Source organism: Amycolatopsis sp. NPDC003676 (genome assembly GCF_053587275.1).
This window is the reverse complement of sequence record NZ_JBSFNS010000069.1, coordinates 1-43314: the sequence shown is the minus strand read 5'-3', so window position 1 is coordinate 43314 and position 43314 is coordinate 1. Positions and strand designations below refer to the sequence as shown.

Annotated in this window: 40 protein-coding genes; 27 read left to right on the top strand and 13 right to left on the bottom strand. The window is 68.8% G+C overall.

The window, feature by feature from the left end; translation table 11 throughout:
* Nucleotides 1–82: 82 nt before the first annotated feature.
* Nucleotides 83–3331 (bottom strand): GH92 family glycosyl hydrolase, encoded by a 3249-nt coding sequence (locus tag ACWDNU_RS30690; RefSeq protein WP_449671461.1) that lies wholly within the window; start codon nt 3329–3331, stop codon nt 83–85.
* A 319-nt stretch (nt 3332–3650) separates the two neighbouring features.
* On the opposite strand from ACWDNU_RS30690, the gene ACWDNU_RS30685 reads away from it, so the two are divergent.
* From ACWDNU_RS30685 to ACWDNU_RS30635, 11 genes are all read left to right on the top strand, one after another.
* Entirely contained in the window at nt 3651–4634 is a 984-nt protein-coding gene (locus tag ACWDNU_RS30685; RefSeq protein ID WP_449671460.1) for a LacI family DNA-binding transcriptional regulator, read from the top strand.
* Nucleotides 4631–5668 carry a class I mannose-6-phosphate isomerase gene (locus tag ACWDNU_RS30680; RefSeq protein WP_449671459.1) on the top strand — a complete coding sequence of 346 codons (1038 nt, stop codon included), beginning with the start codon at nt 4631–4633 and terminating at the stop codon, nt 5666–5668. Before ACWDNU_RS30685 ends, ACWDNU_RS30680 begins: the two co-directional genes overlap by 4 nt.
* 5 nt (nt 5669–5673) lie before the next feature.
* A complete protein-coding gene (locus tag ACWDNU_RS30675; RefSeq protein WP_449671458.1) occupies nt 5674–6438 on the top strand; it encodes an ATP-binding cassette domain-containing protein in 765 nt (254 codons plus the stop codon).
* Complete coding sequence (locus ACWDNU_RS30670; RefSeq protein ID WP_370939733.1) at nt 6435–7478, top strand: ABC transporter permease; 1044 nt, start codon at nt 6435–6437, stop codon at nt 7476–7478. The genes ACWDNU_RS30675 and ACWDNU_RS30670 overlap by 4 nt, the downstream gene beginning before the upstream one ends.
* 31 nt (nt 7479–7509) lie before the next feature.
* Nucleotides 7510–8511, top strand: a complete 1002-nt coding sequence (locus ACWDNU_RS30665; protein WP_449671457.1) for an ABC transporter substrate-binding protein — start codon at nt 7510–7512, stop codon at nt 8509–8511.
* 100 nt (nt 8512–8611) lie between these two features.
* Complete coding sequence (locus ACWDNU_RS30660; protein WP_370939735.1) at nt 8612–9661, top strand: sensor histidine kinase; 1050 nt, start codon at nt 8612–8614, stop codon at nt 9659–9661.
* Nucleotides 9658–10413 (top strand): LytR/AlgR family response regulator transcription factor, encoded by a 756-nt coding sequence (locus ACWDNU_RS30655; RefSeq protein ID WP_344269743.1) that lies wholly within the window; start codon nt 9658–9660, stop codon nt 10411–10413. Before ACWDNU_RS30660 ends, ACWDNU_RS30655 begins: the two co-directional genes overlap by 4 nt.
* 79 nt (nt 10414–10492) lie before the next feature.
* The gene (locus ACWDNU_RS30650) at nt 10493–10843 is read left to right on the top strand and encodes a DUF485 domain-containing protein (protein ID WP_354739064.1); all 351 of its coding nucleotides are present in this window, start codon (nt 10493–10495) and stop codon (nt 10841–10843) included.
* Between the two features lie 134 nt (nt 10844–10977).
* Nucleotides 10978–12690 carry a sodium/solute symporter gene (locus ACWDNU_RS30645; RefSeq protein WP_370939736.1) on the top strand — a complete coding sequence of 571 codons (1713 nt, stop codon included), beginning with the start codon at nt 10978–10980 and terminating at the stop codon, nt 12688–12690.
* A 72-nt stretch (nt 12691–12762) separates the two neighbouring features.
* The gene (locus ACWDNU_RS30640) at nt 12763–13113 is read left to right on the top strand and encodes a DUF485 domain-containing protein (RefSeq protein WP_449671456.1); all 351 of its coding nucleotides are present in this window, start codon (nt 12763–12765) and stop codon (nt 13111–13113) included.
* A complete protein-coding gene (locus ACWDNU_RS30635; RefSeq protein WP_449671455.1) occupies nt 13110–14741 on the top strand; it encodes a solute symporter family protein in 1632 nt (543 codons plus the stop codon). The genes ACWDNU_RS30640 and ACWDNU_RS30635 overlap by 4 nt, the downstream gene beginning before the upstream one ends.
* Nucleotides 14742–14797: 56 nt before the next feature.
* On the opposite strand, the gene ACWDNU_RS30630 is transcribed toward ACWDNU_RS30635, so the two are convergent.
* From ACWDNU_RS30630 to ACWDNU_RS30615, 4 genes are all read right to left on the bottom strand, one after another.
* A complete protein-coding gene (locus tag ACWDNU_RS30630) occupies nt 14798–15538 on the bottom strand; it encodes an isocitrate lyase/PEP mutase family protein (protein ID WP_449671454.1) in 741 nt (246 codons plus the stop codon).
* Nucleotides 15535–15993: a carboxymuconolactone decarboxylase family protein gene (locus ACWDNU_RS30625; RefSeq protein ID WP_449671453.1), complete on the bottom strand. Its 459-nt coding sequence runs from the start codon at nt 15991–15993 to the stop codon at nt 15535–15537. Before ACWDNU_RS30625 ends, ACWDNU_RS30630 begins: the two co-directional genes overlap by 4 nt.
* Before the next feature lie 66 nt (nt 15994–16059).
* A complete protein-coding gene (locus ACWDNU_RS30620; RefSeq protein WP_449671452.1) occupies nt 16060–16155 on the bottom strand; it encodes a hypothetical protein in 96 nt (31 codons plus the stop codon).
* A 317-nt stretch (nt 16156–16472) separates the two neighbouring features.
* Nucleotides 16473–17213 carry a peptidylprolyl isomerase gene (locus tag ACWDNU_RS30615; protein ID WP_449671451.1) on the bottom strand — a complete coding sequence of 247 codons (741 nt, stop codon included), beginning with the start codon at nt 17211–17213 and terminating at the stop codon, nt 16473–16475.
* Nucleotides 17214–17330: 117 nt separating this feature from the next.
* Between ACWDNU_RS30615 and ACWDNU_RS30610 the strand changes: the two genes are divergently transcribed.
* Nucleotides 17331–18305: a trypsin-like serine peptidase gene (locus tag ACWDNU_RS30610; protein WP_449671450.1), complete on the top strand. Its 975-nt coding sequence runs from the start codon at nt 17331–17333 to the stop codon at nt 18303–18305.
* On the opposite strand, the gene meaB is transcribed toward ACWDNU_RS30610, so the two are convergent.
* Together meaB and ACWDNU_RS30600 are read right to left on the bottom strand one after the other, a co-directional pair.
* Complete coding sequence (gene meaB, locus ACWDNU_RS30605; protein WP_449671449.1) at nt 18302–19264, bottom strand: methylmalonyl Co-A mutase-associated GTPase MeaB; 963 nt, start codon at nt 19262–19264, stop codon at nt 18302–18304. The two genes, ACWDNU_RS30610 and meaB, sit on opposite strands and share 4 nt — an antisense overlap.
* A 1-nt stretch (nt 19265) precedes the next feature.
* Nucleotides 19266–20453 carry an acetyl-CoA C-acetyltransferase gene (locus ACWDNU_RS30600; RefSeq protein WP_449671448.1) on the bottom strand — a complete coding sequence of 396 codons (1188 nt, stop codon included), beginning with the start codon at nt 20451–20453 and terminating at the stop codon, nt 19266–19268.
* Nucleotides 20454–20593: 140 nt separating this feature from the next.
* On the opposite strand from ACWDNU_RS30600, the gene mce reads away from it, so the two are divergent.
* Nucleotides 20594–21049 (top strand): methylmalonyl-CoA epimerase, encoded by a 456-nt coding sequence (gene mce, locus ACWDNU_RS30595; RefSeq protein WP_370939745.1) that lies wholly within the window; start codon nt 20594–20596, stop codon nt 21047–21049.
* A 171-nt stretch (nt 21050–21220) separates the two neighbouring features.
* Here the strand turns inward: mce and ACWDNU_RS30590 are convergent, their stop codons facing one another.
* A complete protein-coding gene (locus ACWDNU_RS30590; RefSeq protein WP_344269704.1) occupies nt 21221–21814 on the bottom strand; it encodes a TetR/AcrR family transcriptional regulator in 594 nt (197 codons plus the stop codon).
* Nucleotides 21815–21901: 87 nt separating this feature from the next.
* The gene (locus ACWDNU_RS30585; protein WP_116206640.1) at nt 21902–22270 is read right to left on the bottom strand and encodes an SPW repeat domain-containing protein; all 369 of its coding nucleotides are present in this window, start codon (nt 22268–22270) and stop codon (nt 21902–21904) included.
* Nucleotides 22271–22473: 203 nt separating this feature from the next.
* Here ACWDNU_RS30585 and ccrA point away from each other — a divergent pair, with 203 nt between their 5' ends.
* From ccrA to ACWDNU_RS30525, 12 genes are all read left to right on the top strand, one after another.
* On the top strand, nt 22474–23814 hold the full coding sequence (gene ccrA, locus ACWDNU_RS30580; RefSeq protein ID WP_370939746.1) for a crotonyl-CoA carboxylase/reductase: 1341 nt from the start codon (nt 22474–22476) through the stop codon (nt 23812–23814).
* A 129-nt stretch (nt 23815–23943) separates the two neighbouring features.
* Nucleotides 23944–25209 (top strand): chromosome segregation protein, encoded by a 1266-nt coding sequence (locus tag ACWDNU_RS30575; RefSeq protein ID WP_449671463.1) that lies wholly within the window; start codon nt 23944–23946, stop codon nt 25207–25209.
* Between the two features lie 57 nt (nt 25210–25266).
* The gene (locus ACWDNU_RS30570; protein ID WP_449671447.1) at nt 25267–25716 is read left to right on the top strand and encodes a universal stress protein; all 450 of its coding nucleotides are present in this window, start codon (nt 25267–25269) and stop codon (nt 25714–25716) included.
* A gap of 4 nt (nt 25717–25720) precedes the next feature.
* Entirely contained in the window at nt 25721–26836 is a 1116-nt protein-coding gene (locus ACWDNU_RS30565; RefSeq protein WP_370939748.1) for an adenylate/guanylate cyclase domain-containing protein, read from the top strand.
* Nucleotides 26837–27474: 638 nt separating this feature from the next.
* Entirely contained in the window at nt 27475–28272 is a 798-nt protein-coding gene (locus tag ACWDNU_RS30560; RefSeq protein WP_449671446.1) for a TIGR02569 family protein, read from the top strand.
* A gap of 115 nt (nt 28273–28387) precedes the next feature.
* Nucleotides 28388–30424, top strand: coding sequence for a molybdopterin oxidoreductase family protein (locus tag ACWDNU_RS30555; RefSeq protein WP_449671445.1), 2037 nt, complete (start codon nt 28388–28390; stop codon nt 30422–30424).
* Nucleotides 30421–31845, top strand: a complete 1425-nt coding sequence (locus ACWDNU_RS30550) for an FAD-dependent oxidoreductase (RefSeq protein ID WP_449671444.1) — start codon at nt 30421–30423, stop codon at nt 31843–31845. Before ACWDNU_RS30555 ends, ACWDNU_RS30550 begins: the two co-directional genes overlap by 4 nt.
* A gap of 26 nt (nt 31846–31871) precedes the next feature.
* The gene (locus ACWDNU_RS30545) at nt 31872–33209 is read left to right on the top strand and encodes a nitrate/nitrite transporter (RefSeq protein WP_370940240.1); all 1338 of its coding nucleotides are present in this window, start codon (nt 31872–31874) and stop codon (nt 33207–33209) included.
* A 1-nt stretch (nt 33210) separates the two neighbouring features.
* Entirely contained in the window at nt 33211–35715 is a 2505-nt protein-coding gene (gene nirB / locus ACWDNU_RS30540) for a nitrite reductase large subunit NirB (protein ID WP_449671443.1), read from the top strand.
* A complete protein-coding gene (nirD, locus tag ACWDNU_RS30535) occupies nt 35712–36044 on the top strand; it encodes a nitrite reductase small subunit NirD (protein WP_449671442.1) in 333 nt (110 codons plus the stop codon). The genes nirB and nirD overlap by 4 nt, the downstream gene beginning before the upstream one ends.
* On the top strand, nt 36041–37168 hold the full coding sequence (locus ACWDNU_RS30530) for a uroporphyrinogen-III synthase (protein WP_449671441.1): 1128 nt from the start codon (nt 36041–36043) through the stop codon (nt 37166–37168). The genes nirD and ACWDNU_RS30530 overlap by 4 nt, the downstream gene beginning before the upstream one ends.
* Nucleotides 37169–37184: 16 nt before the next feature.
* A complete protein-coding gene (locus ACWDNU_RS30525; RefSeq protein WP_449671462.1) occupies nt 37185–37790 on the top strand; it encodes a formylglycine-generating enzyme family protein in 606 nt (201 codons plus the stop codon).
* On the opposite strand, the gene ACWDNU_RS30520 is transcribed toward ACWDNU_RS30525, so the two are convergent.
* Genes ACWDNU_RS30520 through ACWDNU_RS30510 form a run of 3 tightly spaced genes read right to left on the bottom strand, consistent with a single transcriptional unit; the run spans nt 37787 to nt 40285 of the window.
* Nucleotides 37787–38737, bottom strand: coding sequence for a squalene cyclase (locus ACWDNU_RS30520; RefSeq protein WP_449671440.1), 951 nt, complete (start codon nt 38735–38737; stop codon nt 37787–37789). The genes ACWDNU_RS30525 and ACWDNU_RS30520 overlap by 4 nt on opposite strands.
* A gap of 22 nt (nt 38738–38759) precedes the next feature.
* A complete protein-coding gene (locus ACWDNU_RS30515; RefSeq protein ID WP_449671439.1) occupies nt 38760–39878 on the bottom strand; it encodes a winged helix DNA-binding domain-containing protein in 1119 nt (372 codons plus the stop codon).
* 11 nt (nt 39879–39889) lie between these two features.
* The gene (locus ACWDNU_RS30510; RefSeq protein ID WP_449671438.1) at nt 39890–40285 is read right to left on the bottom strand and encodes a DUF3224 domain-containing protein; all 396 of its coding nucleotides are present in this window, start codon (nt 40283–40285) and stop codon (nt 39890–39892) included.
* 62 nt (nt 40286–40347) lie between these two features.
* Here ACWDNU_RS30510 and ACWDNU_RS30505 point away from each other — a divergent pair, with 62 nt between their 5' ends.
* Both ACWDNU_RS30505 and ACWDNU_RS30500 read left to right on the top strand, forming a co-directional pair.
* Nucleotides 40348–41325 (top strand): helix-turn-helix transcriptional regulator, encoded by a 978-nt coding sequence (locus tag ACWDNU_RS30505; RefSeq protein ID WP_449671437.1) that lies wholly within the window; start codon nt 40348–40350, stop codon nt 41323–41325.
* Nucleotides 41326–41363: 38 nt separating this feature from the next.
* Complete coding sequence (locus ACWDNU_RS30500; RefSeq protein ID WP_449671436.1) at nt 41364–42170, top strand: uroporphyrinogen-III synthase; 807 nt, start codon at nt 41364–41366, stop codon at nt 42168–42170.
* On the opposite strand, the gene ACWDNU_RS30495 is transcribed toward ACWDNU_RS30500, so the two are convergent.
* Nucleotides 42167–42988 carry a siderophore-interacting protein gene (locus tag ACWDNU_RS30495; protein ID WP_449671435.1) on the bottom strand — a complete coding sequence of 274 codons (822 nt, stop codon included), beginning with the start codon at nt 42986–42988 and terminating at the stop codon, nt 42167–42169. The genes ACWDNU_RS30500 and ACWDNU_RS30495 overlap by 4 nt on opposite strands.
* Nucleotides 42989–43314: the final 326 nt, after the last annotated feature.

The following is a 43314-nucleotide window of genomic DNA, read 5'->3' as shown; positions in this document are numbered from 1 at the left end:
CTCCTCATGAGACTCCTCTGGGAAAGTACGTGAGGGGAACCCTGAGGGAATCTGATTCCCTCAGGGTTCCCCTCACGGAAGGTCAGCCCGCGGCGATGGCGAACACGTGCAGGTCGCCGCCGCTGACGCCGCTCGGCAGCGTCACGCTCGCGACGGTCTTGCCCGCGTCCAACGTGATCGGCGCGGTGGCGAACACCATCGTGCGGATCTGCTGCGGGTCGCCGCCCGCGGAGTTGCGGTACGGGGTGGACAGGACGATCCGGTTGCCGAACGCCGGCTGCGCTCCGCCGCCGCCGAGGGTCCAGTCGGAGAATCCGATGGCGGCGGTGGATTTGCTGCCGTCGGTGTAGGTGACGGTGAGCGTGCCTTGGGCGTTGCCGTTGCTGGCGGAGCCGAGCAGCGCGAGCCGTCCCGAACCGGACAGGTTGATCGTCTGGCCGGCGGCCACGACGTTGTCCGGGTCGCCGACCGGGTACGACGGCCAGGTGAAGTTCAGCCCGTCGCTCGACACCGTGCTGCCCGGTTTGGCACCGGCCTTGGCCAGCGCGTCCGCGGAGTAACTCCAGCCGCCGCCGTCGAAGTTCCCGGCGGCCGAGTTCGCGTCCGGCGAGAGACCGGTGTTGTCCACAGTGGCCAGCCAACTGTTCGGCTTCGCCACCAGGACCGTCAGCACCGCCTGCCCGTCCGCGAGACCCGGCGAGGAGAACGTGATCGGGATCCGGCGCGGGCCGTCCGAAGTGCCTGCCGGGACGCTCACCGTCACGTCAGCATGACCCTTGCCAGCCGCCGGAACCTGGACCGAACCGGTCGCGGGCGACAGCGTGATGCCGTCGGCGCTACCCGCGGAGTAAGTCCAGGTCCTTGCGGTGCCGGATAGATCCTGCACGCCCACCGAAGCGGTCGAGGTCGTGCCAGCGGGCACCACGGCGCGTGCCGGATCCACAAAGGACAGACTCGGCTTCTCCTGCTCGCGGAACGACGGCGGCGCGTCAGCCGCTGCAGCACCCCATGAAGTGGCAGTGGCCGACCGAGTGAAGTCCAGCTTGCCGCCCTGAGATATCAATCCTTCCGACAGCCATGCCTTGCTTGCCGCACTGCCGTTCACCTTCAGGCTGCTGGTGTACTCACCGGTGCCGGGAGCGTTGACAGTGATCTTCTTGCCCGAACCAGTGGTCACCTCGGCGTGCGCGAAGCGCGGCGTGGTCAGCACGGTTTCGGCGCGGCCCGGGATCTCCGGGTAGACGCCGAGCGCGGACCAGACGTACCAGGACGACATCTGCCCGAGGTCGTCGTTGCCGATCAGACCTTCCGGACGCGGGTTGTACAGCTCGTCCATCGCCCGGCGCACGATGTTCTGCGTCTTCGCCGGAGCACCCGCGAACGAGTACACGTAGGGCGCGTTCGAGTTCGGCTCGTTGCCCAGGAACGCATACGGCTCATGGGTTCCGGCGTTCAGCTTCGTGAAGAAAGTGTCCAAACGCGACTGCGTAGCGGTGGTGCCGCCGAACGCCGTCACCAGACCGCCGAGATCGTACGGGACCATCCAGTCGTACTGCGCGCCGTTGCCCTCGACCCATCCCTGCGAGCTGGCCGGGTCGTAATTCGCGGAGAACGAACCGTCCGAGTTGCGCGGCTGCAGGTGTCCGCTGCCCGGGTTGTAGAGGTTCTGCCAGTTCTGCGCGCGCTTCATGAACGTGGTGTACGTGGCGCTGTCGCCGAGCCGCTTCGCGAACTGGGCGATGGCGAAGTCCGCGCTCGTGTACTCCAGGGTGTCTGCCGCCGCACCGGGCACGTAGCCGAGGCGTTGGTAGTCCTGCAGACCCGGGCGTTCGGTGTAGCCCTGCGTCGGCTGCGTCGCGCCCTTGATCATGAGCAGCAACGCTTTCTGCGCGTCGAAGTCACGCGCACCGAACGCGTAGGCGCTGGAAACGATGATGTGGTACGGATCCCCGTTCATCACGCCGGTGTAGTCGTTCGCCACCGTCCAGCGGTCCCACGAACCGCCCTGTTCGGCGAACGCCATCATCGAACGCACGAGGTCCGAGGTCTGCTTCGGCGCGATCGTGGCCAGCAGCGGGACCTCAGAGCGGTAGATGTCCCAGCCGGAGATGTTGGTGTACGTCGCGTGGCCGCGTTCGGCCTGGTGGATCCGGCCGTCGAAGCCGGGGTAGCGACCGTCCACATCGGAGAAGACATTCGGCTGGATCAGCGAGTGGTACAGCGAGGTGTAGAACGTCGTGGTGTCGGCGTCGCTGCCGCCGCTGACCTGGATCTTGCCGAGCTGGTCGTTCCACGCCTGCCGCGCCGACGCGGCCATCGCGTCGAACGACTTCTTGCCGTTGTTCTCCGCCTTCAGGTTCGCCTTCGCCCCGTCTACGGACACAAAGGACAGTCCTACCTGGACGTTCACCTGCGCGCCGTTGAGGTTCGGGAACGTCACGTACCCGCCGCTGCCCGGGCCGCTCACCGTCGTGTCCTGCGGTTTCGCCGCCGCCGGGCGCGCCATCGAGGAGCCGATGCCGTTGGGCTGCGCGACCTTCGCCTTGGCACCGCCGGTCTCCGCGGTCTTGCCCGGCGTCACCGCGCCGTTCTTCCATGTCCCGACCGACTCGAACGGAGTGTCGAACTTCGCCGAGAAGTAGACCCGGTACGAGTCCTTCGCACCGCAGAACCGGCCGCTGGTCGCCCAGCCGCTGATGGTGTCCTTGCCGATGCTGATCGACGCGTCGTCGGTGCCGTTGACCGAGCCGGAAGTGTTGACCAGCAACGTGGACGCCGCGCCCGCCGGGTAGGTGAACCGTCCGGAACCGGTGCGCTGCGTCGCGCTCAGCTCGACCTTCGCACCGTTGTCGAGGGCGACGTCGTAAGCGCCGGCGGTCGCGTGCTCGTTCTGATGCGAGAAGGTCGAGGTGTAGTGGCCCGGATCGGTCGCGGGCGACGTGCTGATCTCGCCGACGTACGGCATGAACGGCAGGTCCTGATACGTGGTGCAGCCCGCGCCGGAAAGGTGCGTGAGGCTGAACCCGGTGATCGTGTTGTCGTCGTAGAAATAGCCGCCCGGCTGGGATTTCTTCGTGTCCGGGCTCCACTGCACCATCCCGAACGGCGCCACCGCGCCGGGGAAGGTGTTGCCCGCGCCGCCGCCGGTCCCGTGGTCCGCGCCGCCGGGCCGGGTGCCGACGAACGGGTTCACCCACTTCGCCAGGTCGGCGGACTTCGCGGCGCTCGCCGCGGGATCGGCCAGTGCGGGGGCAGCGGGCGCTGCCGCCGCCACGACCGCGGATGTCAGGAAGATCAGTCCGGCTCTCCAGCGCGCTCGCGCCATCGCCATCGCCTCTCCAGTTCCTCCGGCGCGAATCCGCCGTCACCAGCCGTCGAGGCATCGATGACAACCTTGTCGCGCACCGTCGATGCGGGCTACCTTCGGCAATGGCTCACCGGATCGTCAAGACCGAGGTGAGAGCCTGTCCGATTCGAGACAACGATGTCCACCATCCGCACCAGCGGATTCGTCGAAGCGGGCAGCGCGAAGGAGCAAGCATTGACACCGAGCTGCCGGATGGTGTCCAATCCCCCGCATTATGACAACGTTGTCTCACTCGGGCCGGGACGCGGACGGACTTCCCCGCCCCGCCAGCAGGCGGGCCACGATGAGCGATGTGGCCCGGCTGGCCGGCGTCAGCATCAAAACGGTGTCGCGGGTCGTCAACGACGAGCCCGCGGTGCATCCGGACACCGCCGAGCGCGTGGTGGCCGCGATCGAACAGCTGGGGTTCCGCCGGAACCTCGGCGCCCGCAACCTGCGCCGCGGCTCGACCACCGGCACCATCGGCCTGGTCGTCGAGGACGTCGGCAACCCCTTCTACTCCGAGCTGAACCGCGCGGTGGAACGGATCGCGACGTCGTTCGGCAGACACGTGCTGACCGGGTCGTCCGGCGAGAACTCCGACCGCGAGCGCGAACTGTCGCTGGAGTTCTGCGCGCGGCGCGTGGACGGGCTGCTGATCGTGCCCGCCGGGCTGCAGCACGGATATCTCGTGCCGGAAATGCGCGCGGGCACGCCGGTGGTGTTCCTCGACCGCCCGGCCGGCGACATCGTGGCCGACACCGTGCTCGTCGACAACCTCGGCGGCACCATCGAGGCGGTCGGCCACCTCGTGCGGCACGGCCACCGCCGGATCGCGTTCCTCGGCGACAGCCCGGACATCTTCACCGCCGCCGAACGGCTCCGCGGATTCCGCGAAGGCTGTGTGCGCAACGGGATCTCCTACGACGAGAGCCTCGTGGCGATGCAGACGCCGACGCCGGAAACCGTCGGCCACGCCGTGCGCAAGCTGGTCGGCGGGCCGAATCCGGCCACCGCCGTGATCGCGGGCAACAACCGGGTCGCGGTGCACCTGCTGCGTGCGCTCGCGCATTCCGAGCGCAGGCCCGCGCTGGTGAGCTTCGACGATTTCGAGCTGGCGGACCTGCTCGACCCGCCGGTCACCGTGATCGCCCACGACGTCAGCGCCCTCGGGCACGCAGCGGCCGAGCTGCTGTTCGCCCGGATCCAGGGAGATCAGTCCGCCCCGAGAAAGGTAGTTCTGCCCGTGCACCTAGTCGCCCGCGGTTCCGGTGAGGCCGCCCTGTGAGCAAGCACCTCGAGCCGGTCGCGCTCCCGGCCAACCAGCCGCCGCAGTTCTACCGGGGCGGCGACGCCATCGCCGCCCTGCGCGGCGCGACCGGCACCGACTCGAAATTCGGGCCGGAGGACTGGGTCGGTTCCGTCACGACCATGTTCGGCCAGGAGACCAACGGTCTCACCAAGCTGCCCAGCGGGATCTGGCTGCGCGACGCGGTCGGCGGCGACCCGGACGCGTGGCTGGGCGCGGCGCACGTCGCCAAGCTCGGCGACTCGACCGGCCTGCTGGTCAAGCTGCTCGACGCCGGACAGCGGCTGCCGGTGCACTTCCACCCGACGGATTCGTTCGCCCGCAAGCACTTCGACTCGCACTTCGGCAAGACCGAGGCGTGGATCGTGGTCGGCACCTACGGCGACGATCCGCGTGTGTACCCGGGTTTCCGGGAGACGCTGAGCAAGGACACCGTCGCCGAATGGACCCGCGAACAGGACGCGCCGAGCATGTTGGGCGCGCTCAACAGCATCCCGGTGCAGGCGGGCGACACGGTCTACATCCCGGCCGGGCTGCCGCACGCGATCGGCGAGGGCGTGTTCGTGGTCGAACTGCAGCAGCCGACGGACTTCTCGCTGACCCTGGAATGGCGTGATTTCCTTGCCTCGCCGGAAAAGGGCCACCTCGGGATCGGCTTCGACACCGCGATCGAAACGCTCGACACCTCGGGCTGGGACGAAGACCGGCTCAAGACGATCGTGAAGCACACCTCCGGCGACGAAGCGACCACAGTGGACTTGCTCGCGCCGGGTTCGGCGGAGTTCTTCCGCGCCGACCGCATTCAGTTGTCCGGCAACGCTTTCTCTCTCGACCCGTCGTTCAGCGTGCTCGTCGCGCTCGACGGCGAGGGCACCCTGCGCACCGAGCACGGCGGCGAGTTCCCGGTGGCCAAGGGCGACACCTACGCGGTGCCGTTCTCCGCGGGCCAGACCGAGCTGTCCGGTTCGCTCACAGTCATCCGCTGCCGCCCGCCCGCCCCCGAAGGGAGTTAGCGCCGATGAGCGAGATCCTGCTCGAAGCGGTGGACCTGACCAAGCACTACGGATCGGTGGAAGCCTTGGGCGGCGCGTCTTTCCAGGCGCGTGCGGGCGAGGTGACCGCACTGATCGGCGACAACGGCGCGGGCAAATCCACGCTCGTGAAGTGCCTGTCCGGGGCTGAACAGCCGACGTCGGGCCGGATCTTGCTCGAGGGCGAGGAAGTCCATTTCGATTCGCCGGTGGCCGCGCGCCGGGCCGGGATCGAGACGGTGTACCAGGATCTCGCTGTCGCGATGGAGCTGGACCCGGCTGCGAATCTGTTCCTGGGCCGGGAAATCCCGCGCAAGGGCATCCTCGGCAAGCTCGGCATGCTCGACAAGGCGGAAATGCGGCGGCAGGCGGTCACCGAGTTCGAGAAGCTTGGCGTCAAGCTGCAGAGCACCGAGGTGCCGATCGGCTCGTTGTCCGGCGGGCAGCGGCAAAGCGTCGCCGTAGCCCGGTCGGTGGCGTGGGCGTCGAAGGTCGTGTTCATGGACGAACCGACCGCGGCGCTGGGCGTGCGGCAGCGCGGACGGGTGCTGGACGTGATCAAGAAGGTCCGGGACAAGGGCATCGCGGTGGTGCTGATCAGCCACAACATGCCCGACGTGCTTTCGGTTTCGGACCGGATCGAGGTGCTGATGCAGGGCAGGCGCGTCGCCCGGTTCGCCGGTGCGGACACGAAACTCGAGGATCTGGTCGCGGCGATGACCGGCGCGCTGGTCCAGGAGGAGGCGGTATGAGCGCACCGGTCAAGGACATCCAGGCCACTGTGGACGACGAGTTCGTCAAGCCGCCGCTGGGAAAGCGGCTCGTCGGGGCCAACACGTTCTGGATCGCGCTGGTGCTGATCGCGCTGATCGCGGTCTTCACCGCACTCGCGCCCGGCCAGTTCGCGACCCTGTTCACCTTCCAGACGCTGCTGAACGAAACCTCCGTGCTGCTGGTGCTCTCGGTCGGCATGACGTTCGTGATCATCACCTCCGGCATCGACCTTTCCGTCGGGTCGGTGCTGATCTTCGCCGGCATGGTCGCGGGCAAGACCATGGAAGCGCTCAGCGGCGGCGACGCCACCCACGCCGGGGGGAGCGTCATCACGGCCGGGCTCGTCGCGGCGGTGCTCGCGGGCACGATCTGGGGCCTGATCAACGGGTTCCTGATCGCGGTGGCGGGCATCCCGCCGCTGATCGTCACGCTCGGGACCATGGGCGCCGCGCTCGGCGTGTCGTACCTGCTCAACGGCGGGTCGGACGTGCGCAGCGTGCCCACTGCGCTGAACCAGACCCTCGGCTACGGCACGTCGTTCGGCGGGATCCCGAACCTGGTGCTGGTGGCCGTGGTGATCACGCTGATCGGCGCGTGGCTGCTGCACACCACGCGGTTCGGCCGCTACACCTTCGCGGTCGGATCGAACGCCGAGGCAGCGCGGCGGGCGGGCATCGGCGTGACCGCGCACCTGCTGAAGGTGTACCTGCTGACCGGTTTCCTGGCCGGAATCGCGGGTTTCATGTCGCTGGCGTACCAGAACTCGACCACGATCTCGGCGCACACCAACGACAACCTGAACGCCATCTCCGCGACGGTGATGGGCGGCACCAGCCTTTTCGGCGGCGTCGGTTCGATGCTGGGCACGGTGATCGGGGTGTTCATCCCGGCGGTGCTGAACAAGGGCTTGAACATCACGCACGTGCAGGACTACTGGCAGTACATCGCGATCGGCGCGGTCCTGATCGCGGCGGTGTGGTTCGACCAGCGCCGCCGCCGCAAGCGCAACTCCCGCTGAATCGGTCCCCGAGTACAAAGAGGTGCTTACGATGAAGTTCAGCAAAACCGTCCTCGCCGCGGGGACTCTCGCGTCCGCGGCGATGCTGGTGACCGCGTGCGGCACCGGGCAGATCGGGCAGAGCGGGTCCGGGGACAAACCCGGCGGCAACTCGGCGAACAGCAAGAAGCTGGCGCTGGTGCCGGGAGTGCAGGCGGAGCCGTTCTACATCTCGATGCAGTGCGGCGCCGAGGCCGAAGCGAAGAAGCTCGGCTACGAGCTGACCACCCAGGCGCCGCAGAAGTTCGACGCGGCCATGCAGACTCCGATCGTCAACGCGATGGGTTCCAACCCGCCCGCCGCGCTGCTCGTCGCGCCGACTGACGACCAGGCGATGCTCGCGCCGATCCAGCTGGTGAAGAACCGCGGCGCGAAGATCGTCGAGGTCGACACTTCGCTCAAGGACAAGAGCGTCGCGGTGTCGTCGGTTTCCTCGGACAACGCCGAGGGCGGCAAACTGGCCGCGCAGACCATGGCGAAGCTCGTCGGCGACAAGCCGGGTTCGGTCCTGATCCTCGACACCATCGCGGGCACGTCCACCACCGCGGCCCGCGCGAAGGGCTTCGAGGACGAGCTCAAGAACCACCCGAACCTCAAGTCGACGGGCATCCAGTTCACCAAGAACGAACCGGACCAGGCCGCGGCGAAGGTGACCGCGGCGCTGGTCTCGACGCCGGACCTCGTCGGCATCTTCGCCACCAACCTCAACACCGGCGAGGGCGCGGCGACCGGCCTGCGCAACGCGGGCAAGATCGGCAAGGTCAACCTCGTCGGCTTCGACGCCAGCCCGTCCGAAGTGGACGGCCTGAAGAAGGGCGAGTACCAGGCACTCATCGCGCAGGACCCGGCGCAGATCGGCACCAAGGGCGTCGACCAGGCGGTGGCCGCGCTCGAGGGCAAGCCGACCGAGCGGGACCTGACCGCGCAGCTGCACTCGATCACCAAGGACGACCTGGACGCGAATTCCCAGTACTTCTACAAGCAGAGCTGCTAATCTCTGCTCCGACCGAAGGGGACTTTCCGCACGGAAAGTCCCCTTCGCCGTCTTCCCGGCTAGTATCTACTCCCCCAGGTACCCGAGGGGAGGCTCGTCGATGACCGAGAGTGCCCGGCTGCCGTGGCGCTCCCGCCCGGACGCCGTCGGCGTGCTCGGCGCGGCGCGGAAAGTCGCCGACGACCTGAAGGACGGCCTTTCCGGAGTCCGCGCCCGACGCGCCGCACACGGTCTGCGGCGGCTGTTCGACGTCGCCGGGCTGGGGCTCTCCGATCTGTCCGGCACCTTGATGTGGTCCGGCCGACCCGGTGCCGACGATGCGGTGTCCCGAATTCTGGACGACGTGCTGCACCAGGAAGAGCCAATCACCGCAGGCGGGGTGACGGCAGTTCCGCTGCATGTCCACGACGAACTGGCCGGCGCGTTGCTGCTGGTTGGCGAGGTATCCAGCGCGGTGACACGGCAGGCTTCCGACCTCGTGGTGCAGGCTTTGGAACGAGGCCGGCTCGAAGCTTCGGCGGATCAGGCCGCGCAAGCCGAACTCCGGGCATTGCGCGCGGAGATGTCGCCGCACTTCGTGTACAACGCGCTCACCGTCATCGCCTCGTTCGTCCGGTCGGAACCGGACCGCGCGCGTGATCTGATGCTCGATTTCGCCGACTACACCCGCTACAGCCTGTCGCGGCACGGCGAGTACACCGTCGTCGCCGAGGAGTTCCGCGCGGTGGAAACGTATCTCGCACTGCAGCGAGCAGTGCTGGGCGAACGGCTCAAGGTGCAGGTGCGCGTCGCACCGGAAGTGCTTGCGGTGGCGGTGCCGTACCTGGTACTCGAACCCCTCGTGGAAAACGCGATCCGGCACGGCATCGAGCCGCGGTCGGGCACCGGGCTCGTCCAGGTGCACGGACAGGCGGAAGGGAACGACTGCGTGATCAGCGTCGAGGACGACGGGGTCGGCATGGAGCCCGAACGCGCCGCCGCCATCCTCGCGGGCAGCGGCGACGGCACCGGACTCGGAATGGCCAATGTGGACAGACGACTGCGCACGGTCTACGGGGCCTGGTACGGGCTGACGGTGGAAACGGCGGTCGGCGAAGGCACCCGGGTCGTCCTGCGAGTGCCGCGATTCCAGCCGGGGGTGCTGCCGTGAGCGGGCTGCGAGTGCTGGCGGTCGACGATCTCGCGCCAGCGTTGGACGAACTGTGCCGGATGCTGCGCGAAGCACCGGAAGTCGGCGAGGTCGTCGGTGCCAGCGATGCGTTGAAGGCACTAAAACTGTTGCAGGCAGACCATTTCGACGCGGTCTTCCTCGACATTTCCATGCCCGGCTTGGACGGACTGGAACTCGCGACGCTGCTGGCGAAACTGTCCGAGCCGCCGGTGATCGTTTTTGTCACCGCGCACGACGGGCACGCGGTGGCCGCGTACGGCATTGGTGCGGTGGATTATCTGCTCAAACCGGTGCGTACGGAACGGCTTTCCGCCGCGCTGGCGAAGGTGACCCGGTTGGTGCCGAGCGGCCGACGGAAGTCCTCACCGGACGCGATGGCCGCGCTGCCAGTGGATTCCGGCGGCCGGACTCGGTACGTCCGCCGTGATGATGTGCTGTTCGCCGAAGCCAACGGCGATTACGTCCGGTTGCACACGCGCGGCGGCGTGCATCCGGTGCGGATGCCGATCTCGCGGCTTGAAGAATATTGGGAAGGCACCGGATTTACCCGGGTACACCGCGGATTCCTGCTCGCGGTGAGTGCGGTGCTGGAACTGCGGAGCGACACGACGGGCGGGCTGCTGGCGCACACCGAGGCTGGCGATGTTCCGGTCAGCCGACGGCACGCGCGGGATCTTCGGGACAGGTTGCTGGAGGCGGCGCAGCGCGGGCAACTCGGGAGCACCCGGTGACGCGCGTGGCTGGGTGTCGTGAGTGGTTATGCCGGTTAGAACCGGCATTGCCACTCACGAGGGTTGCGCAGGCCCTCCGATGAGCCGCACCAAACGCGTCGCCGTCACCAGCCCGCAGACCAGGCTCGCCCGATCACGGCGGCTCGAACGCGGTCGCTGGCGCATGCCCCGCCTGCGCGCACCGGAAGCGGAACGCGCGGCCGTGCTGTACCGGATCCAGCGCCGTCGCGGGATCCCCGCGCTGGTCGCGATGTTCGTGCTGGTGCTGGGTTTGCCGGTGCTGTTCTCGCTCGCGCCGTCGCTCGACAGCGTGCGGGTGTGGGGAATTCCGCTGTCCTGGCTGCTGATCGCGGTCCTGCCGTACCCGGTGCTGGCCGGGCTCTCGTGGTGGCAGCTGCGCCGCGCGGAGAAGATCGAGGACGATCGGTGAGCCGAAGGCCCGCAGCGCCCCAATGTGGCATTGGGTGCGTCCCACGCACCCAATGTGGCGTTCGGTGCGTCCCACGCACCCAACGCCACATTGGGGACGCAGCCGGAGCGGACCGGACGGGCGTGAGCGGATAAATGGACATCGCGCTCGCGGTAGCCCCGGTCGTCCTCGTCACGCTGCTCATCGGCGTGCGCGGGGTCGCCGCCATGCGCACGACGTCTGACTTCCTCGTGGCGTCCCGGCGGATCTCGCCCTTCGTCAACTCCGCCGCGGTCTCCGGCGAATACCTCTCCGCCGCGTCATTCCTCGGCGTCGCCGGGCTGATGGTGAAGGACGGCGTCGGCGCGCTCTGGTACCCGGTCGGCTTCACCGCGGGATACGTCGCGATGCTGGTCCTCGTCGCCGCGCCCATGCGGAGATCCGGCGCACTCACCGTCCCCGACTTCGCCGAAGCCCGCCTCGCCTCGCCCGCGTTACGCCGTCTCGCCGCGGTGGTCGTGCTGGTGATCGGGACCATCTACGTCGTCCCGCAATTCCGCACAGCCGGGCTGGTGCTCACCGCGGTCGGCGGGACTCCGTACTGGGTCGGCGTGGTCATCGCGGGCACCGCAGTCAGCGTCACGTTGGCGCTCGGCGGGATGCGCGCGGCGACGTACGTCCAGGCGTTCCAGTTCTTCCTGAAACTCGTGCTGTTCCTCGTCCCCGCACTGTGGCTGGTGCTCCACATCGGCTCCGAAACCCGCGACGCCAGCCTCACGCCGGTCGAGTTCACCCGCTTCTCGCACGCCACTCCGGTGCAGTTCGACCACGACGTCACGCTCACCTTCCGCGAACCCACCGCGATTGAGAACCGCGGCACCGTCCCGTCGGGACAACTGGTGGTGCACAAGGGAGAACAGCTCACTTTCGCCGCCGGTGCGCAGGTCCCCGGCGTCAGCGGAGAGGTCGCACTCGGCGGGCCGGAGTGGCAGCGGCCTCTGCTGGAGATCGACAAGGGCTACCCGCTGCTCGGCACGTGGGCGGTCCTCATCGCGACCGTCCTCGGCACGATGGGCCTCCCGCACGTCCTGATGCGCTTCCACACCAGCCCGGACGGCCGCGCCGCGCGTCGCACCGCCGCGATAACCGTGGCGCTGCTCGGGGTCTTCTACCTCTTCCCCGGTATCTACGGCGTCCTCGGCCGGGTCCTCGTGCCGCAGCTGTACCTGTCCGGCAACACCGACACCGTGGTCGTCGCGCTGCCGTCGCAAGTCGATCACAGCTGGGCCGGGCAGTTGTTCACCGCATTGCTCACCGCAGGCGCGTTCGCGGCGTTTCTGGCGACGTCACTGGGATTGCTGCTGGTGATGTCCGGCGCGCTCGCCTACGACCTGATGCCCGGCGGCCTGCGTCGCCTGCGGGTGACAGTGGTGTTCGCCGCGATCGCGATGGTGCTGCTCGCGCTGCCGTCCGCGCGGCTTGACGCCGGAGTGCTGGTGACGTGGGGGTTCACCGTCGCCGCGTCCACGTTCTGCCCGCTGCTCGTGCTCGGCATCTGGTGGCAGCGGCTCACCGCGGCCGGTGCGATCGCCGGCGTGCTCACCGGGCTGGCTGCCTCATCCGGGTCAATCCTGTTTGCGCTGGCCGGACCCGCGATGCAGGGTTGGGTGGCGATCTTGGTCTCGCAACCGGCACCCTGGTCAGTACCGCTCGCGTTCGGCGTGATGATCACGGTGTCACTGCGCGGGCGCCCACCGTCCTGGGCCGGGGCCGCGATGCTGCGCCTGCACCTCGACGAACGCCCTTCGTCCACGCCCGGTGACCGTTCGTCAACCGTTCGTCGTGCGGCGAGGCGTTTGAGCCGCTGACGGTTCCGCTCGCTCGGAGTCCTCCCTACTGTGTCGCGCACCACATCCGCAGCGTCGCACAAGGGAGATCCCATGAGCGCAGGCGACCCGTCCGGCGCGCCGCCGGACACGATCTGGGAGCAGGCGCACGACAGCGCCGAGTTCCGCGAACTCCGCGGCCGGCTGCGCCGGTTCGTGTTCCCGATGGCCGGACTGTTCCTCGCCTGGTACCTGCTCTACGTCCTGCTCGCCGACTACGCGCACGGGTTCATGAGCACGAAGATCACCGGCAACTTCACCGTCGGCCTGCTCTTCGGGCTGCTGCAGTTCGTCTCCACGTTCCTCATCACGTGGCTGTACGTGCGCTACGCCAACAAGAAGCTCGACCCGCTGGCCGAGCGGATCAAGGACGACATCGAGAATCCGGCGAAGGAGGAGGCGTGAAGACTCTCGCCGCGAGCGTCGAGGGCAGCAATCCCACGCTCAACATCACGATTTTCGCGCTGTTCGTGGTCATCACCCTGGTGATCGTGTTCCGCGCGAGCCGCAACACGAAGACCGCGTCCGACTACTACGCGGCCGGCCGCGCGTTCACCGGCCCGCAGAACGGCATCGCGATCTCCGGCGACTACCTCTCGGCGGCGTCGTTCCTCGGCATCGCCGGCGCCATCGCGGTGTACGGCTACGACGGGTTCCTGTACTCGATCGGCTTCCTGGTGGCGTGGCTGGTCGCGCTGCTGCTGGTGGCGGAACTGCTGCGCAACACCGGCAAGTTCACCATGGGCGACGTCCTGGCGTTCCGGATGCGGCAACGCCCGGTGCGCGCCGCGGCGGCGGTTTCGACGCTCGTGGTGTCGTTCTTCTACCTGCTGGCGCAGATGGCGGGCGCGGGCGGGCTGGTCGCGCTGCTGCTGGGCATCGAGGGCAAGGCCGCGCAGTCGCTGGTGATCGCGGTGGTCGGCGTGATCATGATCGCCTACGTCCTCATCGGCGGCATGAAGGGCACGACCTGGGTCCAGATCATCAAGGCGGCGCTGCTGATCGTCGGCGCGCTGGCGATGACGCTGTGGGTGCTCGGCAAATACGGCTTCAACTTCTCGTCGCTGCTGCAGGGCGCGGTCGACAAGGCGGGCAAGGCCGGCGAAGCGCTGCTCGGGCCGGGCAAGCAGTACGGCACCAACGGCACGACGAAGCTGGACTTCTTCTCCCTCGGCATCGCGCTGGTGCTGGGCACCGCGGGCCTGCCGCACGTGCTGATGCGCTTCTACACCGTGCCGACCGCGCGCGAGGCGCGTCGTTCGGTGGTGTGGGCGATCGTGCTGATCGGCGTGTTCTACCTGTTCACCCTGGTGCTCGGCTACGGCGCGGGCGCGCTGGTCGGACCGGACGCGATCAAGAAGGCGCCCGGCGGCGTGAACTCCGCGGCGCCGTTGCTGGCGCTGAACCTCGGCGGCCCGGTGCTGCTGGGGTTGATCTCGGCGATCGCGTTCGCCACGATCCTCGCCGTGGTCGCGGGTTTGACGATCACCGCGTCCGCCTCGTTCGCCCACGACGTCTACGCGAACGTGTTGAAGAAGGGCAAGGCCAACACCGGTTCGGAGGTCCGGGTCGCCCGGATCACCGCGGTGGTGATCGGCATCGTCGCGATTCTCGGCGGCATTCTGGCGAATGGGCAGAACGTCGCGTTCCTGGTGGCGCTGGCCTTCGCGGTGGCGGCTTCGGCGAACCTGCCGACGATTCTGTACTCGCTGTTCTGGAAGCGGTTCAACACCCAGGGCGCGCTGTGGAGCATTTACGGCGGGCTGATCGTGACGATCGTGCTCATCGTGTTCTCGCCCGCCGTTTCCGGGAAGCCGGTCGACCCGAAGACGGGCAAGAGCGCGTCGATGCTGCAGGGCGTCGACTTCCACTGGTTCCCGCTCGACAACCCGGGTCTGGTGTCCATTCCGATCGCGTTCGTCCTCGGCTGGCTCGGCACGATCCTGTCGAAGGAACACGACAAGGCGAAGTACGCCGAAATGGAAGTACGGGCGCTCACCGGCGCTGGCGCGGAAAAGGCCGTCCAGCACTGAGTTTGCCCCGCTGAAACCGCTGGGTGCCGCTTTCACCGCGGCACCCAGCGGTTTTTTCAATACGGCAGCTTCCCCTGCGCGATCCCGCCGAGCGTGCTTTCCAGCACTCCGCGCAGATACCGCCACAACCCGGCCCCCAGGGAAATCCGGGCTACCCCCAGTTCGGCAAGCCCGGCCAGACCCGGACCACCGGGAAGCGCCGAAGCGTTGACCGGACCGCCCACCTGACGGACGAATTCGGCCAGCACTTCCGGCGAACGCACGAGAATCGGGTACACGCAATCGGCGCCGGCCTCGAGGTACGCGCGCCCGCGAGCCACCGCGTCGTCGAGCACCGCCTGCTCGTCCGGTGCGCCGAGGAACGAATCCACCCGCGCGTTGACGACGAGCCCGTCACCGGCCGCCCGGCGCAGCCCAGCGAGCCACTCCGCCTGTTCCGCCGCCGGTCGCTGACTGCCCTTGCCGTGATCGGTGTCCTCGATATTGCAGCCGACCGCACCGATTTCCTTCAGCCGGGCCGCAAGATCGGCTGGTGCCAAGCCATACCCGGCTTCGGCATCGACCGTCACCGGCACCGACACCGCATCCACGATCCGCTTGGCCGCCGCGAGCATCTCGTCCGCGGACCCGCCCTCGTGGTCCGCTTGCCCGAGCGCCGCCGCGACCGCCGCGGAACTCGTTGCCACGATGGGGAATCCGGCCGCTACCACCGCCTGCGCGGTATCCGCGTCCCACGCGTTCGGCAGGATCAACGGCTTCCCGGGCACATGCAACGCCCGCAGTTTCTCGGCGCTCACTCCGCACGCTCCGGCAGCGGGGCGTGGCTCGCGACCATGAGCCGGTTCCAGGTGTTGATAGCGACGACGCACCACGCCAGCGCGCGGTACTGGTCCTCGGTGAACACGCGGACGGCCTCGGCGTAGACGTCTTCGGGGACGTCCTTGTGGTCCGAGATCAGAGTCATCGCCTCGGTGTAGGCGAGCGCGGCGCGTTCCTGCTCGGTGAACAGCTCGGTCTCGCGCCACCCCTCGAGCACGTAAAGCCGCCGCGGCGATTCCCCGGCCGCGACGGCCTCCGCCGCGTGCATGTCGAGACAGAAGGCGCACCCGTTGATCTGCGACGCGCGCATCTTGACCAGCTCGATGAGCTTCTCGTCGAGCCCGGCGTTCGCGCTGGCCTTCTTCACCTCGCCCTGCAGGTGGGACATCGCTTGATACAACCCGCCCGTGGCGAGCGCGATTCGCTTCGTCATGCCACCCACGCTAATCGGGATTGGCCTAACGGGGTGGTCCAGTTCGGGGCGGGTGACGTGGGCCAGTCAGGGCCGCGGCCGAGCGTTGCCGAGCCGGATCCCGCTGATTCCCGCCGTGCTGGCGGTCACCGCGTCCCAGAACGGCCAGAGGTTCGCGAGCACCCGCAGCTGAATTCCCGCCTCCTCGTGCAGGCGCAGGAGGAGGCGACCGGTCCGGCGGAGACGTGGGCATGCGGGACGGGCTCGCCGAACGACCGGGAGCTGGCGACGAGAGGCGGCTACCGCGCGGTTGCCGCGGCATGGGGGAAGCGGGTGATCCCCGCGTCCTCGGAGAAGTGCGGCACCTGGCCTGGTTCTGGTCACCTGCGCCCGTCAATTGCCGACGCCGCGGGGCTCATCGGCCCCGCGAAGAAGCACCACACAGGTCCAGTTCGGGTCGCGCGCGCCTGTTCAACCGGCCGCGCGCGACCCCTCCCTGCTCAACGACCGCAGAACAGGCAGAGCGGCAAAACCAGCTCAAGATCCGTCTTCCGCACCGGTTTCCCGTCCACCGGCGTCTTCCCCGGCGGGGTGTCCGCGTCCGGCTGGATGCCGCCCGCCGCGACGCGGTCCAGGGTGCGCAGGCCGGCCGAGCCGACCGTGCCGAAGACCGTGTAGTTCGGCAGCAGGCTGGAATCCCCGTACACCACGAAGAACTGCGAGCCGTTCGTGTCCGGCCCGGCGTTCGCCATGGCCAGCAGGCCGCGCGCGTACGTCCGGCGCTTGCCCGTCGGGTCGGACGGCGCGGGCGGGAGCGTCGTCGGGAGTTCGTCGCGGAACTTGTAGCCCGGGCCGCCCTCGCCGGTGCCGGACGGGTCGCCGCACTGCAGGACCTTCAGCGTCGGGTACGCGGTGAGCCGGTGGCAGGTCGTCTGGTTGTAGAAGCCGTTGGCCGCCAGGTGCAGGAAGCTCTGCACAGTGCACGGAGCCTGCGCGCGGTTGAGCTTCAGCGGAAGCAGGCCCTGGTTGGAAAACACCGCGACGTCGACACTGCCGTGGTTCGGCGTGTGCTTCGGGTCGCGCGGGAGCGAAACCGGGCGCACCGCGGGGTCGTCCGGAGTCGAGGCGTACTGGCACGGCCCCGAGGTGACCTTCGGCGGTGCCGAATCCGCGGCCGAAGCCGGTGCAGCCACGGCGACCAGCGACAACGCGGTCAGCACGGACACGAGCAGTTTCTTCATTCCGGTTCCCTCCCAGTGCACGGAGGATCGCAGTATAGGGACGGGAAACTGCCCGCGCTTCCGGCGAAAGTCGCATCCTGACCGGTTCCTGACACCGGCCTCCTACCGTGCGGTTTCATGATCGCTTCCCTCGCCGCGGGGCTGGCCGGACTGGCCGCCGGGCTCCTGGCCGTCCCCGCCGGTCCCGTGCAGCAACCGCTCGCGTCCTCCGCCGCCGAACAGCAGGCCGTGTTCGCCTACTGGACCCCGCAACGGCTGGCCGCGCTGACCGAGCCGTCGTCGCAGAATCCGCCGAAGAGCGGCCCCGACGGTGCCCCGTGGCCGGATCCGCTCCCGAAGACCATCGGCCGGCTCTTCTACACCGACCACGACGAGGACGCGAGCTGCACGGCGACCGTCGTCCGCAGCAAGAACCGCAGCACGATCGTCACCGCCGGGCATTGCCTCAACGACACCGATCTCCTCGGCGAGCACAACGCCTGGAACGCGCACGTCATGTTCATCCCCGGCTACCACGACGGCCAGGCGCCGTACGGGAAGTTCGCCGCCCGCCTCGGCGTCGCCGACCGCACCTGGCTCGCGAACGATCAGCAGAACGCGCAGAAATTCGACACCTACGACCAGGCCTTCGCGGTCCTCGGCCCGAACGAATCAGGACAGCTGGTGCAGGACGTGGTCGGCGCGCAGCAGATCGGGTTCGACCGGCCGGGCGCGGCGAAGGTGACTCAGTTCGGCTACCCGCGGGCAGCGTCCGATCCGGCGCGCGAGGGTCTGCCGGAGTACACCGGGGCGCGGCTGGCGTATTGCACTGGCACCGCACGGCATTGGATCGGCACCGCCACCTATCCGGACTCTCCCGATCAGTGGGGCACGGCGTGCGTCATGGGCGGCGGTTCGAGCGGCGGCCCGCGATTGCGCGACTTCAACCCGGCGACAGGACTGGGCACGGTCGTCGGAGACAACACGCACGCGGGATTCTTTGCCGCGGACGGGAAACCGTGTGAGCGCGATGCGGGCTGCACGCGGTATCTGGTGGGACCGCAGTTCAGCAGCAAGGTGACGAAGCCGCTGTACGAAGTCGCGCAGCGTTAGCCCTTCAGCTCCGCGATCAACCGGTCCGCCGCCGCGAACGGGTCCAGCTCCCGGGCCACCACTCGCGCCGCCAAATCGCCCAGCCGGTCGCCGTGCCGGAGATCCGCCAGCTCCGCGTGCAACCGGCGCAACGCGATCGCGGCGACTTCCTCGCGAGCACGAGCGGCGCGGCGGCGGTCCAATTCCCCATGTGCGACAAGCCATTCGTGATGCGTGCGCAACGCCGACACCACCTCGTCAACGCCCTCGCCCTTCGCCGCGACCGTGCGGACGATCGGCTGCCGCCAGCTCGGCCCGCGCAATTCGCGACGCGCCAAGGTGATCATCTGCTTGAGGTCGTGCACCGTCGCATCAGCGCCATCGCGGTCGGCTTTGTTGACCACGAACACATCCGCGATCTCCAAGACGCCCGCTTTCGCCGCCTGGATGCCGTCGCCCATTCCCGGGGCCAGCAGAACCACCGTGGTGTCGGCCAGTTTCACAACGTCCACTTCGGACTGTCCAACCCCGACAGTCTCGATCAGCACCACGTCGAACCCTGCGGCGTCCAGCACCCGCACCGCCTGCGGCGTCGCCCACGAAAGACCGCCGAGATGTCCCCGGGTGGCCATCGAGCGGATGAACACGCCGGGATCGGTGGCGTGCTCGGTCATCCGGATCCGGTCGCCGAGCAAAGCCCCACCGGAAAACGGCGACGACGGGTCGATCGCCAGCACTCCGACCCGCAAACCCTCGCCGCGCAAGGCAGTGAGCAGCGCGGACGTCGACGTCGATTTGCCAACCCCGGGCGGACCGGTGAGCCCGACGACGCGAGCCCGGCCGGTGTGAGGCGTCAAAGCGGCGGCGATGTCCGCCACGCGCGGCGACGAATCCTCGACCAGAGAAATGAGCCGGGCGACCGCGCGCGGTTGTCCCTCCCGCGCGCGGCCGACCAGCTCGTCGAGGTCCGGGCCGGCCAACTTACGCCGACGGGACGCGGATCAGCAGCGCGTCGCCCTGGCCGCCGCCACCGCACAGGGCGGCCGCGCCGAGACCGCCGCCGCGCCGGCGCAGCTCGTGCACCAGGTGCACGGCCAGCCGCGCACCGGACGCGCCGATCGGGTGGCCGAGCGCGATCGCGCCGCCGTTGACGTTCACCTTCGACTCGTCCAGCCCGAGCTTCTCGCTCGACACCAGGCCGACCGCGGCGAACGCCTCGTTGATCTCCACCAGGTCCAGGTCGCCGACCTCCAGCTTCGCCTTCTTCAGCGCGGCGAGGATCGCGTTCGACGGCTGCTCGTGCAGGCTCGCGTCCGGACCGGCGACGACGCCGTGCGCGCCGATCTCGGCCAGCGGCGTGATGCCCAGCTCGGCCGCCTTCTCCGGGCTGGCCACGATCACCGCGGCCGCGCCGTCGGAAATCTGCGAGGCCGAACCGGCGGTGATGGTGCCGTCCGAGGCGAACGCCGGACGCAGCTTCGCGAGGCTCTCGCCGGTGGTGTCCGCGCGCACGCCCTCGTCGGTGGTGAAGACGACCGGGTCGCCCTTGCGCTGCGGGATCGACACCGGCGCGATCTCCTCGCGGAAGAACCCGGCCTCGATCGCGGCCGCGGCCCGCTGGTGCGAACGCGCGGAGAACGCGTCCTGCTGCTCGCGGGTGACGCTGTAGCGGGCGTTGTGCTTCTCCGTCGAGACACCCATCGCGACCTGGTCGAATGCGCAGAACAGGCCGTCGTAGGCCATGTGGTCGACCAGTGTGGTGTCGCCGTATTTGAAGCCGGAGCGGGACTTCGGCAGCAGGTGCGGCGCCTGCGTCATCGACTCCTGGCCGCCCGCGACGACGAGGTCGAACTCGCCCGCGCGGATCAGCTGGTCGGCGAGCGCGATCGCGTCGAGGCCGGAGAGGCAGACCTTGTTGATGGTCAGCGCGGGGACGTCCATCGGGATGCCCGCGGCGACCGCGGCCTGGCGCGCCGGGATCTGGCCCGCGCCGGCCGTGAGCACCTGGCCCATGATCGTGTACTGGACCTGGTCCGGGGAGACGCCCGCCCGTTCGAGCGCGGCCTTGATCGCGATCCCGCCCAGCTGGGCTCCCGAGAAGTCCTTCAACGAGCCGAGCAGCCGCCCGATCGGGGTACGGGCAGCGCCCAGGATCACGGAACCGGACACGACGTCCTCCAAAGCATCGGTGCACTGGCAGTGTTCCCACGATACGGCCTGGACGGGGTTCCCGGCGCGTCTTGATGGAGCCAGTGTGAGGGGGCGCACGCGGGGTTCCGCGAGGCCGGACGGGGCTTATCCTCCCCGGTATGGACACCGAGCCCAGCGCATCCGTGCTCAAGCCGTTCGTGACCGCGATCGACCACGTCGGCATCGCCGTGCCCGACCTCGACGCGGCCATCGCCTTCCACCGCGACCACTTCGGCCTGGAGGTCGCGCACGAGGAGGTGAACGACGAGCAGGGCGTGCGCGAGGCGATGCTGCGCGCCCCCGGTACCGCGGGCACCGAGACGATGATCCAGCTGCTCGCCCCGTCGCGGGACGATTCGACGATCGCGAAGTTCATCGGCCGCAACGGGCCTGGCCTGCAGCAGCTCGCGCTGCGAGTGTCCGATGTGGACGCTGCGGCCGAGGCGCTGCGGGCGCAGGGCCTGCGGTTGCTGTACGACGCGGCCAAGCGCGGGACCTCGAACAGCCGGGTGAACTTCGTGCACCCGAAGGACGCGGGCGGGGTTTTGGTCGAGCTGGTGGAGCCCGCGCGCTGAACCGCGCCCCAATGTGGCATTGGGTGCATCTGACGCACCGAACGCCACATTGGGTGCGTTGAGGGAGCCAGCGGCGCGCAGCGCCTCCGTTGAGGGTGGCGGCGGGGGCATGGATGGAGCACCCAATGCCACATTGGGGAAGCTTCGGGCGCGAAGGCCGCGGTGCGGTTCTCACACCGCCGAAGCAGGCGGCTTCCCCTTAACCGCACGAGCCGACAACGCGTTCGCCACGAACGTCAATTCGCCGTCGAACTCCGCGGGCCGGTCGTCCCCGGTGTGCCGAGCGGTCGCGTGCCGATGGGTAACAGCGCGGGCAAGCAGCCCGGATGCGTTGTCGATGTCCGCCCCGGCGAGCCGTCCTCCGGTCGCGGCCACGATCACCGACCGCATCAGCCGGACCAGTTGCTGGAAGCGTTCGGACAGCGCGTCGCGGACCACGTGGTGCGTGTCGGCCTCGCGCCACAGCAGGTGCGAGAGCCCGAGCGAACCGGTGAAGCGGCGGTCGAGTTCGCCGACCAGTCTGCGCAGGGAACCCGCCAGGTCGCCGGGAACGACGACCGCGGCGGGTTCGATGCGTTCGTCCGGCAAGCGGTCGACCAGGGCGGCCAGCAGGTCGGACTTGCGGCGGAAGTAATAGTGGACCAGGCCCTTCGGGACCCCGGCGCGCTCCGCGATGCGGGACGTCGGGGTCGCTTCGAAGCCGGACTCGGCGAACAGCTCCTCCGCCGCGCACAGGATCCGTTCTTTCGCCGAGTCGTCGGTCATCTCCGCCTTCCTCCCCTCCGCCACCCTCAACGGAGTGGCTTCGCCACGCTCGAGTCAATCCGTCCTAGCCGGAGCTCCGCTGCCCCGTCAGTGCTGGCCCGCCATCCGGTGGGCGGCGTTGGCCTCCGGCATCGCGGCCGCGCCGGCGATGATCGTCAGCGCACCGCCGACCCAGGACGTCCACGACGCCCCGTTGAATTCCGTATACCCCATCACCCACGGCGCGATGAACAGCAACGCGCCGAGGACGATCTGCACGCCCTCGCCGTAAACCATGCTCGGCGTCGCGAGCGACACCAGGCCGTCGATCGCGATCAGCGCACCGAGGACCACCATCGTCCACACCATCGTGGTGTTCGTGCTCAGCCAAAGGGGTGAAAGAGCGGCGACAACACCAATCACGACCTCGGCCCAGTCATAGGGCCGCGTCCAGGCGCGCGTCGAGACTTCACTCATTCGTGCTCACCTCCGCCGGAAAAGAGCCGTTCAGGGAGATTTCCCACTGCCGACTATGCGCCTTGACTGGCCAGCCGGTCAAGATTCGTGCGTCACACTTCGACTCGTGTCCGGGGTCTGTGTCTCGTACAGTGAGGCCCCCCGGTTACCGACGAGTAATTTCGTGCTGTCGCGTGCCGCGACCGACCCCCTGGAGGTTCCCGATGTCGCACCTCGACGAGATCCAGCAGGCGATCCTGAACGGCCGCCTCGACGCGATCGCCGAGCTGCCCGTGCCCGAGAGCTACCGGGGCGTCACCGTGCACGCGGACGAGGTCGACATGTTCGAAGGCCTCGAAAGCCGGGACAAGGACCCGCGCCGCTCGCTGCACGTCGACGACGTCCCGACGCCCGAGCTCGGCCCCGGCGAGGCGCTGGTCGCCGTCATGGCCAGCGCGATCAACTACAACACCGTCTGGACGTCGATCTTCGAGCCGATCCCGACGTTCAAGTTCCTGCGCAAGTACGGGAAGCTCTCGCCGCTGGCCAAGCGGCACGACCTGCCGTACCACGTGGTCGGCTCGGACCTGTCCGGCGTGGTGCTGCGCACCGGCGCGGGCGTGCACAACTGGAAGCCCGGCGACGAGGTCGTCGCGCACTGCCTGAACGTCGAGCTGGAAGGCCCGGACGGGCACAACGACACGATGCTCGACACCGAGCAGCGGATCTGGGGCTTCGAGACGAACTTCGGCGGGCTCGCCGAGATCGCGCTGGTCAAGGCCAACCAGCTGATGCCGAAGCCGGCGCATCTGACCTGGGAGGAGTCCGCCTCCCCCGGGCTGGTGAACTCGACCGCGTACCGGCAGCTGGTGTCGCGCAACGGCGCGGACATGAAGCAGGGCGACGTCGTGCTGATCTGGGGCGCGTCGGGCGGGCTCGGCTCGTACGCGACGCAGTACGCGCTCAACGGCGGCGCGATCCCGGTGTGCGTCGTGTCCAGCCCGGAGAAGGCGGAGATCTGCCGGAAACTCGGCGCGGAGCTGATCATCGACCGCACCGCCGAGGGGTACAAGTTCTGGAAGAACGAGACCGAGCAGGACCCGAAGGAATGGCAGCGGTTCGGCGCGAAGATCCGCGAGCTGACCGGCGGCGAGGACCCGGACATCGTGTTCGAGCACCCGGGCCGCGAGACCTTCGGCGCGTCCGTCTACGCCGCGCGCAAGGGCGGAACCATCGTCACGTGCGCGTCGACCTCGGGCTACATGCACCAGTACGACAACCGGTACCTGTGGATGAACCTGAAGCGGATCATCGGCTCGCACTTCGCGAATTACCGCGAATCGTGGGAGGCCAACCGGCTGATCGCGAAGGGCCTCATCCACCCGACGCTGTCGAAGACGTACTCGCTCGAGGAGACCGGCCAGGCCGCCCTTGACGTGCACCGCAACGCGCACCAGGGCAAGGTCGGCGTGCTCGCCCTCGCCCCGGAAGAAGGGCTCGGCGTCCGCGACGAGGAACTGCGCGCCAAGCACCTCGACGGAATCAACGCCTTCCGCGGCGCGTGAGGGCAGACCACCTGCCTCTTCGGTCCGGCCGCTCGCCGCACGAGCGGCCGGACCCCGTGGGTGCTCACCCGTCCGTGACCGCGGAGCGACTACGGTGGTGGCATGAGTCTTGGCGATGAACGCGAACTCGTGCCGCTGGGAGCCGGCTTCGACGTAGCGAAGCGGGGATACAGCCGGGCGCAGGTCGACGAGCACCTGGAACGGCTCGACGGCGACCTGAAGATGCTCACCGCCGACCGCGACGCCGCCATCGCCCAGTCCGGCGATCTGGCCAGGCAGCTCGAAGTCGCGCGCGGCGAGATCGCCGACCTCCGCGGTCAGGTCGACCGGCTCGCGCAGCCGCCGACGAGCGTCGAAGGCCTGTCCGAGCGCCTCCAGCGGATGCTGCGGCTGGCGCAGGACGAGGCCGCCGACACCCGCGCCCGCGCCGAGGCCGAAGCCGGCCACATCCGGGCCAAGGCGGAGACCGACGCCAGCGCCATGCGCGCCCGGTACGAGCAGCTGCTCACCGAGCTCGACCTGCGCCGCAAGGAAATGGAAGCCGAGCACCGCAAGGTGCTCGAGGACGCGCGCGCCGAGGCCAAGCGGATCACCGACGAGGCCGAGGCCGAGCGCAAGAAGCTCGACGCGGAGTCCGAGGCCCGCCGCACGCAGGTCGAGGAAGACTTCGAGATCGCCATGGCCACCCGCCGCGCCGAGGCGATGCGCGTGCTGGCCGAGCAGGAGGCGGCCAGCAAGGCCGAGGCCGAGCGCCGGGTCCGCGAGGCCGCCGAGGACGCGGCCGCGATCCGGGCGAAGGTGCTGGAAGAGGAGACGGCCGCGAAGGCCGACATCGACCGTCGCCAGCGCGAATCGGTCGCCGACGCGAACAAGCGCCGCCAGGACTCGATCACCGAGGCCAACGCGCGCCTCGCGGAAGCGGCCGACGAGGCCCGCCGCCGCGTCCGCACCGCCACCGACGAGTCCAACCGCCGGATCACCCAGGCCAACGAGCGGGTCGAGGCCCTGCGCACGGTCCGGGCGAGCCTGGCCGAGCAGGTCCGGTCGGCGCGCACCGTGCTGGCCGAGGCGCAGCACGTGCTCGGCGAGACCGACGGCGCCGTTCCCGCGGACATCAAGGCCGCGGTCGACGAGGCCAACGGGTCCGGGCCGAAGTCCGGCACCAACGGCTCTTCGGCAAGCGGCTCGCAGGGCGGTGCCACCGCGGCGGGCAGCAGCAAGCCCGGCGCTCCGTTCGGCCAGAACCCCGCTGGTCAGAGCCCCAAGAACGCCCCGGTGAACAGCGCCAAGCCCGCAGCGAACCGCGACGTCGAGCAGACCGTCCGGCTGCGGACTTCCGACGTGCCCAAGCCGCAGCCGCAACCGCGCCCGGCGGGAAAACCGACTGGCGAGTAACCTTCCCCCGCGAAGGGGCCGCGCCGCCCCGCTGACCGATTCGCCGGGAGGTTGTGGATGGCTGTCTATCGGACTGTGGTGGTGGGCACGGACGGGTCCGACTCGTCCTTCGCCGCGGTGGACAAGGCCGCCGGGGTGGCTGCCGACGCGGGAGCGACTCTGGTCGTTGTCTGCGCGTACCACCCGGCCAGCCGCCAAGACGTCGAACGCGCGCAAGACGAACTGGGCGACGAGGCCTACCAGGTCGTCGGGTCCGCGCCCGCTGAGGACACGCTGCAGTCCGCACGGGACCGGGCGGCGAAGGCCGGTGCCACGAACATCGAGACGGTCGCGCTGGAGGGTCAGCCGGTCGACATGCTGCGGAAGGTCGTGAAGGACCGCAAAGCCGACCTGCTGGTGGTCGGCAACCGCGGCCTGAACACCCTCGCCGGGCGGATCCTGGGCTCGGTCCCGTCGGAAGTAGCCCGGAAGTCGGGCGTCGACGTGCTGATCGTGCACACCACCTGAGTCCGTGGCCGATTCTTCCCGGGACCTGCAGCAGCGCCTGGAACGCGCCCTGCTCGGCGGGCCCCGCCGCTACACCCGGCTCGAGGTAGCGAAACGAGCCGGCGTACCCGAAGAACGCTCGCGCCGGCTGTGGCGGGCGCTGGGTTTCGCCACCGTCGAAGACGACGAGATGGTGTTCACCGACGCCGACGTCGAAGCCATGCGCATCGCCGACGGTTTGGTGAGCTCCGGCCTGGTCGCCCCCGGCATGGAAGTAGCGGTGACCCGTGCCCTCGGCCAGCATCTCTCCCGGCTGGCCGAGTGGCAGGTCCACATGCTGTGGGAACTGATCACCGACAACCCTGAACTGGCCCGCAGCGACCGCCAAGTCACCCGCCTAGTGGAACGCCTGCTCCCCGAACTGGAGCAGGTGCAAAACTACGTCTGGCGCCGCCACCTGGCCGCCTTCGCAGGCCGCGCCTTCGCCAGCCCAGACGAAGACCTGGAAACGCGCGCCCTAGTAGTCGGCTTCGTAGACATGGTCGGCTACACCCGCTTCACCAGAGAAGCCGACGAAGAAGAGCTGACGCAGGTCCTGGACGGCTTCGAATCCCTAGCCACCGAGGTCATCGCAGAACACCACGGCCGAGTAGTGAAGATGATCGGCGACGAAGTCCTCTTCGTCACCGACTCCCCCGCCGACGGCGCGGAAATCGCCCTGACGCTAGCCGAACGCACCGGCTCGGATGACGGCCTGCCCGCCGTCCGAGCCGGAATGGCGTCAGGCCGGGTGCTCTCCCGCTTCGGGGATGTCTACGGCTCCGTCGTGAACCTGGCCGCCCGCCTCACGTCAGCCGCCCGCCCCGGAACCGTACTGGTAGACCGAGAACTGGCCGGACAGTTGGAGTCGCTACCGGAATTCGACCTCCGCACCCGGCGCCCCATCGCAGTACGCGGCTACAACCGCCTACGCCCGTCGGCCCTCCGCAGGGCTAAGGACAAACCCACCGGCCGCTTCGCGTCTTCCCAGCAACTGGCCGCGGAAATGCTGGGCCTAGGCGACCCCGCTCCGCCCGAAACCCCGGAGCAAGACGACTTCCCCACCCCCGCCGGGCCACGCAAACGCCGCCGACGCCGCTGAACGTACGTGAGGGGAACCCTGAGGGAATCTGATTCCCTCAGGGTTCCCCTCACGACCTTCCTTCCGCACGCCGCGCCGCGCCGCGATGGCTCCTTCACGAACCTAGATTCCCTCAAGGGCCCCTTCACGGACCGCCCACCCCCGCCAGAACGCGCCCCAATGCGGCGTTGGGTGCATCCCACGCACCCAATGCCGCATTCGGTGCATCTGACGCACCCAACGCCACATTGGGGCGCTAGCCCCAACCCACTCACAAACCGCAGCCGACGCACCCAACGATCGAGGCACCCAGCCGTGCGCCCCACCACCCAACCGCCACCGACGCACCCAACGATCGAGGCACCCAGCCGTGCGCCCCACCACCCAACCGCCACCCGGTGCACCCAACGATCGAGGCACCCAGCCCCACCCCCGCACCCCGATATAAAGCGTCCCTGCGGTCTGGGGGTGCTTGTCAAGGCATCTTTCCCGCCTTGACAAGCACCCCCGAACCGTCAGGACAATCAAGCTTCGGGGTGGTGGCCCCCACCCGGGCGCAATGTCGCCGCCAGGCGACGAGCCGCCCGAGAACGAGAAACCCCCCACGACCAGCGAGTCTCCCCAGGAACTCGAACCGGACCGGGGTAACCTCCCCCTTTGTGCGGTCAACCCTCGAACGTCCCTCCGAACGCGTCTGCTCCGCGTTCGGCAGCGACGCCGACGCCATCACCCTCCTCCCGGACTCCGAATCCTGGCAGTGCAACGACGTAGTCTTCAAACGCGTCAAAGACCGCTCCCAAGCCCTATGGACCGCCCGGGCGCTGGATTTCGCCGAAGACCCAGGCCTGCGCATCTCCAAACCAGTCCGCTCAAGAGACGGCCGCTGGATAGTCGGCGACTGGTCAGCCTGGCGATACCTCCCCGGCACCACCGAACACCGCTGCGAAGAATCCATCCTGGCCGCAGTCAAACTGCACCGAGCCACCGCGGACCTCCCCCGCCCAGACTTCCTCTCCTCCCGCGACGACCGCGACGCGATCGCCGACCGAATCGCTTGGGAAGAACAAGACCGCCCGCTCCCTGAGGAAAAAGGCGGCCGCTGGTTCGAAATCCTCGCCCCGGCCCGCCGCCCGATCAAACTCCCGCACCAGGTCGCCCACGGCGAACTCCTGGCCGGTCTCCTCTTCGACGGCGACGCGGCCCCTGGCGTAGTCGATTTCGTCCCGTATTACCGCCCAGGCGAATGGGGCGCGGCCATTGCCGCCGTCGACTCCCTGATCTGGGGCGGAGCCACCGGAGCCCTCCTCGAACGCTGGGCGCATCTCCCCGAATGGCCCCAGCTCCTCTTGCGTGCCATCCTCTTCCGCCTGGCCTCGCACGCGCTGGACCCCCGCTCCACCAACGCCGCTCTGGACGGCCTGCGCGCAGCCGCCCGCGAGGTCAGCGCGGTCCTCTGACTCACCGCGCGCCCCCGCTGTGACGGCGGGCAATGTCAACTCCCCGAAACATTCCGGCACATTGAGGTAACACAGCGTCCTTACCGTCGGGTCATCGCCGACCCGAGGAGCGCTTGTGCCGCACGTCGACACACATTGCCCGTACTGCGCCTTGCAGTGCGGGATGCGCCTGGCTGAGACCCGGGTCACCCCAAGGGATTTCCCGGTCAACGCGGGCGGGCTGTGCCAGAAAGGCTGGACCGCCGGTTCGCTCCTGAAGTCCGGCGCACGACTGACCTCGCCGCTGCTCCGGCGAGACGGCGAACTGCAGCCGGTTTCCTGGGACGAGGCACTGGATTTCGTCGCGGCTCGCCTGCAAGCATCGCGACAGACATATGGCGCGGACTCGGTAGCGGTGTTCGGCGGTGGCGGTCTCACCAACGAAAAGGCTTACCTGCTCGGGAAATTCGCCCGAATCGCACTCGGAACGGCGCAAATCGACTACAACGGCCGATTCTGCATGTCCTCCGCCGCCGCGGCCGGAATCCGCGCGTTCGGCGTGGACCGCGGACTTCCTTTCCCCGTAACCGATCTCGCGGGCGCGGACGTAGTCCTGCTCGCCGGAGCGAACCCGGCCGAGACGATGCCGCCGTTCATGCAGCATCTGGACGGCGCGGAATTGATCGTCATCGACCCGCGCCGCACCCCGACCGCCGAACGCGCCGCGTTGCACCTCGCACCCGCGCCGGGAACGGATCTTGCGCTGGTGTTGGGAATTCTGCACGCGGTCGTCGCCGAAGGATACCTGGACAAGTCCTATGTGGATCTTCGAACGGCCGGGTTCGATGAGATGTGGCGGATTGCCGCGACCTGGTGGCCGGAGCGAGTCGAGCGAGTGACCGGCGTCTCGGCGGCGGATCAGCGCCGGGCGGCGGAAATGCTGGCGCGGGCGGCCAACGCGTATGTGCTTACCGGGCGCGGGACGGAACAGCACGCGTCCGGCACCGCGACCGTCGGCGGGTGGATCAACCTCGCGCTGGCGCTGGGATTGCCGGGCCGTGCCGGATCCGGGTTCGGCTGTCTGACCGGTCAGGGCAACGGCCAGGGCGGACGCGAGCACGGGCAGAAGGCGGATCAACTGCCGGGGTATCGCAAGATCGACGATCCGGCGGCGCGTGCGTACGTAGCCGGAGTTTGGGGTGTGCCAACGGAAAGCTTGCCGGGGCCAGGACGTTCCGCGGTCGAGTTGCTCGATGAGTTGGGCGATTCGATCAAGGCGTTGCTTGTGTTCGGAAGCAATCCGGTGGTGTCCGCGCCACGGTCGGCTCGCGTGCAGGACCAGTTGGCTGAACTGGATCTTCTCGTGGTGGCGGACTTCGTGCTGTCGGAAACCGCGGAACTGGCCGACGTGGTTTTCCCGGTGCCGCAATGGGCCGAGGAGGAGGGCACGTTGACCAACCTCGAAGGCCGGGTGCTGCTGCGGCAGCGATCGATCGAACCGCCCGACGGAGTACGCAGCGATCTGTCGCTCTTGCGTGAACTCGCCGTCCGAATGGGACAGCCAGCCGAGAGGTTCCCGGACGACGCGACGAAGGTCTTCGAGGAACTGCGTACCGCGTCTAAGGGCGGAGCTGCGGACTACTTCGGGGTGACTTACGAACGGCTGCGGTCCGGGGAAGCGTTGCACTGGCCGGTTCCGGACCAGGAACACCGGGGCACGCCGCGAATGTTTCTCGACGGATTCGCCCACCCGGACGGACGGGCGCGGTTCGCGGAAGTTGACCACAGTGGACCCGCCGAGCTGCCGGACGAGGTGTTTCCGTTGCAGGCCACGACCGGTCGAGTGCTGCAGCACTACCAATCCGGTGCGCAGACTCGCCGGATCGCGGAGTTGACGGCGGTCGTGCCGGAGGTGTTCGTCGAGGTTCATCCGGACACTGCGGCGCGGTCCGGGCTGGCCGACGGCGATCACGCGGTGGTGCGGTCGCGGCGCGGGGAGACGGTCGCGCGGGTGCGGTGCGTGTCGTCGATGCGGGCGGATCTGGTCTTTATGCCGTTCCACTTTCCCGGTGCGGCGCGAGCGAATCTGGTGACTAACCCGGCGCTCGACCCGGTGAGCCGGATGCCGGAGTTCAAGGTGTGCGCGGTGTCGTTGGCGAGGGCGGAAGCATGAGCGCGCGGAACGTCGTCATCATTGGATACGGAATGGCCGGTGCCCGGCTCGCGGACGAGATCCGGCGGCGCGACCCAGAAGCGGACCGCGTACGGCTGACGGTGCTCGGCGAAGAGCCGCATCCCGCGTACAACCGGGTACTTCTGTCCACTGTGGTCGCTGGCGGGATGAACCCGGAAACGGTGCGGCTGCACGATTCCGAGTGGGCGGCGCAGACGCGGGTCGACCTCCGGCTCGGAACACGGGTGACGCGAATCGATCCGGCGCGACGGGTCGTCTGTACCGAAACCGAGGATTTCCCTTACGACGCAGTAGTCCTCGCGACCGGGGCCGCGCCTTGGTTGCCGCCGGTCGAAGGGCTCGAACTCGGGCCGGAGGTCGTGACGTTCCGGACGCTGGACGACTGTGCGCGCATCGTGGACGCCGCACGCCCGGGTGCACCGGTCGCGGTACTCGGCGGCGGGCTGCTCGGCCTGGAGGCCGCACGAGGTCTGGCCGGTCGCGGAGCGAACGTGACAGTGGTGCACCCGCAGCCGCATGTGCTGGAACGGCAACTAGATTCCGGCGCTGGCCGAGTGCTGGCGCGCCGGTTGGCGGAGCTGGGCGTGACGTTCCGGTTCGAGGTAACGGCCGCCCGGCACCTTCCCGGCGATGGCTTGAAGCTCGACGACGGCAGCTTCGTCCCCGCTGACCTTGTGGTCGTCGCGGCCGGGGTGCGTCCGGAGACGTCGCTCGCCGAAGCCGCCGGGCTCGAAGTGGATCGCGGCATCCTGGTCGACGATCTACTTAGGACTAGTGACGGCCGCATCCACGCACTGGGCGACTGCGCCCGCCACCCGGGAGCGCCAGCGGGATTGGTGCAACCCGCGTGGGAGCAGGCTGCCGTGCTGGCGGACTTGCTCACCGGTGCGGACGCCACGGCGCGGTATCGCGGCACTCGCACGGTAACCCGGCTCAAGGCCCGCGACATCGATCTCGCCGCCCTCGGCGAAACGCAGGTGACCAGCGAGGACGCCGCTGCCGAGGTCGTGACCTTCGACGATCCGTCCGGCGGCCGGTACGGCAAGCTCGTCGTCCGCGGCGACCGGGTGACCGGCGCGATCCTGCTCGGCTTGCCGGACGCGGCGGCGACCGTGACGCAGCTGCACGACCGAGGCACGCCAGTGCCCGAAGACCGGCTCGCGGTTCTGCTCGGCCGCGCGTTGCCCGCGGGCGCGCCGACGGCGGCGAGCCCGGCCGATCTCCCTTCGTCCACAGTGATCTGCCGCTGCAACGCGGTGACCAAAGGCCGGCTGATCGAAGCCTGGCGGGGTGGCGCCACCGACGCTGCCGCACTCGCTCGCACCACCCGCGCCACCACGGGATGCGGCAGCTGCCGCGACACGGTCGGCGCGGTCGCGGACTGGCTGGCCGCGCAATGACCGCCCCCGGTAACGAGGAGGACGCCATGACCCGCCGCCTGATCGAGCATTGGGATCCCGAGGACGACGAGTTCTGGGAGACGACCGGGAAGCGCGTCGCCCGGCGCAACCTGTGGTTTTCCGTGTTCTCCGAGCACATCGGCTTCTCGATCTGGACATTGTGGTCAGTCGTGGTGCTGTTCATGGGCCCGGCTTACGGATTCAGCGCGGCGGACAAGTTCCTGCTCGTCTCCACGCCGACGGTGGTCGGCGCGATCATGCGCATTCCGTACACCTTCGCGGTCGCGCGATTCGGCGGTCGCAATTGGACGGTCATCAGCGCGCTGCTGCTGCTCATCCCGACTGTGCTGACCGCGATCGTGCTGCACCCGGGAACCTCGCTCGGAACATTCGTGCTGATGGCCGCGCTCGGCGGGGTCGGCGGCGGAAACTTCGCCTCGTCGATGACAAACATCAACACCTTCTATCCGGAACGGCACAAAGGCTGGGCACTGGGGTTGAACGCCGGTGGCGGAAACCTCGGCGTCGCGGTGATTCAGCTTGTCGGACTCCTCGTGATCGGCACCGCTGGTGCGACTGCGCCGCGACTGGTGCTCTACATCTACCTTCCCTTGATCGTCATCGCGGCGACGTGCGCCGCGTTGTTCATGGACAACCTGGCCAGCGTTCGCGGTGACACCAAAGCGATGCGTGAGGTAGTCCGTTATGGACACACCTGGGTCATGTCGCTGCTGTACGTCGGCACGTTCGGTTCCTTCATCGGTTACAGCTTCGCCTTCGGTTTGGTGCTGCAGAACCAGTTCGGCCGGACGCCGTTGCAGGCGGCCGCGGTGACCTTCCTCGGTCCGCTGCTGGGCTCGCTGTCGCGGCCGATCGGCGGGTGGCTGTCGGACCGCATCGGCGGCGGCCGGGTCACCTTCGCGACCTTCGGGGCGATGGCGTTGGCGACCGTGGCGCTGGTGTTGGCTTCCTCGGCTGACTCGCTGGCGACGTTCACCGCCGCGTTCATCGTTCTGTTCGTGCTCACCGGAATCGGCAACGGGTCGACGTACAAGATGATCCCGGCGATTTTCCAGGTGAAGGCGCGGGCGGCGATTCAGGCCGGTGCGGACGAGGCGACGGAATTGCGGAACGCTCGCCGCCTGTCCGGCGCGTTGATCGGCTTGGCGGGTGCGATCGGCGCGCTGGGCGGGTTGTTCATCAACCTCGCGTTCCGGCAGTCGTTCGCCACCGCGCACAGCGGTGTTCCGGCGTTCGTCGGATTCCTGGTCTTCTACGCGGTGTGCGTGGGTGTGACGTGGTTCGGCTACTTGCGCAAGCCGGCGGTGCGCGCGCAGGTGGCGTTGGCAGGAGCGGAGGTCTGAAATGCCTACAGTGGTGGTCGCCGGGCACGGAATGGTCGCGCACCGGTTCGTGGAGGCACTTCGCGCGGCAGACGCGGCGGGCGAATGGCGGGTTGTCGTCTTCGGCGAGGAGAACCGTCCCGCGTACGACCGGGTCGCGCTGACCTCCTATGTGGACAGTTGGGATCCGGCGGCGTTGGCGTTGCCGGGATCGGATTACGCCGGAGACGACGCGGTCGAGCTTCGTCTCGGCGAGGTCGTCGTTTCGGTGGATCGCGAAGCCAAGACGGTGACGACGGCGGCCGGGCACGTGCAGCCGTATGACTCATTGGTGCTGGCTACCGGCTCTCGTCCGTTCGTGCCGCCGGTTCCGGGCCGGGACCTGCCGGGTGTCTTCGTGTATCGGACTATTGAAGACCTCGACGCCATTCGCGCGGCGGCTGAACGGCAAGGACGCGGCCGCCGGGCGGCCGTGGTGATCGGCGGCGGTCTGCTCGGGCTGGAAGCCGCGAAGGCGTTGCGGGACATGGGCTTGTCGCCGCACGTCGTGGAGATGGCCCCGCGGTTGATGCCGTTGCAGGTCGACGATGGCGGCGGCGGGCTTCTGCGACGGCTCATCGCGAACCTTGACGTGACTGTCCACACAGGAACTTCCACCGACGCGATCGAGGCCGACGGATCTCGGCTGCTGGCGCGGCTGGGCAACGGCACGGAGCTGGACGTCGACCTGGTGGTCTTCTCCGCCGGTGTCCGGCCTCGGGACGATCTGGCCCGGGAATCCGGTTTGGACGTCGGCGAGCGCGGCGGCGTGCTGGTCGACGCGACCTGCCGGACCAGTGATTCGGCGGTCTACGCGATCGGCGAATGCGCGGCCGTCGAGGGCCGCGTGTACGGCATTGTCGCGCCGGGATACGCGATGGCGGAGGTGGTCGCGGCGCAGCTCACCGGCACCACGGCGAGCTTCCCCGAACCGGACACCGCGACGAAGCTGAAGCTGATGGGCGTGGACGTCGCCAGCTTCGGCGACGCGCACGCGGCCACCGAAGGAGCGCTCGAAGTCGCGGTGAACGACGCCGTGGCCGGGACGTACAAGAAGCTCGTGGTCACCGACGACGGCCGGACGCTGCTCGGCGGGGTCTTGGTCGGCGACGCCGCGGAGTACAACACGTTGCGCGCGTTGGTCGGTCGTCCGCTGCCTGCTGACCCGGGCGCGTTGCTCTCCCCGGCCGGTGGCGGCGCGGCGGTCGGCGTCGACGCATTGCCGGACGAGGCGCAGGTTTGTTCGTGCAACGGGGTTTCCAAGGGCACGTTGACCCGCGCGATCACCGAGGACGGCTGCGATTCGGTCGGGAAGCTGAAGGCGTGCACGCGGGCGGGAACCTCGTGCGGCTCGTGCGTGCCGATGCTCGCGAAGCTGCTGAACGCGTGCGGCGTCGAGCAGTCGAAGGCGTTGTGCGAACACTTCACGCAGTCGCGCGCGGAGCTATTCGAGATCATCCGGGCGACGCAAATGACGACGTTCAGCGAGGTGGTGAGCCGGTACGGCACCGGGACCGGTTGTGCGGTCTGCAAACCCGCGGTGGCGTCGATCCTGGCGACGCTGGGCAACGGCCACATCCTCGGCGGCGAGCAGGCCTCGCTGCAGGACACGAATGACCGGTTCCTCGCGAACATGCAGCGCAACGGCAGCTATTCGGTCGTGCCGCGAATTCCCGGCGGGGAGATCACGCCGGAGAAGCTGATGGTGATCGCGCAAGTCGCGCAGGACTTCGGGCTGTACACGAAGATCACCGGCGGACAGCGGATCGACCTGTTCGGGGCCACTGTGGACCAGTTGCCGGAGATCTGGCGGCGGCTGGTCGACGCGGGCTTCGAGTCCGGGCATGCGTACGGAAAGTCGTTGCGCACAGTCAAATCCTGCGTCGGTTCGACTTGGTGCCGGTATGGCGTGCAGGACAGCGTAGGGCTGGCGATCGACTTGGAACTGCGGTATCGCGGGCTGCGTTCTCCGCACAAGATCAAGGCCGGAGTGTCCGGGTGTGCCCGGGAATGTGCTGAAGCGCGCGGCAAGGACTTCGGTGTGATCGCCACCGAACACGGATGGAACCTTTACGTCGGCGGCAACGGCGGCGCGACGCCTCGGCACGCGGAGCTCCTGGTGTCTGATGTGGACACGGAAACGCTGGTGCGCACGATCGACCGGTTCCTGATGTTCTACGTGCGCACGGCGGATCGGCTGCAACGCACGGCGCCGTGGATCGAGGAACTGGACGGCGGGCTCGACCACCTGCGCGCGGTGATCGTGGACGACAGCCTCGGCATTTGTGAGGACCTGGACGCGGCGATGGCGAAACACGTCGAGGGCTACACCGACGAATGGCGCGGGGTGCTGGAGGATCCGGACAAGCTGGCGCGGTTCAGTTCGTTCGTGAACGCGCCGGGGACGCCGGATCCGTCGATTTCGTTCCGCGAGGAGCGGGAGCAGCGGATCCCGGTGCTGCTGGGAGTTCCGGAGGTGCGGCGATGACCATGACTTCACCCTGGACCGCGGTGTGCGCGGCCGCGGACATCCCGGAGTTCTCCGGAGCCGCCGCGCTGGTCGACGGCCACCAAGTCGCGGTGTTCCACGCTGGCGACGGCTGGTACGCACTGTCCAATTGGGATCCGATCAGCGGCGCGGCGGTGCTCTCGCGCGGGATTGTCGGCGACGCCGGGGGAGAGCCGGTGGTCGCGTCGCCGGTCTACAAAGAACGGTTCTCCCTGCGTAGTGGCGCGTGTCTGGACGCAGAAGGAGTTTCGGTGCCGGTGTACCCGGTTCGCGTACGGGACGGGGTGATCGAGGTGGGATCACCGTGACGGACGTCCGGCCACTGGCCGGGTTCACGGTAGGAATCACGGCAGCGCGCCGAGCTGAAGAGCTGGGCGCGCTGCTCGTGCGCCAGGGTGCGGCTGTCCGTTATGGACCGGCGATCCGCATCGTGCCGCTGGCCGACGACACCGAACTGCACGCGGCGACGATGCGGTTGCTGGAGTCCCCAGTGGACATTGTGGTGGCGACGACCGGGATCGGCTTTCGCGGCTGGATCGAGGCTGCGGAAGGCTGGGGCCTTGGCGAGAAGGTGCTCGACCATCTGTCGAACGCGTCGATGCTGACGCGCGGTCCGAAGGCCGCCGGAGCGGTGCGGACGGCGGGATTGGCGGAGGACTATTCGCCCGCGTCGGAGAGCAACGCGGAGCTGCTGCAGTACCTGACCAAGTCCGGAGTGGACGGACGGCGGATCGCGCTTCAGCTGCACGGCGAACCGCTCCCGTACTTCGCGGAGGCCCTTCGGCGGGCGGGCGCCGAGGTGATCGAGATCCCGGTGTACCGCTGGGTGGCTCCGGCTGATCCAGGACCGCTCGACCGGCTGTTGGACGCGGTACTGGAAGGAACGATCGACGCTCTGCCGTTCACCAGCGCGCCCGCCGCTGCTTCGACGGTCGCGATGGCGCGGCGGACTGGCCGGCTCGGTGAGCTGATCGAGGTATTGAGCAACCGGGTGGTCGTGGCGTGCGTCGGGCCGATTGCGGCCGGGCCGCTCGCCTCGCTGGGTATTCCGACTGTCCAACCGAGACGGTCGCGGATCGGCGCGTTGGCGAGAACCGTCGCCGACACCTTGGTCACTGCCTCGCCGACGCTGTACGCCGCAGGTCATGTGCTGCAGGTCCGCGGCACTGGCGCACTGGTCGACGGCGAATGGCGCGAGATCGCTCCCGCACCGATGGCGCTCTTGCGCGCGCTCGCACGACAACCTGGCCGGGTCGTCGCGCGCCGAGAACTCTCCGCCGAGCTTCCCTCAGGCGGCGAGGCCCACGCGGTGGAGACGGCGATCGGCCGGCTGCGGACCTCGCTCGGCGGTGCCGGAGTAGTGCAGACGGTGGTCAAGCGCGGCTATCGGCTGGCGGTGGATCCCAGCGACACCCCGGTGTCGATCGGCTAACCTCGGCCTGGTGCGGATGGTCTCCATTCCGGCGGGAACGGTGACGCTCACCGACCGGCGGACAGAACGCAGCTGGACAGTCGACGTGCCCGCGTTCGAACTGGGCGCGATCCCGGTCACCCAGGAGCAATACAACGGCGGCGGAGATCTGCCCGCGGTCGAGGTGTCCTGGTTGGACGCTGTGCGGTTCTGCAACACACTGTCCGAACGCGACGGACTGCCGCCCGCGTACCTGATCGGCGACGAAGTGGAGTGGGACCGATCCGCTTCCGGCTACCGGCTGCCTACTGAAGCTGAATGGGAACACGCTTGCCGCGCTGGCACCGAAGGTCCTAGGTATGGCGACCTGGACGAGATCGCCTGGTACGAGGGAAACTCCGGCGCCCGGCTGCATCGGCCCGGTGAGAAGCGTCCGAATGCGTGGGGCGCTTACGACTTGCTCGGCAACACCTGGGATTGGTGCTGGGATCTCTACGATCCGGCGGTCTACGGCGAGTATCGAGTGCTCAAGGGCGGCGGCTGGGCGGACGAACACTGGAGCGTCCGGGTGTCGGTGCGCCGCCGGAGCCACCCGACCTTCCGGGTGGACGATGTCGGCTTCCGTATCGCGCGGTCCAGTTAGGACTGTGCGGAGTCCCACCAGGACAGGATCCGGGTGCCGTACAGCGTCAGCCATTTCGAGGGTTGTCCGGCGGGGACATCGACCTCGAACCACATGTCGCCGTTGAGCCGACCGTCCTGCAGCCAGGTTCCGTCCGGCTGCCGGGCGGCGCGAACCCGTTCCACCGCGTCGGCGAGCCGCGGGTCGGGCGGAATGTCGTCCACGATGGAGGCTTCGCGGAAGTGCTCGACCGCGTTGATCGCGCTGTAATGCCACCGCACCGGATACGCGAAATGATCCACCCACGACGCCACCTGCTCACCGGTCGAGAGCCGGTACAGCAGACGGCGTTCCAGCAGATACTCCTCACCGGCACGGCGGGCGGCGTGCGTCTCGTCGGTGCCGCCGGTCGCGATGTCGTAGGCGAGCAGGCCCTTCACCGCGTTCAGCGTCGAGTGGAACGACGAGCGTTTCGACCCGTCGACCCATTCGCAGTTCCAGCCGCCGTCGGCCAGTTGATGTTCGGTGAACCAATGGGCGAGCTGGGAGACGTCCACGCCGAGCCAGCCGCCGTTCGCGAGGGTCCAGGCGTTGATGCAGACGTCGACCTCGCCATCCCAGTATGGCAAATCGTGGTATTCCCACCGGGAATTCTCGGCGATCAATTCCGCAGTGCGCCGGGCGCGCAGTACGGCCGGATCCATGCCCCATTCACGCAGCATGTTGAGCGACCAGGTGGTGGCTGTCCACGGCTGTCCGGTGTCCGGGCCGGGTGTGAACTCCGCCGGGAAGAACGCGCCACCGGCCCACTGTCCGTCCGGGTCCTGCTTCGCGAGGAGTTGCGCGCCGAAGCCCTCGGTCGCGATCTTGTGCCGGGTGGCCGTCCAGACCTCGGGCGGCGCGTCCGCTAAGTCCCGTTCGACCTGCCAGCGCAGCGTCGGGTCTGAGTCGAGCAGCCATTTCAGCACGTCAGGGACTTTAGCCCGCCGGTCAACCCCACGTCACGGAAAAGTCTTGGTAGCCCCGTGCGGACGCGACCCGGGCCGCCTCGTCCTCCGCGGTTTGGCGGTCTGAGCGGCGGAGCGGATCGAATTCGGCGAGCGTGAAGGCCAGCCGTTTGCCGGACGCTTTCATGCGCCAGGTGCCCATGATCTCGCCGTCGACCAATAGCGCACCGGGACTGCCGAGAATTTTCCACACCTCTTTCGCCCGCGCTTTGTCCGGCACGAGTACGCCCTTGTCGCGGCCCTGCGTGTACGGATCGAGCGGCGGCAACAGGCGTACTCCAGCAGCCGACGGCGGGTTCTCCAACGCGGACAACCGGTCAGCCGGGATGAAGGTCCGTCGTCCGTCCACTTTGACCTCGGCGAGCGAGGCAGGCCAGGTCTCGCTTACGGAAGTCTTTGCGGTGCCGAGAAAACCCGCCGAATCGCCTTGCGTCGCGGGTCCGTGGAAGCGCAGATACTGCTCAATCAACCGTGAAACCGCCGCCGGAACCGGACGCGTGGACATCCGTCCGCGATCCTCCAGCGGAGCGAGCGTCGCCGGAGACTGTCCTGCTTCGAGCCGTGCGCCGCCGTGCAGGGAGGCGATTCGCATGAGCTGCTCATGGACGTGCGTCGTATTGCAAGGACGGCACCACCGGCTGTACGCGGGCGGCAACAGCTTCGTGATTTCTCCGCTCACTACGCCCTTGGTCATCGGCTTGGTGACCACTTTGCGGATCGCCCGCGCGGTGGTGAAGATAATGTCCACAGGGGACACGTCAGCGGCCTGGATGTCCTTCTTCTGCCACAACATCCGGGCCAGCGCGTCCGGCTCGTCGACCGGTACCAAGGCGGAGGTCAGCTCGGAAAGATCCGTGCGCCGGTGGAAATGCGGCGCGCCCCGGTGCGACCACACCAGGGCGAGCCGCAGATCGTCCACAAGGGACTCCGGCGTGACCGGGTCCGGCATCCGCGCGGTCAGGGAGAGCGCCGCGGTGTCGCGCATGCTGTCCTGCAGTCCGAGGTCCAGCAGCGGCAGGTCGTACGGATCGGCGACCGAGCGGTGCAGCCCCTGCTCGGCGATCCGGTAGGCCAGCGCCTGTTCGCGCGACACCTCCAGCATCCCGGCCTCCCTCAGATCTTGTAGTCGAAGGTGTACGACACGGTCGGCTCGCCCAGCACGCCGTGCACTGTGCCGGAGCCGCTGATGCCGGCCAGCTCGCCGGTCCCGGAGCCCGGCACGACCTCGAACGTCGAGCGGATGCTCTTCGGGTCGAAACCCCACTCCTGACGGACGACGAACGTGCCGCGGCGGCCGTCGACAGTGCCTTCGAACCGGTCGTAGCCCGGCGACGTGGTCGCGCCGCCGTCGTAGCCTTCGCCCGGGTAGTACAGCAGGTAGTCGCCGGTGGCCGCACCCTGGATGACGCCCGAGTACTCCATCGCGGCGTGCACGTACGCGACGCGCGGGCCGCCCTCCTCGCCGCTCGCCACGTGCTCTTCCCACTTCGTCATGCCAAACGTGTTCATGCCGCTTACTCAATCATCCATACCTGCCATCTTGTGTCAGGTATTTCAGTCATACTTGGCGCATGCGTGCCGGCCGTTTGCTCACCGTGCTTCTCCTCCTGCAGAACCGCGGCCGGATGACCGCCGAGGAACTGGCCGCTGAGCTGGAGGTTTCGGTCCGGACGGTGTACCGGGACATCGAAGCGCTGTCGGCCTCGGGCGTGCCGGTGTACGCCGACCGCGGCCGCAGCGGCGGCTACCAGCTCGTCGATGGCTACCGGACCCGCCTGACCGGCCTCAACGAGGACGAAGCCCAGTCGCTGGCGCTGGCCGGGCTGCCGGTAGCGGCCGCTGAGCTGGGGCTCGGCACCGTGCTGGCGGCCGCGCAGCTGAAGCTCTACGCCGCGTTACCGCAGGAGCTGCGCAGCCGCGCCGGCCGCGTCGCGGAACGGTTCTACCTCGACGTCCCCGGCTGGCATCGCGGCATCGAAAGCCTGCCGACCCTGTCCGCGGTCGCCGACGCGGTGTGGTCCGCGCGGCGGATCCGCGTCCGGTACGAACGGTGGGGCCAGCGCGAGGTCGAGCGGGTGCTGGAGCCGCTCGGGCTGATCCTCAAAGCGGGCAACTGGTACCTCGCCGCCCGGTGCGAGGGGACCGATCGCACCTACCGGATTTCGCGCATCCACGAGCTGACCGACCTCGGCGAGGAGTTCGAGCGACCGGCGGAATTCGACCTCGCCGGTTACTGGCAGGAGTGGTCCGAGCAGTTCGAACGCAGGATGTACCCGCGAAAGGCGACAGTGCGCCTCTCGCCGCGCTCCCAAGCTCTCGTACCGTTCTATGCGGGCAGCGTCGGCGCCCGGGCGCTTCGCGAGGCAGTCGCCGCCGGAGCGGAACCGGACGGCGACGGATGGTTGACGATCGATCTCCCGGTCGAACCGGGCGAAGCGGCGATCGGCGAGCTGCTGCGGTTCGGACCGCATTTGGAGGTGCTCGCGCCGGAGGACCTGCGGACGGAACTGGCGGCGGCGATCCGGGAGATGGGGCAGACGTATGAATGACCTGAACGGCGCGTCTTCGCCGGAGATGGGACAAGCGGATGGGTGAGCTGGACGGCGTGCGGATCGGCGTCACGGCCGAGCGGCGCGCGGACGACCTGATCGGCGCGTTGCTCAGGCACGGTGCGGAAGTGCGGCACGCGCCGACAATCACGATCGTGCCGCTCGCCGACGATCCGGAACTGCGCCGCGGTACCGAAGCCGTCCTCGCCGCGCCGGTCGGCCTCACCGCAGTCACGACCGGAGCCGGGTTCCGCGGTTGGCTCGACGCCGCCGAAGGCTGGGGCTTGCGCGACTCGCTGCTGGACGCGCTGTCCGGGTCGCGCATCTTCGCGCGCGGGCCGAAAGCGGTGGGCGCGGTGCGTGGCGTCGGTCTGCGCGAGGAGTACTCCGCGCCCGGCGAAACCAACGACGAGCTGTTCAGCGCGCTCACCGACGCCGGTGTCAACGGCGCGCGCGTGGCGTTGCAGCTGCACGGCGCACCGCTGCCGGAGTTCACCGATCCGCTCGCGGCGGCGGGGGCGTCAGTGCTCGCGGTGCAGCCGTACCGCTGGCACACGCCGCCGAATCCGGAGCCGGCCTTCTCGTTGATCCACGAAGTGCTGTCGGGAGAACTGGCCGCGTTGGTGTTCACCAGCGCCCCGGCCGCGACGAACTTCCTGACGCTCGCCGACGAATCCGGGCGCGGCGTGGAGCTGCGCGAGACCCTGCGCGGTGGCACGGTCGTCTGCGCGTGCGTTGGTCCGGTGACCGCTGCGCCATTGGAGGCAGCGGGTATCCGCACGCTACAGCCGGAGCGTCAGCGGCTAGGCGCGTTGGTGAAGCTAGTGGTCGCGAAGCTCGGTTAGGACGCTTCGGCCTGCTGTCGTCCGGCAGCTTCTTCGCTGAGGCCTTGTCGCCAGTAGCCGGTGAAGCAGATGGCGGTCTTGTCGAAGCCACGCTCGCGGACAAGGTGTCGCCGAACGAGCTTCACGACGCCTGCTTCGCCGGACACCCACGCGTACGGCGTGCCGTTGGGCAGCTCTGCCGCGCGTACGGCGTCGACGAGCGCTTCGCCGTGCGTACGCGCACCGCGGACCACCCAGTGCACTTCGACCGCACCGTTGGTCTCGAAGGTCTGTCGCTCCGCGCGGTCCGGAATCTCGACGTACACCGACGCGCGCGCCGACTGCGGCAGCCGCTCGAGAATCCCGCCGATCGCCGGCAACGCTGTCTCGTCGCCGACCAACAGCTGCCACGTCGTCCCGTCCGGCACGTCGTACAACCCGTGCGGCCCGAGGAACGCGACGCGCCCGCCGACCTCCGCCTGCCCGGCCCACGTCGACGCCGGGCCGCCGCTCTCCTCGTGCAGCACGAAGTCGACGTCCACCTCGCCGCTCTCCGGACGCGCCGCGCGCACCGTGTAAGTCCGCATCGGCGGCCGGACGTCGTCGGGCATCGCGAGGTAGCGGCGGTACCAGGACAGGACGTCGTCCTCGCCCATCTCGGCAGGCGGCAAGTGCGGCTCCTCGTCGCCGGGGAGCGGGAAGAACACCTTCACGTACGCGTCCGGCGCCACCGGGCCCGCCGCCGCGAGTCCCGGGCAGTCGAACGTGACCCGAGCCATGTGCGGGGTGATCCGCCGGACCGCGATGACCTTGCCGGGGTGGTAAGTGAGGGCGCCCATGAGGTGAGGCTAACCTAAAATGTGCGGGGCGGGCTATGGCTGGGGAGGATGGCGGGCGCCACGTTTGCCTGGATTGGGCGGGGTTCGGGCGTCGGTGGTGAGGCTGGCTGCGTCCGCGGAGGGCCCCGCTCGCCTCGGAGGTTGGTGCGGGCTCGGCCGCGAGATCACGGGCTTGGAGGCGATGAGAAGGTCCGTGAAGGGCTCCTTGAGGGAATCTAGTTCCCTCAAGGAGCCTGGCGCGCGGCCGCCCAAGGATGGCGCGTCACCGTTGTCGACCCGGATCCCGTGCACGGCGGCGCGTCCTGGCTGGCTGGCGGGATGCTCGC

What these genes read in the sequence shown, in the direction of transcription:
- ACWDNU_RS30660 (WP_370939735.1), top strand. Translation starts at nt 8,612, where the DNA reads ATGACCGAGAGTGCCCGGCTGCCGTGGCGCTCCCGCCCGGACGCCGTC.
- ACWDNU_RS30665 (WP_449671457.1), top strand. Translation starts at nt 7,510, where the DNA reads ATGAAGTTCAGCAAAACCGTCCTCGCCGCGGGGACTCTCGCGTCCGCG.
- ACWDNU_RS30670 (WP_370939733.1), top strand. Translation starts at nt 6,435, where the DNA reads ATGAGCGCACCGGTCAAGGACATCCAGGCCACTGTGGACGACGAGTTC.
- ACWDNU_RS30685 (WP_449671460.1), top strand. Translation starts at nt 3,651, where the DNA reads ATGAGCGATGTGGCCCGGCTGGCCGGCGTCAGCATCAAAACGGTGTCG.
- ACWDNU_RS30585 (WP_116206640.1), bottom strand. Translation starts at nt 22,270, where the DNA reads ATGAGTGAAGTCTCGACGCGCGCCTGGACGCGGCCCTATGACTGGGCC.
- ACWDNU_RS30515 (WP_449671439.1), bottom strand. Translation starts at nt 39,878, where the DNA reads ATGCTGGAGGTGTCGCGCGAACAGGCGCTGGCCTACCGGATCGCCGAG.
- ACWDNU_RS30525 (WP_449671462.1), top strand. Translation starts at nt 37,185, where the DNA reads ATGGTCTCCATTCCGGCGGGAACGGTGACGCTCACCGACCGGCGGACA.
- ACWDNU_RS30645 (WP_370939736.1), top strand. Translation starts at nt 10,978, where the DNA reads ATGGACATCGCGCTCGCGGTAGCCCCGGTCGTCCTCGTCACGCTGCTC.
- ACWDNU_RS30615 (WP_449671451.1), bottom strand. Translation starts at nt 17,213, where the DNA reads ATGAAGAAACTGCTCGTGTCCGTGCTGACCGCGTTGTCGCTGGTCGCC.
- ACWDNU_RS30590 (WP_344269704.1), bottom strand. Translation starts at nt 21,814, where the DNA reads ATGACCGACGACTCGGCGAAAGAACGGATCCTGTGCGCGGCGGAGGAG.
- ACWDNU_RS30610 (WP_449671450.1), top strand. Translation starts at nt 17,331, where the DNA reads ATGATCGCTTCCCTCGCCGCGGGGCTGGCCGGACTGGCCGCCGGGCTC.
- nirD (WP_449671442.1), top strand. Translation starts at nt 35,712, where the DNA reads ATGACCATGACTTCACCCTGGACCGCGGTGTGCGCGGCCGCGGACATC.
- ACWDNU_RS30675 (WP_449671458.1), top strand. Translation starts at nt 5,674, where the DNA reads ATGAGCGAGATCCTGCTCGAAGCGGTGGACCTGACCAAGCACTACGGA.
- ACWDNU_RS30505 (WP_449671437.1), top strand. Translation starts at nt 40,348, where the DNA reads ATGCGTGCCGGCCGTTTGCTCACCGTGCTTCTCCTCCTGCAGAACCGC.
- ACWDNU_RS30640 (WP_449671456.1), top strand. Translation starts at nt 12,763, where the DNA reads ATGAGCGCAGGCGACCCGTCCGGCGCGCCGCCGGACACGATCTGGGAG.
- ACWDNU_RS30650 (WP_354739064.1), top strand. Translation starts at nt 10,493, where the DNA reads ATGAGCCGCACCAAACGCGTCGCCGTCACCAGCCCGCAGACCAGGCTC.
- ACWDNU_RS30500 (WP_449671436.1), top strand. Translation starts at nt 41,364, where the DNA reads ATGGGTGAGCTGGACGGCGTGCGGATCGGCGTCACGGCCGAGCGGCGC.
- ACWDNU_RS30495 (WP_449671435.1), bottom strand. Translation starts at nt 42,988, where the DNA reads ATGGGCGCCCTCACTTACCACCCCGGCAAGGTCATCGCGGTCCGGCGG.
- ACWDNU_RS30625 (WP_449671453.1), bottom strand. Translation starts at nt 15,993, where the DNA reads ATGACGAAGCGAATCGCGCTCGCCACGGGCGGGTTGTATCAAGCGATG.
- ACWDNU_RS30570 (WP_449671447.1), top strand. Translation starts at nt 25,267, where the DNA reads ATGGCTGTCTATCGGACTGTGGTGGTGGGCACGGACGGGTCCGACTCG.
- ACWDNU_RS30545 (WP_370940240.1), top strand. Translation starts at nt 31,872, where the DNA reads ATGACCCGCCGCCTGATCGAGCATTGGGATCCCGAGGACGACGAGTTC.
- nirB (WP_449671443.1), top strand. Translation starts at nt 33,211, where the DNA reads ATGCCTACAGTGGTGGTCGCCGGGCACGGAATGGTCGCGCACCGGTTC.
- ACWDNU_RS30510 (WP_449671438.1), bottom strand. Translation starts at nt 40,285, where the DNA reads ATGAACACGTTTGGCATGACGAAGTGGGAAGAGCACGTGGCGAGCGGC.
- mce (WP_370939745.1), top strand. Translation starts at nt 20,594, where the DNA reads ATGGACACCGAGCCCAGCGCATCCGTGCTCAAGCCGTTCGTGACCGCG.
- ACWDNU_RS30550 (WP_449671444.1), top strand. Translation starts at nt 30,421, where the DNA reads ATGAGCGCGCGGAACGTCGTCATCATTGGATACGGAATGGCCGGTGCC.
- ACWDNU_RS30690 (WP_449671461.1), bottom strand. Translation starts at nt 3,331, where the DNA reads ATGGCGATGGCGCGAGCGCGCTGGAGAGCCGGACTGATCTTCCTGACA.
- ccrA (WP_370939746.1), top strand. Translation starts at nt 22,474, where the DNA reads ATGTCGCACCTCGACGAGATCCAGCAGGCGATCCTGAACGGCCGCCTC.